The 57,671-nt window shown below is 73.4% G+C and carries 47 protein-coding genes and 1 riboswitch (2 of these 48 cut by a window edge); of the genes, 19 read left to right on the top strand and 28 right to left on the bottom strand.

Annotated features, from left to right (window positions below; all coding sequences use genetic code 11):
• The 3 genes from L1785_RS06670 to L1785_RS06680 form a co-directional block, all read right to left on the bottom strand.
• On the bottom strand, positions 1-1,128 hold the 5' portion of the coding sequence (locus L1785_RS06670) for an AlkA N-terminal domain-containing protein (RefSeq protein WP_236088422.1). 486 nt of this gene lie to the left of the window's left edge; 1,128 of the gene's 1,614 nt are visible here — the first part of the coding sequence; it begins with the start codon at positions 1,126-1,128; the stop codon falls past the left edge of the window.
• 146 nt (positions 1,129-1,274) lie between these two features.
• Complete coding sequence (locus L1785_RS06675; RefSeq protein ID WP_268914915.1) at positions 1,275-2,849, bottom strand: right-handed parallel beta-helix repeat-containing protein; 1,575 nt, start codon at positions 2,847-2,849, stop codon at positions 1,275-1,277.
• 174 nt (positions 2,850-3,023) lie between these two features.
• Complete coding sequence (locus L1785_RS06680) at positions 3,024-3,617, bottom strand: GNAT family N-acetyltransferase (RefSeq protein WP_236088423.1); 594 nt, start codon at positions 3,615-3,617, stop codon at positions 3,024-3,026.
• A gap of 91 nt (positions 3,618-3,708) precedes the next feature.
• Here L1785_RS06680 and L1785_RS06685 point away from each other — a divergent pair, with 91 nt between their 5' ends.
• Positions 3,709-8,196, top strand: coding sequence for an SCO7613 C-terminal domain-containing membrane protein (locus L1785_RS06685; protein WP_236088424.1), 4,488 nt, complete (start codon positions 3,709-3,711; stop codon positions 8,194-8,196).
• An 18-nt stretch (positions 8,197-8,214) separates the two neighbouring features.
• On the opposite strand, the gene L1785_RS06690 is transcribed toward L1785_RS06685, so the two are convergent.
• Positions 8,215-9,138: an alpha/beta hydrolase gene (locus L1785_RS06690; RefSeq protein WP_236088425.1), complete on the bottom strand. Its 924-nt coding sequence runs from the start codon at positions 9,136-9,138 to the stop codon at positions 8,215-8,217.
• A 110-nt stretch (positions 9,139-9,248) separates the two neighbouring features.
• Positions 9,249-10,109 (bottom strand): LppM family (lipo)protein, encoded by an 861-nt coding sequence (locus L1785_RS06695; RefSeq protein WP_236088426.1) that lies wholly within the window; start codon positions 10,107-10,109, stop codon positions 9,249-9,251.
• A 146-nt stretch (positions 10,110-10,255) separates the two neighbouring features.
• Between L1785_RS06695 and clpB the strand changes: the two genes are divergently transcribed.
• Positions 10,256-12,871, top strand: coding sequence for an ATP-dependent chaperone ClpB (gene clpB / locus L1785_RS06700; RefSeq protein WP_236088427.1), 2,616 nt, complete (start codon positions 10,256-10,258; stop codon positions 12,869-12,871).
• 25 nt (positions 12,872-12,896) lie between these two features.
• On the opposite strand, the gene L1785_RS06705 is transcribed toward clpB, so the two are convergent.
• The 3 genes from L1785_RS06705 to pyrE form a co-directional block, all read right to left on the bottom strand.
• Complete coding sequence (locus L1785_RS06705; protein WP_236088428.1) at positions 12,897-14,555, bottom strand: septum formation family protein; 1,659 nt, start codon at positions 14,553-14,555, stop codon at positions 12,897-12,899.
• 317 nt (positions 14,556-14,872) lie between these two features.
• Complete coding sequence (locus L1785_RS06710; protein WP_236088429.1) at positions 14,873-15,601, bottom strand: type III secretion system chaperone family protein; 729 nt, start codon at positions 15,599-15,601, stop codon at positions 14,873-14,875.
• A gap of 99 nt (positions 15,602-15,700) precedes the next feature.
• Positions 15,701-16,276, bottom strand: coding sequence for an orotate phosphoribosyltransferase (gene pyrE, locus L1785_RS06715; protein WP_236088430.1), 576 nt, complete (start codon positions 16,274-16,276; stop codon positions 15,701-15,703).
• A gap of 93 nt (positions 16,277-16,369) precedes the next feature.
• Between pyrE and L1785_RS06720 the strand changes: the two genes are divergently transcribed.
• The gene (locus tag L1785_RS06720) at positions 16,370-17,404 is read left to right on the top strand and encodes a magnesium and cobalt transport protein CorA (RefSeq protein ID WP_236088431.1); all 1,035 of its coding nucleotides are present in this window, start codon (positions 16,370-16,372) and stop codon (positions 17,402-17,404) included.
• Positions 17,405-17,414: 10 nt separating this feature from the next.
• On the opposite strand, the gene L1785_RS06725 is transcribed toward L1785_RS06720, so the two are convergent.
• The 5 genes from L1785_RS06725 to L1785_RS06745 form a co-directional block, all read right to left on the bottom strand.
• The gene (locus L1785_RS06725) at positions 17,415-18,209 is read right to left on the bottom strand and encodes an SDR family NAD(P)-dependent oxidoreductase (RefSeq protein ID WP_236088432.1); all 795 of its coding nucleotides are present in this window, start codon (positions 18,207-18,209) and stop codon (positions 17,415-17,417) included.
• A gap of 31 nt (positions 18,210-18,240) precedes the next feature.
• Positions 18,241-18,873: an alpha/beta fold hydrolase gene (locus L1785_RS06730; RefSeq protein WP_236088433.1), complete on the bottom strand. Its 633-nt coding sequence runs from the start codon at positions 18,871-18,873 to the stop codon at positions 18,241-18,243.
• 153 nt (positions 18,874-19,026) lie between these two features.
• Positions 19,027-20,589: a tripartite tricarboxylate transporter permease gene (locus L1785_RS06735; protein ID WP_236088434.1), complete on the bottom strand. Its 1,563-nt coding sequence runs from the start codon at positions 20,587-20,589 to the stop codon at positions 19,027-19,029.
• A complete protein-coding gene (locus L1785_RS06740) occupies positions 20,582-21,139 on the bottom strand; it encodes a tripartite tricarboxylate transporter TctB family protein (protein WP_236088435.1) in 558 nt (185 codons plus the stop codon). The genes L1785_RS06735 and L1785_RS06740 overlap by 8 nt, the downstream gene beginning before the upstream one ends.
• A gap of 1 nt (position 21,140) precedes the next feature.
• Positions 21,141-22,169 carry a Bug family tripartite tricarboxylate transporter substrate binding protein gene (locus L1785_RS06745; protein WP_236088436.1) on the bottom strand — a complete coding sequence of 343 codons (1,029 nt, stop codon included), beginning with the start codon at positions 22,167-22,169 and terminating at the stop codon, positions 21,141-21,143.
• A gap of 170 nt (positions 22,170-22,339) precedes the next feature.
• On the opposite strand from L1785_RS06745, the gene L1785_RS06750 reads away from it, so the two are divergent.
• From L1785_RS06750 to L1785_RS06760, 3 genes are read left to right on the top strand one after another with little or no spacing between them, the layout of a single operon-like run.
• Complete coding sequence (locus tag L1785_RS06750; RefSeq protein WP_236088437.1) at positions 22,340-24,088, top strand: sensor histidine kinase; 1,749 nt, start codon at positions 22,340-22,342, stop codon at positions 24,086-24,088.
• Positions 24,085-24,801: a response regulator gene (locus L1785_RS06755; protein WP_236088438.1), complete on the top strand. Its 717-nt coding sequence runs from the start codon at positions 24,085-24,087 to the stop codon at positions 24,799-24,801. The genes L1785_RS06750 and L1785_RS06755 overlap by 4 nt, the downstream gene beginning before the upstream one ends.
• Before the next feature lie 10 nt (positions 24,802-24,811).
• Complete coding sequence (locus L1785_RS06760) at positions 24,812-25,657, top strand: exodeoxyribonuclease III (protein ID WP_236088439.1); 846 nt, start codon at positions 24,812-24,814, stop codon at positions 25,655-25,657.
• Between the two features lie 3 nt (positions 25,658-25,660).
• On the opposite strand, the gene L1785_RS06765 is transcribed toward L1785_RS06760, so the two are convergent.
• On the bottom strand, positions 25,661-26,437 hold the full coding sequence (locus L1785_RS06765; protein WP_236088440.1) for an HAD-IIA family hydrolase: 777 nt from the start codon (positions 26,435-26,437) through the stop codon (positions 25,661-25,663).
• Between the two features lie 13 nt (positions 26,438-26,450).
• Positions 26,451-27,287: a VTT domain-containing protein gene (locus tag L1785_RS06770; RefSeq protein ID WP_236088441.1), complete on the bottom strand. Its 837-nt coding sequence runs from the start codon at positions 27,285-27,287 to the stop codon at positions 26,451-26,453.
• A 39-nt stretch (positions 27,288-27,326) separates the two neighbouring features.
• Here L1785_RS06770 and L1785_RS06775 point away from each other — a divergent pair, with 39 nt between their 5' ends.
• On the top strand, positions 27,327-27,971 hold the full coding sequence (locus L1785_RS06775; protein WP_372461814.1) for a TrmH family RNA methyltransferase: 645 nt from the start codon (positions 27,327-27,329) through the stop codon (positions 27,969-27,971).
• A 149-nt stretch (positions 27,972-28,120) separates the two neighbouring features.
• Complete coding sequence (gene fbaA, locus L1785_RS06780; protein ID WP_236088442.1) at positions 28,121-29,140, top strand: class II fructose-bisphosphate aldolase; 1,020 nt, start codon at positions 28,121-28,123, stop codon at positions 29,138-29,140.
• Positions 29,141-29,247: 107 nt separating this feature from the next.
• Here fbaA and L1785_RS06785 read toward each other — a convergent pair whose 3' ends face one another.
• Positions 29,248-29,679, bottom strand: a complete 432-nt coding sequence (locus L1785_RS06785) for an STAS domain-containing protein (protein ID WP_236088443.1) — start codon at positions 29,677-29,679, stop codon at positions 29,248-29,250.
• A gap of 368 nt (positions 29,680-30,047) precedes the next feature.
• On the opposite strand from L1785_RS06785, the gene L1785_RS06790 reads away from it, so the two are divergent.
• Positions 30,048-32,252 carry an ATP-binding SpoIIE family protein phosphatase gene (locus L1785_RS06790; protein WP_236088444.1) on the top strand — a complete coding sequence of 735 codons (2,205 nt, stop codon included), beginning with the start codon at positions 30,048-30,050 and terminating at the stop codon, positions 32,250-32,252.
• 35 nt (positions 32,253-32,287) lie between these two features.
• On the opposite strand, the gene L1785_RS06795 is transcribed toward L1785_RS06790, so the two are convergent.
• A complete protein-coding gene (locus L1785_RS06795; RefSeq protein WP_236088445.1) occupies positions 32,288-32,716 on the bottom strand; it encodes an STAS domain-containing protein in 429 nt (142 codons plus the stop codon).
• Positions 32,717-32,839: 123 nt separating this feature from the next.
• On the opposite strand from L1785_RS06795, the gene L1785_RS06800 reads away from it, so the two are divergent.
• The 3 genes from L1785_RS06800 to purD all read left to right on the top strand — a co-directional run bounded on the left by L1785_RS06800 (position 32,840) and on the right by purD (position 36,054).
• Positions 32,840-33,346: a DUF3151 domain-containing protein gene (locus tag L1785_RS06800; RefSeq protein ID WP_236088446.1), complete on the top strand. Its 507-nt coding sequence runs from the start codon at positions 32,840-32,842 to the stop codon at positions 33,344-33,346.
• 105 nt (positions 33,347-33,451) lie between these two features.
• The gene (locus tag L1785_RS06805) at positions 33,452-34,744 is read left to right on the top strand and encodes an adenylosuccinate synthase (protein ID WP_236088447.1); all 1,293 of its coding nucleotides are present in this window, start codon (positions 33,452-33,454) and stop codon (positions 34,742-34,744) included.
• 5 nt (positions 34,745-34,749) lie between these two features.
• Positions 34,750-36,054 (top strand): phosphoribosylamine--glycine ligase, encoded by a 1,305-nt coding sequence (gene purD / locus L1785_RS06810; RefSeq protein ID WP_236088448.1) that lies wholly within the window; start codon positions 34,750-34,752, stop codon positions 36,052-36,054.
• 142 nt (positions 36,055-36,196) lie between these two features.
• Here purD and L1785_RS06815 read toward each other — a convergent pair whose 3' ends face one another.
• On the bottom strand, positions 36,197-38,200 hold the full coding sequence (locus L1785_RS06815; RefSeq protein WP_236088449.1) for a glycoside hydrolase family 6 protein: 2,004 nt from the start codon (positions 38,198-38,200) through the stop codon (positions 36,197-36,199).
• Positions 38,201-38,374: 174 nt separating this feature from the next.
• On the bottom strand, positions 38,375-39,448 hold the full coding sequence (locus L1785_RS06820; protein WP_236088450.1) for a LacI family DNA-binding transcriptional regulator: 1,074 nt from the start codon (positions 39,446-39,448) through the stop codon (positions 38,375-38,377).
• 121 nt (positions 39,449-39,569) lie between these two features.
• Between L1785_RS06820 and L1785_RS06825 the strand changes: the two genes are divergently transcribed.
• On the top strand, positions 39,570-41,858 hold the full coding sequence (locus L1785_RS06825; protein WP_236088451.1) for a substrate-binding domain-containing protein: 2,289 nt from the start codon (positions 39,570-39,572) through the stop codon (positions 41,856-41,858).
• Between the two features lie 79 nt (positions 41,859-41,937).
• Complete coding sequence (locus L1785_RS06830; protein WP_372461815.1) at positions 41,938-42,924, top strand: phosphoribosylaminoimidazolesuccinocarboxamide synthase; 987 nt, start codon at positions 41,938-41,940, stop codon at positions 42,922-42,924.
• An 86-nt stretch (positions 42,925-43,010) separates the two neighbouring features.
• Here L1785_RS06830 and L1785_RS06835 read toward each other — a convergent pair whose 3' ends face one another.
• The 3 genes from L1785_RS06835 to L1785_RS06845 all read right to left on the bottom strand — a co-directional run bounded on the left by L1785_RS06835 (position 43,011) and on the right by L1785_RS06845 (position 46,496).
• Positions 43,011-43,940: a DUF4190 domain-containing protein gene (locus L1785_RS06835; RefSeq protein ID WP_236088452.1), complete on the bottom strand. Its 930-nt coding sequence runs from the start codon at positions 43,938-43,940 to the stop codon at positions 43,011-43,013.
• 102 nt (positions 43,941-44,042) lie between these two features.
• Positions 44,043-44,747: a Crp/Fnr family transcriptional regulator gene (locus L1785_RS06840; RefSeq protein ID WP_236088453.1), complete on the bottom strand. Its 705-nt coding sequence runs from the start codon at positions 44,745-44,747 to the stop codon at positions 44,043-44,045.
• 153 nt (positions 44,748-44,900) lie between these two features.
• Positions 44,901-46,496, bottom strand: coding sequence for an MSCRAMM family protein (locus L1785_RS06845; protein WP_236088454.1), 1,596 nt, complete (start codon positions 46,494-46,496; stop codon positions 44,901-44,903).
• 223 nt (positions 46,497-46,719) lie between these two features.
• Between L1785_RS06845 and purS the strand changes: the two genes are divergently transcribed.
• From purS to L1785_RS06860, 3 genes are read left to right on the top strand one after another with little or no spacing between them, the layout of a single operon-like run.
• Positions 46,720-46,980, top strand: coding sequence for a phosphoribosylformylglycinamidine synthase subunit PurS (purS, locus tag L1785_RS06850; RefSeq protein ID WP_236088455.1), 261 nt, complete (start codon positions 46,720-46,722; stop codon positions 46,978-46,980).
• Entirely contained in the window at positions 46,977-47,690 is a 714-nt protein-coding gene (purQ, locus tag L1785_RS06855) for a phosphoribosylformylglycinamidine synthase subunit PurQ (protein WP_236088456.1), read from the top strand. Before purS ends, purQ begins: the two co-directional genes overlap by 4 nt.
• Before the next feature lie 20 nt (positions 47,691-47,710).
• Positions 47,711-48,781, top strand: a complete 1,071-nt coding sequence (locus tag L1785_RS06860) for a GNAT family N-acetyltransferase (protein ID WP_236088457.1) — start codon at positions 47,711-47,713, stop codon at positions 48,779-48,781.
• Here the strand turns inward: L1785_RS06860 and L1785_RS06865 are convergent.
• Together L1785_RS06865 and L1785_RS06870 are read right to left on the bottom strand one after the other, a co-directional pair.
• The gene (locus L1785_RS06865) at positions 48,759-49,337 is read right to left on the bottom strand and encodes a hypothetical protein (RefSeq protein WP_236088458.1); all 579 of its coding nucleotides are present in this window, start codon (positions 49,335-49,337) and stop codon (positions 48,759-48,761) included. The genes L1785_RS06860 and L1785_RS06865 overlap by 23 nt on opposite strands.
• A 46-nt stretch (positions 49,338-49,383) precedes the next feature.
• The gene (locus L1785_RS06870; RefSeq protein ID WP_236088459.1) at positions 49,384-50,220 is read right to left on the bottom strand and encodes an MBL fold metallo-hydrolase; all 837 of its coding nucleotides are present in this window, start codon (positions 50,218-50,220) and stop codon (positions 49,384-49,386) included.
• Positions 50,221-50,349: 129 nt separating this feature from the next.
• Here L1785_RS06870 and L1785_RS06875 point away from each other — a divergent pair, with 129 nt between their 5' ends.
• On the top strand, positions 50,350-52,230 hold the full coding sequence (locus L1785_RS06875) for a glycoside hydrolase family 3 C-terminal domain-containing protein (RefSeq protein ID WP_236088460.1): 1,881 nt from the start codon (positions 50,350-50,352) through the stop codon (positions 52,228-52,230).
• A 36-nt stretch (positions 52,231-52,266) separates the two neighbouring features.
• Here the strand turns inward: L1785_RS06875 and L1785_RS06880 are convergent, their stop codons facing one another.
• Both L1785_RS06880 and L1785_RS06885 read right to left on the bottom strand, forming a co-directional pair.
• Entirely contained in the window at positions 52,267-53,529 is a 1,263-nt protein-coding gene (locus L1785_RS06880) for an O-succinylhomoserine sulfhydrylase (RefSeq protein WP_236088461.1), read from the bottom strand.
• Positions 53,526-54,017, bottom strand: a complete 492-nt coding sequence (locus tag L1785_RS06885; protein WP_236088462.1) for a rhodanese-like domain-containing protein — start codon at positions 54,015-54,017, stop codon at positions 53,526-53,528. Before L1785_RS06885 ends, L1785_RS06880 begins: the two co-directional genes overlap by 4 nt.
• Before the next feature lie 279 nt (positions 54,018-54,296).
• A riboswitch (SAM riboswitch) is annotated at positions 54,297-54,411 on the top strand.
• A 32-nt stretch (positions 54,412-54,443) separates the two neighbouring features.
• Between L1785_RS06885 and L1785_RS06890 the strand changes: the two genes are divergently transcribed.
• Entirely contained in the window at positions 54,444-55,868 is a 1,425-nt protein-coding gene (locus L1785_RS06890) for an aminotransferase class V-fold PLP-dependent enzyme (protein ID WP_236088463.1), read from the top strand.
• Positions 55,869-56,176: 308 nt separating this feature from the next.
• Here L1785_RS06890 and L1785_RS06895 read toward each other — a convergent pair whose 3' ends face one another.
• On the bottom strand, positions 56,177-57,064 hold the full coding sequence (locus tag L1785_RS06895; RefSeq protein WP_236088464.1) for an LLM class flavin-dependent oxidoreductase: 888 nt from the start codon (positions 57,062-57,064) through the stop codon (positions 56,177-56,179).
• A gap of 51 nt (positions 57,065-57,115) precedes the next feature.
• A protein-coding gene (locus tag L1785_RS06900; RefSeq protein WP_236088465.1) for a helix-turn-helix domain-containing protein crosses the window boundary here: on the bottom strand, positions 57,116-57,671 show its 3' portion. 431 nt of this gene lie beyond the right edge of the window; the window shows 556 of its 987 coding nt (coding positions 432-987); its start codon lies off the right edge, out of view — the gene reads right to left on this strand; its stop codon occupies positions 57,116-57,118.

Below are 57,671 nucleotides of genomic sequence, written 5' to 3' on the forward strand. Positions count from 1 at the left end.
GATCCCTGCCGCATAGGGCGCGCCCGCGGCCGCCGCGAGCCGAGTGAGGTGTGTGCGGGCGGCGGCGACGCTGATCTGCTGGCCCACGATCGCGCGGACGACGAGCTCGTGCGGGTCCACCGCGCCCGGCATGCGGATCCCGGGCGTCGCGGCGACGAGCGGGGCGAGCACGGGGTCGACGGCCAGGGCCGCGTCCACAGCCTGCGGGTCGGCGTCCAGGTCGAGCAGGCGGCGGACGCGGGCGACGGCGACCGGCACGTCGGCCAGGTGGGTGACCTCGAGGTGGAGGTCGAACCGGGGCTGACCGCGGCCGGCCCGCGGGTGCGGCCGGTACGTCACCTCGAAGGCGCCGGGCCCGCGGGGCAGCGTCACCGTGCGCGCGTAGCGGAGGTCGGGGCCGGACAGGTCGGCGGACTCCACGCCCGCGATGGCGCGGACCGCGAGGAACTCGAGGACGCCGCGCGCGTCGAACGGCTCACGGAACGGCAGGGTGAGGTGGATGCGCACGGGCTGCGGCTCCGCGCCGGCCGGTTGGTGCACGGCCGGTCCGTCGGCCGACCTACCCCGCCGGGCGCGGGCGCGCAGCTCGGTCGGCGTCGTCGCGAACACCTCGGTGACCGTGTCGTTGAACTGCCGGATCGACCCGAAGCCGGCGGCGAACGCGACGTCGGCCACGGAGAGCGCGGTCCCGACGAGCAGCGCGCGGGCGGTCTGCGCCCGCTGGGCGCGGGCGAGGGCCAGCGGTCCGGCGCCCAGCTCGCTCGCGACGAGCCGGTGGATGTGGCGGGTGCTGTAGCCGAGGCGCACCGCGAGGCCTTCCACGCCCTCGCGGTCCACGACGCCGTCGGCCACGAGCCGCATCACGCGGCCGGCCAGGTCACGGCGCAGGTTCCACTCCGGCGTCCCGGGGGCGGCCTCGGGGAGGCAGCGCTTGCACGCCCGGAAGCCGGCCTCGTGCGCTGCGGCGCTGGTCAGGAAGAAGGTGACGTTCTCGGCCTTGGGCGTGCGCGCAGGGCACGACGGCCGGCAGTAGATGCCGGTGGACCGCACGGCCACGAAGAACTGGCCGTCGAAGCGCTGGTCGCGCGCGGCGATGGCGCGGTAGCGCTCGGAGAAGTGCCTGTCCATGCGGCCATCCTCACCCGGCGAGCACGGGGAGTGCTAGCGGGTTTCGGACACGGCGGTGGCTGCCCGACGACGGCCGGGGTCGGCCGGGCGGCAGGCGCGCCCCGGTCCACGGGACCGGGGCGCGCGCCGCGCGGATGGACCGAGCGCTAGAACCGCGCCCCGACGTCGGCGCCGTTGGCGGGGCGCAGGAAGGTCGACGACGGGATGGAGCCGTCGGCCTGGCGGGCCCCGGTGATGGTGCTGGGATCGGTGCTGACGAAGGACCACGTGCCGCCGAGGTCCCAGGAGTTGTTGCTGCCGCTGGAGCTCGACCCGAGCGACACGTTCGTCCCGTTGGCTACGGACAGGTTGCGGGTCAGGGTCCCGTCGGCGTCGGCGTAGTCGAAGCCCGTCCCGCCGTTGTCCCACGCGGTGTTGCGCTCGGCGACCATCGCGCCCGGGTTGGAGTTGTCGATGAAGCCGCCGGCGGAGTTGTCCCACGCCATGCTGTTCCGTGTGACGTGCGCGGCGGGCAGGTCGACGTCGCCTCCGCCGAGCTTGAAGCCGTTGCCGTCGCCGCTGTAGTCCGGGATGCCCCAGCGGTTGTAGCCGTTGCCGTAGGCGAGGCTGTTCTCCACGGTCACGGGGGAGAGGAACTCCCAGAAGTCCAGACCGTCGTCGGAGTTGTTCCACAGCCGGGCGCCGCGGATGACGTTCCCGGTCCCCGAGCCCTCCTTGATAGCGATGCCGTCGGCGCTCTCACCGCTGTTGCGGGGGTCGCGGTTGCCGTAGCTGTCGAGGTTGAGGATCTGGTTGTTGCCGGACGCGCCCTGCAGGTGCAGGCCGCTCTCGTAGTTGTCCCTCGTGATGAGACGGTCGAAGACGCCGTAGTTCGTGTCGAGGCCGAAGATGCCGTAGGGGCCGTGGATGATCTCGAGCCCGACGAGGCGCCAGTACTCGCCCTCGATGTGGATGGCGCCGCGCTCGGCCCGCGGGATGCTGCCGCCGACGGGCGCCGGCGTGTGCAGCATGTTCTCCCCGTCGATGACGGCGCGCTCGCCGGAGTAGCTGCGCAGCGTGTACGGCTGGCTCGCCGTGCCGTTCTTGACCAGCTGGATGTTGGTGCTGGGCGCGTAGGTGCCGCCCCGCAGGTAGATGGTGGTGCCGGGCTGCGCGAGGTCGACCCCGCGCTGGATCGTGCGCAGCGGCGCGGCGAGCGTCCCGGCGTTGGCGTCGTTGCCGCTGGGCGAGACGTAGAGCGCGGCGGACGCCGGCGCGTCCGCGGTGGTGACCTCGAGGTAGTCGATGTTCGGCAGCCCGGCCGAGGTGGTGGGGCTGAACCGGATGGTGTTGGCGCCTGCGGCGACCGTGATGCTCACCGTGGCCGACGTCCAGCCGGTCCAGGTGCTGGTGCCGGCGAAGGACAGCGTGGTGGCTCGCGTGCCGTTGACGAGCACGTCCGCGGGGCGGTTGGTGGTGGTGCCGTTGGCGTAGCGGACCACCAGGGTCGCGGAGCCGGCGGCCGGGGCGTTGGCGGTGAACTGGGAGGCCGCGCCGGTGGCGTTGTTCGCGTTGCAGAAGCCGCTGCCGGAGAAGCCGGTGTGGTTGGAGTCGATGGTGCCGTCACACGTGGCGGGCGCCGTCTCGGCCTCGTAGCGGACCGTGGCGGCCGTGGCGGACACGGGGGCGAGGACCGCACCGACGACGAGGGCGGCGCAGAGGGCTAAGGACTTGAGTCTCATGGGCATCTCCGGACGAGCGCGGGCTGGCTTGGGCGACATTGCACAGAGCACACGATGGGAAAGCGCTCTCCATCGGGGTCGATGGTACTGACCTGGGTTACAGCACGTCAACGGTTCTGGGGAACCGGTTTCTCATCTCGTTGTGGGTGTCGGCGGCCACCGCCTCGGCGCCGGTCACGCCCCGGCTGTCGCCCCGATCGAGGCGAGCCGCGCCAGGAGGCCGTCCCGCACGGCGGGCCACTCGTCAGCGAGGATCGAGAAGTAGACCGAGTCGCCCGTGGACCCGTCGGGCGCGATGCGGTGCGCCCGCAGCACGCCCTCCTGGGTCGCGCCGAGGCGGCGCATGGCGGCGAGGGAGCGCGTGTTCCGGGAGTCGCCACGGAGCGCGACGCGCTGCAGCCCGAGCTCCTCGAAGGCGTGCCGTAGCAGGAGGTACTTGCACGCCGGGTTCGTCGCGCCGCCCCACCAGTCACGCCCGTAGAAGGTGGCGCCGATCTCGACGCGACGTTGCGCAGGAGCGAGGTCGTACAGGCGGGTGGAGCCGCGGACGACGCCGTCGGCCGCGCTCACGACCGCGAACGGCACCTGGTCCGGTGCTGCGCGGGCTGCCTCGACGTAGGTCGCCATCAGCTCGGGCGTGCCCGGCAGCGGCTGGGTCATCCCCGCCCAGATCCCGTCGTCGACGAGCGCCGCGAGCGCCTCCGCGTGCCGCTTGGCCAGGGGTTCGAGCCGGACGCCATGGGTCTCGAGAACGATGTCGTGGATCACGCGGCCCACCGTAGTTCCGACCCGAGATCTTCACGAAACACCCCCTGTGGACAACGTCCAGGTTGTTCCCAGGGCCGACAGGATGACCGCCATGAGAGAGACCTGGGTCGATGTCGCACTCATGCGGCTGCCCGACACCCTCGCCTGCCCCGCCTGCGGCGCGCGCCTCGCGTCGTCGCGGTGCGACCGCTGCCGGCTCGACCTGAGCGCGCCCCGCGCGCACGAGGTCGCGCAGGCCTCTCTCGACGCTGCCGCCGCGCTGCAGCGCCGGCAGGAGGCGATCGACGTGATGCGGTCCGAACAGCCTGAGGCGGCGGAGTGGATCCGCGCGCGGGAGCGCCGCGGGGCAGGCGCAGCCGGGTCGGCGGGCCGGGCCACGGGGCCGACGGCGGCGCCGGCGTCGGGCGGCCGCGTCCCGGACGAGGCGGTGCGGCCGGCGGTCGGTGACGTGCCGCCCCGTGCTGCTGATCAGGCGGACGTGACGCCGGGTGGGACGGAGACGGTGGGTGCGCCCGCGGTGCCGTCGTCGGGCGCCGCGCTGCAGCCGATCCTGGCGGGCGCCGGAGCCGGCCTGCTGGCCGTGGCGACCGTCGTGTTCGTGTTCTTCACGCTGGCGGACCAGCTCGCACTGCGTGCCCTCGTGACGGGCGGCGTGACGGCGGCTGCGGTCGGCGTCGCCGCGCTGATGCGGCGCGCGGGCCTGCGGTCCTCCGCGGAGGCGGTGGCCGGCCTGGCCGTCGTGCTTGCCTGGGTCGATGCCGAGCTCGCACTCCAGGCGGGTTTGCTGGGCCTGCTCGACCCGGTCCTCGCGCGGGCGATCCTGCTCCTCGTGATCGCGCCGGCGTTCGTGGCGCTGGGGCACGGGCTCCGCGTGCGGGCGTGGGCGGGTGCGGGGCTCGTGGTCGCGCCGGCGGTCCCGGTGCTGGCTGCGGGCGGGATCACCGCGTTCTTCGGTTCGGCCGGGGCTGCCGGCTCGGGCGCCGCGGCGGGGTACTGGGTATGGACCGGTGGCCTGATCGCGTTCGCGCTGGTCGCGTACCTGGCACGGCGGGTCGCCGGACCGGTCGGGCAGCGGGTCGGCCGCCCGCTCCGGTTCGAGGATCGCGCGCTGCGGGTGGTCCGCGCGGCGGGCTTCCCGGGCGCGCTCCTCGTCGCGGCCGGCGCGATCTTCGAGTCGTCCGGCGCCCTCACCTCGTCCTGGACGGCCGCGATCCTGTGGACCGTGACGACGGCGCTGGCCGCAGGGCTCGGGCACGTACTGCGCGTGCGGTCGTGGGTGACCGCCGGGGTGCTCGCGCTGCCCGTGGTTCCTGTGCTGGCCGCGCTGGCGTTCACCGACGTGCTGCCCGGCGGCTGGGTGATGGGCGCCGGCCTGCTCGCGGCATCGCTCGTGACGCTCGTGGCGAGGGTCGTCGCCCGCGTGTCGGGGGAGCGCGCGGGCGCGCGCCTCGAGGTCGAGCGGGTCCTGTTGACCCTGATGCAGGTGGGTGCGTTCGTCCTCGCGCTCCCGCAGGCGGCCTTCGTCCGGGACGTCCCGGCCCTGCCAGGCTGGGGCGGGCCCGCGGTGCTGTTCGCGGTCGCGGCCCTCGTCGCGGTCGTGCTGCGCGCGGTGACGCACCACCGGGCGTGGGCGTTCTCGGCCGGCGTCGTCGCCGCTGTGGCGGCCGGCTTCCTGGGGGCGGTGCCGGGGACGGCGGCGGCGGGCTGGTTCCCGCTCGCGGCCGGTCTCGTGTGGGCGCTCGTGGCGGCGGTGACGACGCCGCACGCGCTCACGTGGCTCCGGCGGCCGGACGGCCGGCGCGGCATCGCCCCGCAGACCCGCGCTGACCTGCTCCTCGGGGTCTGGCTCGTCGTCGCGGCGGGTGCGGTCCCTGCGCTCCTCTTCCAGCTGGCGTACGTGCTGGGTGTGGTCGTCGGAGCGCTGACCGGTTACCCGACCTGGACGCTCGACGGCGGTCCCCTGGTCGGAGGCGGGCTCGACCGGCTGCGGGACGTCGAGGCCTGGGCGCACGTCGGTACGGCCGCGCTCGCGACGGTGTCGCTCGTCGCAGGCCGGCTGGCGCTGCCGGGTACCCTGCCGCGGGTCGCCCGTACCACCGCCCCCTGGATCACCGTGGGCCTGGCCATCGGCCTGGTCCTGGACCCGGCGCTGCTCTCGGTGACGTCGCTCGTGCTGCTCGCCGTGCTGGCGACCCTGCTGCTCGCCCTGGTCGCCGAGCCGTCGGCCGCCCCGCGGCCGCTGCGTGCCCCCTTCGGGCTGGCCCGCCGTGGGGTGCTGGCCGCGGCGCGCGGCACGTTCGTCCTCCGTCGGGTGGGTGGCCGGCCGCTCCTGCGGTCGGAGCCGGGCGTGTGGCGGGCGGCAGCCCTGACCGGCGCGTTCGCGGCGATCGCGCTCCTGCTCGTCGGGTCGTGGGGCTGGCGTCCCGGCGCGGTCGCCGGCGGGGCGGTCGTGGCGGGTCTCCTGCTCGCCGCTCGCGCGGCGGTGCCGCGGGCGCTGCACCCGTGGCTCGTCGGCACCGCGTACACGTACGCGCTCGTGGTGCTCGGAGTGTGGCTCGGCTGGCTGGGCCTCGACGGGGTGGCCGCGGTGTGCTCGGTCTCGGCCGCGGCGTCGCTCGCCGCGCTGGGCGTCACCCTCTGGCGGGGTGTCGCACGCGACGAGTGGCTCGCCGTCCTGGGGGTCACGTCCGTGCCGTTCGTGCTGGGCGTCGTCACCGTCGTGACCGAGAGCACGTGGTGGTCCGCGGGCGCCGCGGTCGCCATGCTCGCCCTCGAGCTCGTCCTCCTCCTGACCGCGCGGACGGGCCTCGCGCCCGCGGTGCGGGTCGTCGCGGCCGGCCTCGTGCTCCCGACGGCGTCCGTCGCCGTGGTCACCGCCGGCGCAATGGTGCTGCGCACCAGCGGCTCGCCCGTGGTGCTCCCCGTCGTCGCGATGCTCGTCGCGGTCGTGGCGGGGGCGGCGTCCCGGGTCGCCGAGTCGGTCGCCACCCGGGTGCCCGACGCCGACGCCCACCCCGGGCGCGCCACCCCACCCTCCGGCGGCACCGTCTGGGGCGCGGCGCTGGGCGACCGACTGCGGGGCGTCCTGGAGGCGTCGGCAGTTCTCACCGGTGCGATCGCGATCGGGCTCGCCTACCTGCGTCCGGCCGCCGGCCCGGACATCGCCGTCGCGGTGCTGCTCGTCCTCGCCGCAGGTGCGGCCTTCGTCGCCCGCGAGCCCGACCGGACCCGGGCCTGGTGGCTGACTGCCGGGCTCGTGACAGGCGCCACGTGGACCGCGCTCGCCGATGCCGGAGTGCGCCTCGTCGAGGCGTACACGCTGCCGCCCGCGCTCGGTGCCGTGGTCGTGGGTGCGCTGCTGGCACGCCGGGCGGAGCAAAGGGACGCCGGTGGCCGCGCGTGGCGGCTCGTCCTCGTGGGCGTGGCCCTCGCTCTGACGCCGTCGCTCCTGGTCCTGCTGTCCCGCGGGGAGCCGGGCGACACGCGCACGTACGTGCTCGTGGGGGCAGCGGTGGCCGCGCTCCTCGGGGAGCTCGCGCTGCGCCGGTGGCCGCTCGTGTCCGGCAGCTGGACCCGCTGGGGCCGCGCGGCACTCGCGGGCGCTGCGGCGCTCGCCGGAACGGCCGCGACGCTGGAGTCCCTGCACCTGGTGGAGGCGTCCCCGGACTGGTCCCGGCTGAGCAGCGGAGCCCTCTTCACGGTCGGGCTGCTGTGGTCGGCGGTCGGCGCGGGCATCGTGCTCGCGGCGACGGTCGCGGCCCGGCGGATCCTCGACGTCGCGGCGGCGCCCGGCGGCGCCGCCACCGCCCGGTGGGACGACGTGCTCCGACGCTGGGGCCTGGCCCCCGCGCTCGGCCTCGGTGTGCTCGGCGCGGTGGCGAACGTGCGGCCGGTGTGGGGCGCGATCATCACCCTCTGGGTGCTGGAGGCGGCGCTCCTGGTGCTCCTCGTCCTGACCGTCCGGCGGCTCGTCGTGCGCGAGGGCGGCGCTCTCGGTGCCCCGCCGTGGTTCGTCTGGGCGTCCGCGCTGGCCGTGGCGATCGCTGCCTGGTCGCCGCGCGACCTGCGCGTCGAGGTGTTCTCGGTCCCGCTGGGCGTCGGGCTGCTGCTCGCCGGCTACCTCGCGCTCCGGCCGGGAGCGACGCAGGACGACCACGACGCGACCGGACCGGACGACGGGAGGCGGGCGACCGGCGTCGGGCTGCCGTGGCCCCTCGGGAGGGACGGGTCATGGGTGCTGCTGGGCCCGGGTCTCCTCGCCCTGCTGGGGCCGTCCGTTCTGGCGACCTACACGGACCCGCTGACTTGGCGGGCGGTGCTCGTGGTCGTGGTGGCGCTCGCGGCCGTGCTGCTCGGGAGCCGTCGCCGGCTCGCGGCCCCGTTCCACGTCGGGGTGGCCGTGCTGCCCGCCGAGGTGCTCGTCGTGTTCCTGACCCAGCTCGGCACGCAGATCTCGGCGGTGCCGTGGATGCTCACCCTGGCCGCGGCCGGCGGCGTGCTGCTGATCATCGCCACGCTGGACGAGCGGCGCACCGAGGGGTACGGCGGCGCCGCGGCCTACCTGCGCGACCTGCGGTGAGCCTCCCGTCGGCCGCTGTCAGACGTGCGCGTCGAGCCAGTCCAGCGTGGTCGACAGGTACTTCTCCCGGGCGGGGGACGGCGAGAGCGCGAGGTCGTGCGCCCCGCCGTGGATCACCTCGATGTCGACGGACGGCCCGAGCCGCGGCGCCCCGTCGAGGATGTGCCGCACGGAGAGCACGGAGTCCGTGGTGAGCAGCTCGTCGTGCGTGTACTTGCCGGAGGTGGACCGGTCGGAGGCGCAGACGAGCACCGGGCAGCGGATGTCCAACCCCCGAGCGGCGCGGGCCTGAGCCCTGCGGAGCGAGTGGAACCACGCGGCCCGCACGGGGAACCCGCTCGTCGGCTTCCAGGAGAGGTCGTAGTTCCACTGCTGGTGCAGCGCGAGCCCGTAGGCCCCGCCCATGCGGCCCAGCGGCACTCGCGGCGCGACCGGAGCGATGGCGTACATCAGCCGCGTGGTGACGACCCGGTGGAACCACGGCTCGTTGAGATCGAGGAACGGCGAGTTCAGCACCAGCGCCTCGATCCGGCCCGGCCGGGTGTGCGCCCACAGGGCGGAGACCAGCCCGCCCATCGAGTGAGCGAGCACGACCACCCGCTCGTGCCCCTCCGCGCGGATGGCATCCACGGCGGCGTCGAGGTCACGCGCGTGGACGGCGATGTCGGGCACGAAGTTCGGGTCGTCGCCCTCGCGCAGCGAGCGGCCGTACGTGCGAAGGTCGACCGCGTAGAAGGGGTAGCCGCGCTCGGCGAAGGCCTCGGCGACGTGCGGGTGGAAGAAGTAGTCGGCGTACCCGTGCACGTACAGCACGGCCGGCCGGTCCGCGGGCGCCGTCGTGGAGGCGACGTGGCGGACCAGGGTGGCCACGGCGTCGTCGGGCTGCGGTAGCGGGCGCGCTTCGAACTCCGGGCCCAGCACGTCCACGTGCCAGTCGCTCATGTCTGCGATCCCTTCGAGCCGGTGGCGGCCGGGGCCGGCCACGACGAGCGAGGAAGCCGACGATACCGCTGAGCGCCCCCTGCGACCCCCGGTTGGGCTCGGTGTCGTCGTCAGTACCCCGGCGGGTAGCTCGGCGGGCGGCCGGGGTCGGGCGGCTGCGGCGGATAGGGCTGCGCCGGGTACCCCGCGGCGGGATACGGCGGCGCGCCACGGTCGGCGTCGGGCCGCACGCGCAGCGCCTGCCACACCAGCAGCCCGATCAGCAGCAGGATCGCGAGCCCGCCCAGCCCGAGGACCGGGACGAGCCACTCCGGGACGTCCGACGTCGTCCCGCCGCCCGCAGGCGCTTCGCTCGCCTCTCCGGGGGTCGGGGAGGGCGGCGGCACGGTGGCCGGGTCGATCGCGGAACCGCGCGCGTGGACGGTGGTCACCTCGCCGACGGGCGGGGTCCACGTCACGGTGGAGCCCGAACCCGGGCCGGCCGACACGATCCCGTCCGTCTCGGTGACCTGGCCGGGGAAGGTGACGCGCAGGGTGACCGTCAGGACGTCGGCGGCGCGCACGCCGCGGATGCCGAGGTTGTCCTCGGTCAGGTCCACCGTGGCGTCGAGCACGTACTCGTCGCCCTCGCGGACGACGGTGACGGGCACGTTCTCGGCCTCGGCGAGCGAGGACAGCGGGACGTCGGGGTAGATGTAGCGGTTGCCCGTGTACCCGCCCTCCGAGTACTCCTCGGTGCGCAGGGCGTCCCTCGAGGGGTCGTCCTTGCCGCGCAGGGCGTCGTCGAGGACGTCCTGCGGGTCGCGGCCGGTGGACGCGACGAACTCGTCCTCGACGGCGACGACGAGCGACGTGCTCGCCGTGTCGTCCGGGTGGAGATCCACCGCGAGCTCGGCCTTGATGCACCCCGACAGCGTGAGGGCGAGCGCGGCGAGCGCTCCGGCCAGGGCTGCGCGGCGGGTTCGGGTCACCCGGCAAGCATGCCGCACGCCCGTGCGCGGCGGAATGCCCGCCCAGAGCACTGCGGTCGCGCGTGGCGGCGTCAAGTTGAGTGGAATAGACTCAACTTTGGCCAGGTTCGCACCTGTGCACAGTTGAGCTTTCATCCGGAGATGCCATGGACACCAAGTTCACGACCAGGTCGCAGGAAGCGATCGGCGACGCCATCCAGTCGGCGTCGGCGGCCGGCAACCCGCAGCTCGAGCCCGCCCACCTCCTGGCGAGCCTGCTCGCCCAGCCGGGCGGGGTCGCCGTCGGGCTGCTCGAGGCCGTCGGCGCGAGCACCCAGGCGATCGGACAGAAGGTCCGCGCCGCTCTCGTCGCGCTGCCCCAGGTCTCCGGCGCCACGGCCCCGCCGACAGCGAGCCGCGCCACGGCGACGGTCCTGGACCTCGCGGGCAAGGAGGCCCAGAGCCTCGGCGACGAGTACGTCTCGACCGAGCACCTGCTCATCGGCATCGCCGCCGGGCAGTCCCAGGCCGCCCAGATCCTCGGCGACGCGGGTGCAGGCGCCGACGCCCTGCGCGCCGCGCTCCCCGGGGTCCGTGGGTCCGGCCGGGTCACCAGCCCCAACCCTGAGGGCACGTACAAGGCGCTGGAGCAGTACGGCACCGACCTCACGCAGCGCGCGCGGGACGGCAAGCTCGACCCGGTGATCGGGCGCGACGCCGAGATCCGCCGGGTCATCCAGGTCCTGTCCCGCCGCACCAAGAACAACCCGGTCCTCATCGGCGAGCCCGGCGTCGGCAAGACGGCCGTCGTAGAGGGCCTCGCGCAGCGCATCGTCGCAGGTGACGTGCCGTCCTCGCTGGACGGCAAGCGCCTCGTCGCGCTGGATCTCGCGAGCATGGTCGCGGGCGCCAAGTACCGCGGCGAGTTCGAGGAGCGCCTCAAGGCCGTGCTGCAGGAGATCGCGGACTCCGACGGCGAGATCGTCACCTTCATCGACGAGCTGCACACAGTCGTCGGCGCAGGGGCCTCCGAGGGTGCCATGGATGCCGGCAACATGCTCAAGCCGATGCTCGCCCGCGGCGAGCTGCGCCTCGTCGGCGCCACCACGCTCGACGAGTACCGCGAGCGCATCGAGAAGGACCCCGCCCTGGAGCGGCGGTTCCAGCAGGTGTTCGTGGGCGAGCCGTCCGTCGAGGACACGGTCGCGATCCTGCGCGGCCTCAAGGAGCGGTACGAGGCGCACCACAAGGTGACGATCGCCGACTCGGCGCTGGTCGCCGCAGCCACCCTCTCCGACCGGTACATCACCGGGCGCCGGCTTCCCGACAAGGCCATCGACCTGGTCGACGAGGCGGCGTCCCGCCTGCGCATGGAGCTCGACTCCTCGCCTGTCGAGATCGACGAGCTGCGGCGGGCGGTCACCCGGCTCGAGATGGAGGAGGTCGTGCTCAGCGAGTCGGGGGAGCCTGCCTCCCGCGAGCGGCTGGAGCGCCTGCGCGCCGAGCTCGCCGACAAGCGCGAGGCCCTCGCCTCCCTCACCGGCCGCTGGGAGGCCGAGAAGGCGGGCCTCAACAAGGTCGGCGACCTGCGTGCCCGCCTCGACGGCCTGCGCACCGACGCGGAGCGCCTCCAGCGCGAGGGCGACCTCGCCGGGGCGAGCCGCATCCTCTACGGGGAGATCCCCGAGGTGGAGCGGGCGCTCGTGGAGGCCGAGCGCGAGGAGGCCTCCGGGAGCGACCACCGGGACGTCGCCGGGCAGCAGGCGCCCATGATCGCCGACAAGGTGGGCGCCGACGAGGTCGCGGAGGTCGTGTCCGCGTGGACCGGCATCCCCGCCGGACGCCTCCTGCAGGGCGAGTCCGAGAAGCTCCTCCACATGGAGGAGGTCCTCGGCGGTCGCCTCATCGGCCAGACCACGGCCGTCCGCGCGGTGTCCGACGCCGTCCGGCGCGCCCGCGCCGGCGTCGCCGACCCCAACCGGCCCACCGGGTCGTTCCTCTTCCTCGGCCCGACCGGCGTCGGCAAGACCGAGCTGGCGAAGGCGCTCGCGGACTTCCTGTTCGACGACGAGCGCGCCATGGTGCGCATCGACATGTCGGAGTACGGGGAGAAGCACAGCGTCGCCCGCCTGGTGGGGGCGCCTCCAGGGTACGTCGGGTACGAGGAGGGCGGCCAGCTCACGGAGGCGGTCCGGCGTCGGCCCTACTCCGTCGTGCTGCTGGACGAGGTGGAGAAGGCGCACCCGGAGGTCTTCGACATCCTGCTCCAGGTGCTCGACGACGGCCGCCTCACCGACGGCCAGGGCCGCACCGTCGACTTCCGGTCGGCGATCCTGGTGCTCACGTCGAACCTCGGCTCGCAGTTCCTCGTGGACCCGATGCTGGACGACGCCCAGCGCCGCGAGGCCGTCCTGACGGCCGTGCACGCCGCGTTCAAGCCGGAGTTCCTCAACCGGCTCGACGACGTCGTCATCTTCGACGCGCTGTCCCTGGAAGAGCTCGGCCAGATCGTGGACCTCCAGGTCGCGGCCTTCGCGGCGCGGCTCGCCGACCGGCGACTCCGGCTCGAGGTCACGCCCGCGGCTCGCGAGTGGCTCGCGCTGGAGGGTTTCGACCCGGCGTACGGCGCGCGGCCGCTGCGCCGGCTGGTGCAGCGGGAGATCGGCGACCGGCTCGCCCGGCAGCTCCTCGCGGGCGACGTGACCGACGGCGACACGGTGCTGGTCGACCGGGCCGACGATGCGGCGGGCCTCACGCTGACGCCGGCGGTCCTGACGGGCTGAGCGGCGGGGCCCGCCAGGGGCGTGGTCAGTCGAGGAGCGAGCCCGTCAGCGGGGTCTCGCTCGATGCGAGGCACAGGCCGACGCGGTCGCCGTCCTCCCAGGAGTCCTCGCTCGGCGCCCACACCACGAACGTGAGGGTCGCCGCGGCGCCGCTCTCGCGCGCTGCGGCACCGAGCTGCTCCTCGCCGCACACCTGCGAGACGCGCTGCTGAGCGGCGTCGTCGCCGGGCCAGATCGCCTTCTCGGCGAAGTCGGTCCGGCCCACGACCTGCGCCGCGTGCTCCTCCGTGCACGGCACGACGCGCACCGAGCCGACGTCGCCGTCCTCGGGCAGCTCCGCCACGCACGTCCCCAGCACGAGCTGGACGGCGTTGGCGTTGCGCGCCTCGGTCACGTCGCCCGCCAGCGGCTCCCAGGCCTGCTCGCCCGTCACGCGGGTGATGCCGAGCACGGCCGCCACCACGACGACGAGCACCACGACGGCGGCACCGACCAGTGTGATCAACCGGCGTCGGCCGGTGTGGTCAGGTGCAGCGGGGGGCGCCCAACCGGCGTACGCGGGCTGCGCCGCATAGTCATGCTGCCCGACGCCGGACGGCCCACCTGGGTGCACCGGCCCACCCGGGCGGGTGCCCGCCACGTGCTGCGGCTGCGACACCGGCGTGAACGCGCCACGCCACGCGGGCTGCGGGGGCGGCGCTGTGACCGGGGGCAGGACCTGCGTCACATCCGGGTGGCCGGTCGCGGGCAGGACCTGCGTCGCGTCGGGGTCCGGCGTGTGGACCTGCGGGGGCACCGGGGCCACGGCAGGCCGCGTGGGGGGCGCGAACAGCTCCTGCTCATCGGCCTTGGGGGCGGCCGCGCTGTCGTCCGCGGGGCTCTCCGCTTCGACGTCCGACGGCTCCGCGGCCGGCTCGGGCGCGACTGTCTCGGGGACGACCGTCGCGGGGACGACCGTCTTGGGACCGGGCGGCGCCGCCTGCTGGGCGGCCGCCAGCGCGAACAACGCCAGGTCCTCGAGCGAGCCGGCCGACTCGTCTTCCGCACCGTCAGCAGGCTCGCCTGGCTCCGCCGGCGCCGTGGGCTCAACCGCAGGTGCGGCTGCCTCGGCAGCGGCCGGCTCGGGCTCGACGTCGGCCGCTGGCTCGGCGTCGGGCTCCGCGTCAGCCTCGGCGGTGACCCGCTGTTCCGTGAGCTCGGTGCCGGGCTCGGACGCCTCGGCGTCAGCCGGGCTCTCTTCCTCGTCGGCCTGGACCTTCATGGGCTCGGCAGCGGCATCGGCCGCGGCCGACTCGCTCGCGGGCTCGCTGTCGGGAGCTTCGGCGTCGTCGGCCTCGTCCTGCGCCTCTGCGACGCCGGACTCCGGTACCGACGGGCCTTCGGCGGCGTCGGGGTCCGGCTCCGCGTCGGCGGACTCGTCCCCTTCGGTGACAGTCGCGTCGCCGTCGGCCGCGTCCGCCGTCGGCTCCGCCGCGGGGTCGCTGCCCAGGTCAGCCGCTTCGTCGGCCTCGGCCGCGCCCGGTTCGGCCTCCGCCGCGCCGGCCGTCTCGCTCGTGACGGACCCGTCCGTGTCCGTCGTCGGGCTGCCTGCCTCGGTGGCAGCCTCGGCCTGCCCGGGCGCGTCGGGCGCTGCCTGGGGCTCTGCGGGCTCGACGGCTTGCGGCTGGTCGGGCGTCGTCGTCATGGGGCCAACCTACCGATTTCGCGAGGGACCGCCGAACAGGCGCCGACCACCCGTCGGCGCACGGCGAGCCCGAGAGGAGACCGCACCATGAACCACTCCCGCTCCGGCACCGAGCCGCTGCGACCCGGCCCAGGCGGACCGGCCCCAGGCGGACCGGCCCCAGGCGGACCGGCCCCAGGCGGACCGGCCCGGGCGAACCCGACCCAGCCGGGGAAGAGAGAGGGGCCCGGGTCTGCACCGGGTCGCCCGGAAGTGCCGCGCTCGGGCGCCACGCGGGCCTACTCGGGCGCCTCGCAGGCCCGCCCGGGCTCCGCGGGTCAGATGGTCGGGATCCCGAAGCCGGGCACGCTGCCGCCCTGCTCGTAGCGGGCGCCGCGCTCGAGCGGCAGAACGATCTTCGCCACGTCCACGACCCGCCGGGCGCGCTCGACCAGCAGCGCCGCGTCGCTGGGACCAGGCGTCCACAGCAGCACCGAGGGGCCCTCTACCCGCACGCGGGCGCCGTTGAAGTCAGGCAGCATGACAAGGTTCGCGAGGCGCGCATCGAGGGCGCGGCGCGCGAACGCCTCGTCCGACGACCGGACGCGCCACTGGCCGTCGAACGCCGGGTTGCCGATCTGGACGTCCTGGCCGCCGAAGATCTTGGCGATCCTGTCGCGGAAACCCTCGGGGGTGAGCTCGAGCACCGGCAGGCCGGGGACGGCGTCGAGCGCGACGACGTGCGCCTGCGCGAGGCGTCCGCTGCGCGGCTCCTCCGTGCTGCCGCGGCGTGACGCGACCCGCCACGTGAAGGTGAACGAGACGATCGAGTAGCCGTCGATCGTCCCACGCAGCACCTCGGTCGCGCCGCGGGTCAGGCCCCGCTCGAACGGTTCGCCCTTCCAGCGTTCGGCGAGCTCGTTGTCCTCCGGCTCGTACGCCCAGCCCTCACGCTCCGCGAGCTCGCGAAGCCCGTTCGCGCGCCGGCGCCGCCGGGTCGGGCCGAGCAGGAGCACGCCCAGCACGGCGGCCAGGCCGAGCATCACGAAGAAGACAAGGGGTTCCATATCAGGCAAAGATACCGGCAAGCCTCGCCAAAGTCTCTACCTCAGCCGAGATGCGCCATGCAGCGCGGCGTGCCGCGCCGGGCACGCCGGACCGGAGCATCATCCCAGGTCCAGGTCCTCCAGGCCGTACAAGTAGTGGTACGGCACGCCGAGCGCCTCGATCTTCTCCCGCGCGCCCGTGGCTCGGTCCACGATCGTCGCCACGCCGACCACCTCGGCGCCCGCCGCGCGTGCCGCCTCTACCGCGGCGATGGGCGAGCCGCCCGTCGTCGACGTGTCCTCGACCACCACGACCCGCCTGCCCGCGATGTCCGGGCCCTCGATCTGGCGCTGCATCCCGTGCGCCTTCGCGGCCTTGCGCACCACGAACGCGTCGAGGTCCTGACCGCGTGAAGCGGCCGCGTGCAGCAGCGCGGCGGCGATCGGGTCGGCGCCGAGCGTCAGGCCGCCGACGGCGTCGATCTCCGCGGTGCCGAGCCCGACCTCCTCCAGGTGGTCGAGCAGCACGTGGCCCACGAGCGGCGCCGCCCGGTGGTGCAGGGTGATGCGGCGCAGGTCGATGTAGTAGTCGGCCTCCATGCCGGAGGACAGGGTCACCTTGCCGTGCACCACCGCGAGCTCCTTGATGAGCTCGAGCAGCTGCTCGCGGGGGGTCGGGGAGAAGTCAGCGGTCACGGCCCCAGGGTACGCGGGCGGCACCGCCGGGTGCCGGGGTGCCCGACGGGCGTCCGTCCCGGGTTGCCGCGTGGCTCTGCCAGAGTTCTCCTTATGACCATCATGGACAACGCCGTGTACGTGGAGGGCCGGCGAACGGCCAACCCCGTGAGCCTCGAGGAGACCCGCGAGACGGCGCACGAGCGCGGCGGCATCGCCTGGGTGGACCTCTACTGGCCAGAGCCGGCCGAGATCCAGGAGGTCGCCGCGGAGTTCTCCCTGCACCGGCTGGCGGTCGAGGACGCGATCCACGCGCACCAGCGGTCCAAGGTCGAGCGGTACGACGACGTGCTGTACGTGGTGCTGCGCCCGGTGCGCGCGATGCCGGGCGAGCTGGCCGAGTTCGGGGAGGTGCACGCCTGGGTCGGGCCGGACTTCGTCGTGACGGTCCGCCGCTCGCAGACGCCCGACCTGACGGCGATGCGCACCCAGCTCGAGCTCACCCCCGAGCTGCTGAAGCACGGCCCGGCGGCGATCCTCGTCACGCTGCTCGACCAGGTCGTCAACACGTACAAGCCCGTCCTGGATCGGCTGCGTGCCGACATCGACGAGATCGAGGACAAGCTGTTCTCGCGCGACCCCGAGGTGTCGCTGCGGATCTACCAGGTGACGCGCGAGGTGCTGGACCTCCAGCGGGCCGTTCACCCCACCGTCGAGATCCTGCGCATGCTGCACGACAACGGCGACACCGAGGACGCCGACATCGCGCAGGGGCACCGCTACGTCGAGCTGCAGCGCAACCTGCGCAACGTGCTGGACCATGCGCTGCGGCACGCGGAGGCGTCGGACACCTTCCGTTCCCTGCTCACGAACGCGCTGAACGTGCACTCCACGCTCGTCACGCAGGAGCAGAACGAGGAGATGCGCCGCATGTCCGAGCTGAGCCTCAAGCAGGACGAGCAGGTGAAGAAGATCTCCGCGTGGGCGGCGATCTTCTTCGCGCCCACGGTCGTCGGCACGATCTACGGCATGAACTTCGACTACATGCCCGAGACCCACTGGCTGTGGGGGTACCCGCTGGCGCTCGGGCTGATGGTCGGGCTCGGTGGGCTCTTCTACTGGGTGTTCAAGAAGGTCACCTGGCTCTGAGCACCTCAGCTCAGGCCGGCGGCCCGGATCGGCGGTACTTGCCGACCGCCCGGACCGCCCAGCGTGGCATGAGCCGCAGCGCGGCCGATGCCGCCTTGTACCGGACCGACGGCGTCGAGATGACGACGCCGCGGCGCACGTCGGCGAGTGCGACCGCCACGACCTCCGGGGCGTCCAGCCAGGCCCACGCCGGGAACACGCCCTCGGGGATCCCGGCGCGCTCGTGGAACTCGGTGTGCACCAACCCCGCGCACAGCACGGTCGCGGTGACACCGGTGCCGCGCAGCTCCACGGCGAGGCCCTCGGTGAAGGACCGCACGTACGCCTTCGCCGCGGCGTAGGTCCCGCCCGCAGTGAGTGCCGCGACGGACGCGACGTTGAGGATCGCGCCGCGGTCGCGCTGCGTCATCTGCCCGAGTGCTGCGTGCGACAGCTCCACGACCGCCCGGACCATGACGTCCACCGAGCGCATCTCCGTGCTGAGCCGGCCCTCGACGAAGCTCGCGCTCGTGGCGAAGCCCGCGTTGTTGACGAGCAGCCCGACCGGACGCAGCCCGTCGTCCTCCGGCCGGCCGCCGACGACGGCCAGCCGACGCGCGACGCGCGCGACGTCGTCGGGCACCGACAGGTCTGCCGGGAGGACCTCGACGTCCACGCCTGCCGCGACCCGGATCTGCCGGGCGACCGTCTCCAGCCGCTCGACGTCCCGGGCGACCAGCACCAGGTCATGGCGCGCTGTCGCGAGCTGCCACGCGAACTCGAGCCCGAGCCCTGCGGTGCCGCCGGTGATGAGTGCAGTCCCCATGGGGGCAGCCTAGAGGGTGCCTGTGCGCGGGTCAGGCCGTCGCCGCCGTCTCCTTCACGAAGCGGACTATGCGGCGCGAGCGGAAGACGAGGGCGTATCCGATCGCGGCGACGTGGCCCACGACCCGCATCCGCTCGTTGACGGCGCCCTCGAGCTGGGTGTCCTCGTCGTCCACGATCCCGTCGCGCGCCGACCGCAGCGCGAGGATCCGTGCCCGCTGCTCGGGGCCGAGCTCGTCCAGCAGGCCGGGGACGGCGCGCAGGGACTGCTGGAACACGCCGAAGTGGTCGAGCACCGGGTCGAGGATGTCCTCCGGCTCGTGGAACTTGCCCGCGATGATGACGACGGCGGCCAGACCGGGCCTGCGGGCGAACTCCGCGAGCACGGCCCCCGCACCTGCGGACGCGCCGACCAGGGCGACGCGCTCGCCGCGTGCCTCGTAGAGGTCGACGAACCGGTCGAGGGCGTCGAGGCGTTCTTCGAACGTGGTGTCGGCCGACCATCGGATGCGGAACATCGTGGTCCGCACGCCGAGCGGTCGCCAGGCACGCAGTGCCTCCCGCTGGAGGTGGACGAGCCAGCCCAGGCGGTCCCCGAGCCCGGGGACGAAGACGACGCGGATCGGGCCGGGTGAGGCCTGGGCGGCGGGAGGGTTCCGGTTCATGGCGGGGGAAATGTACCGCGACGCCCGACCCGCGGAATGCCGCGACGCCCGACCCGTGGAGGCACGGGCCGGGCGCGCCCCGGGCGCGTGAGGCGCCCTGGGCGCGTGGGACCGGGCGCCCAGCCGTCCGGTCCCACGCGGGTCAGTGATCCGTCAGCGGCTGACCTCCTGGGTCGCCACGGCGTCGCGCACGCCCTCGGCGATCTTCTCGAGCTCGGCGCTGACCCGCCGCTCCCGGTGCTGCAGCCAGATGCCCAGGCCGACGAGGACGATGATCGAGCCGTACGCGATGGCCGCGAACGGGCTCGTCACGAGGTAGCTCAGGTCGCCCTGGCTGATCGCCAGGGAGCGCCGGAGCCGGTCCTCGGCCATCGGGCCGAGGATCATCCCGACCACCATGGGGGCGACGGGATATCCGTAGCGCCGCATGAAGAACCCGATGAGCCCGATCACGAGCAGCAGCAGGACGTCGATCGGCGAGAAGTTCAGGGCGTAGGACCCGAGCGCGCCGAACAGGATGATCCCCGCGTACAGGTAGTGCCGCGGGATCTGCAGCACGCGAACCCACATGCCGACGAGCGGCAGGTTGAGCACGACGAGCATGAGGTTGCCGATGTAGAGGCTGGCCACGAGCGCCCAGACGAGCGCCGACTCGGACTGCAGCAGCAGCGGTCCGGGCTGGATGCCGTAGGACTGGAACGCGACGATGATGATCGCCGCCGTGGCCGTGGTCGGCAGGCCGAGGGTGAGCAGCGGGACGAGCACGCCGGACGCGGCCGCGTTGTTCGCGGCCTCCGGCCCGGCGACCCCCTCGATGGCGCCGCGCCCGAACTCGTCACGCCGGCTCCCGGCGAGGCGCCGCTCGGTGGCGTAGGACAGGAACGTCGCGACGTCGGCGCCGCCGGCCGGGATGGTGCCGACCGGGAACCCGATGAGCGTGCCGCGCAGCCACGGCTTCCACGACCGCTTCCAGTCCGACCGCTTCATCCAGGTGCGCCACCCCTTCTCGACGGGGATGACGCGCACCGGGCCGTGCCGTAGCCGCGACCCGACGTAGAGCGCCTCACCCACCGCGAACAGCCCCACGGCGACGATGACGACGTTGATCCCGTCGGCGAGGTTCGGCACGCCGAAGGTGAAGCGCTGCTGGCCGGTGAGGGTGTCGGTGCCGACGAGCCCGAGGAACAGGCCGAGCGACAAGGACGCGAGCCCGCGGGACACGGACGTCCCGAGGAGAGCGCCCACCGTGATGAACGCGACCACCATGAGGGCGAAGTAGTCGGGCTCGCCGAGCTGCACCGCCCACCGTGCGACGACGGGTGCCACGAACGTGAGGGCCACCGTGGCGATCGAACCCGCGACGAAGGATCCGATCGCGGCGGTCGCGAGCGCCGCGGCGCCCCGCCCGGCCCGCGCCATCTTGTTGCCCTCGATGGCGGTGACGATGGACGACGACTCGCCGGGCGTGTTGAGCAGGATCGACGTCGTGGAGCCGCCGTACATGCCGCCGTAGTAGATCCCGGCGAACACGATGATCGCCGCTGTGGGCTCCAGCGAGTACGTGAGGGGGAGCAGCAGCGCGATGGTCATGGCGGGCCCGATGCCCGGCAGCACGCCGACCGCGGTACCGATGAACACGCCGAACAGCGCGTACAGGAGGTAGACGGGCTGCACGACGGTGGCGAAGCCCTCGAGGAGTGCGGACAGGTTATCCACGGAAGATCGCCACCCCTTCAAGCAGCGGACCGGGCGGGAGCGACAGCCCGAGGAGCCCGCCGAACACGAACTGGATCACGAGGCCGAGCGCTAGTCCGGTGAGGAGGGCGCGCCACCAGGGCCGCGCGCCGAGGATGAAGGACGCGCCGCCGAACAGGATCATCGCGGCGAACGGCCAGCCGATCAGGTTGATGGTGAACACGTGGACGACGAACACCACGCAGAGCAGCACGACGGTGAGCCAGTCGGTCTTGGCGCCGGCGTCGACGTCCTCGCCGCCCTCCTCCTGGCCGTACTTGCCGCGCAGGACGGCGATGACCAGGATCGCGCCGACGATGGCCGCCATCGCGCCCACCAGGTAGGGAAAGGCACGCGGCCCGAGGGTGTTGGTGGAGCCTGGGACGTTGATCGTCCCGGCCTGCACCAGCACGAACACGCCGAGGGCCAGGGTCGCCACGGCGAGGACGAGCTCGCCGGGCCGCCGGGCTGGTCGGTCACCGCGGGCGGCAGCGGTCTCGCCGCCGCCCGCGGGAGCTTCTTCGGGAGACATGTCAGCTGACCAGCCCGATGTCCTGCAGGACGCCCTGGATCTCGGTGATGTTCTGCGTGAGGAACGTGTCGAACTCGTCGCCCGCGAGGAACGCGTCGTCCCAGCCCTTCTCCTCGAGGGTGGCCTGCCAGGCGTCGGACTCGACGAGCTCGGTCACCAGCGTGGTGAGGGCCGCGGCGTCCTCCTCGGACACGGATCCGGGGGCCACGACACCACGCCAGTTGGTGAGCTCGACGTCGTAGCCGGACTCGGTCAGGGTGGGCGTGTCGGGCAGCGCGTCGACGCGCTCGGCGCCGGAGACCGCGAGGGCGCGCAGCGTCCCGGCGTTCACCTGCTCCGCGTACTCGCCGACGCCCGAGATGCCGGCGTCGACGTTGTTGCCGAGCAGGGCCGCGAGCGACTCGCCGCCGCCGGAGTACGCGATGTAGTTGAGCTTGTCGCCGACCTCCGCCGACGTGACGCCCGCGGCCTTGAGGAGCATCCCGGCGAGGATGTGGTCCGTGCCGCCGGCGGAGCCGCCCGTGATCGCGACCTCCTTGCCGTTGGCGAGGACGTCCTCGACGAGGTCGTCGATCGTCTGGTACGGCGAGGCGGCCGGGACCACGATCACCTCCTGCTCCTCGGTGAGGCGGGCGATCGGCGTCGTGTCCTCGATGCGGGCCTGCGACTGGTTGGTCTCGACGGCGCCCACCATGACCAGGCCCATGACCATGAGCGTGTTCGGGTCGGTCGAGTTGGCGAGGCTGGCGAGGCCGACGGTGCCGCCCGCTCCGCCCACGTTGGTGACCGGCGCGGAGCTGACCAGGCCCTCGGACTGGAGGTCGGCCTGCATCGCGCGGCCGGTCTGGTCCCAGCCGCCGCCCGGGTCGGCGGGGACGACGATGCTCAGCTCGTCGATGGTGGCAGCCGCCTCGTCGGTGCCCTCGCCCGACGGCGCGCCGGACTCGAGGCTCGAGCAAGCTCCGAGCGTGAGTGCGAGCATCCCGGCCAGCGCGAGTGCGCGGGCGGGTGCGGTGCGGTGTGATCGCATGACTCCTCCTTGAGCGTGGCCCGCAGCGGTGCGGGGCGGTGCACGATCCGATGGCGGGAGCGTAAGAACGCCCGGGGGCTCGCGGGACCTTGTGGTCGTACTGGACGTTATGGTCGTAAAGGTCGCGGCTCGTGTTAGGCACGGGAGCGTGGGTGGCCCACACTGGTCCCGTGGGACGGGCAATGTCGCTCCGGATGCAGCTCCTGTCGCTGCAGGTCGTCATCGTGCTCGTTCTCGTGTGCGCGACGGCCGCCGTGGCGTCGGCGGTCCAGGAGCACCAGCTCCGGCAGGCGTACCTCGAGCGGATGACGGGCGTGGCCCAGTCGGTCGCCCGCCTCCCGGCGATCCGCGAAGCGTTCGACGACGCGGACCCGGCCGCGGCCATCCAGCCGATCGCGGAGCTGATCCGCGAGGCGTCGGACGTCACCTACGTGGTGGTGACCGACGAAGAGGGCATCCGCTACTCGCACCCCAACCCGGACCGGGTCGGCGAGATGGTGTCGACCGACCCGTCGGTCCCGCTCTCCGGCCAGATCTGGACGGGCACGCAGACGGGGACCCTCGGCACGTCGTGGCGGGTCAAGGTGCCGATCTACGGCGAGGCCGACGACGACGCGGCACCCGCGCCGGTGATCGGGACGGCGAGCGTCGGGATCCTCGAGGCGGAGCTGCGCGCTGACTGGCGGGACGGCCTCGTGTGGCTGTTCGTCGCGGTGGGCGGGGCCGCCGTCGTGGGCGTCGTCGCCGCGGCCTGGGTGACGCGGCTCGTGCGGCGGCGGATCTTCCGCCTGGAGCCCGAGGAGATCGCGGCTCTCCTGGAGACCCGCGACGCGATGCTCCACGGCATCACGGAGGGCGTCGTCGGGCTCGACCGGGGTGGACGCGTCGTGGTCGCCAACGACGAGGCGCTGCGCCTGCTCGGCCGCGACCGGGCCGCCGTGGTGGGGGCCGAGGCGCGTGACGTCCTCGACCCGCAGCTCGTGGCGCTCGCGGAAGCCGTCACGCTGGACCCGGCCGAAGCCGAGGACGACTCGGCGCCCGGTGGTGAGCTCGTCCTCGCCGGCGAGCGGGTGCTGCTGGCCCACGCCGGCCCCGCCACGGTCGACGGGCGCGACGTCGGCACGGTGCTGGTGCTCCGTGACCGCACCGAGCTGCACGCCCTGCTGCGCGACCTCGACGGCGCCCGCGGGCTCACCGACGCCCTGCGCGCCCAGTCCCACGAGTTCGCGAACACGCTGCACGTCGTGTCAGGCCTGCTGGAGCTGGGCCAGGTGGACGAGGCGGTGTCGTTCGTGGCGCGCGTGGGACACGGCGGCCTGCTCACCGCTTCCGGCGTCGCGCCCGGTGTGCACTCGCCAGAGGTCGCGGCCCTCCTGCTCGTGAAGGCGACGACGAGCCGCGAGCGGGGCGTCGCCCTCGAGGTCGACGCCGCGTCCGTGCTGCCCGGGCCCGCCGGGCCGGCGGAGGAGGCCTGGCACGGCGACGTCCTGACGGTCCTCGGCAACCTGGTCGACAACGCTGTCGACGCCTGCGGCCCCGGCGGCCGCGTCCGGGTGCTGGTCACCGCGACGGCGCGGGTCGTCGACATCGTGGTGGACGACGACGGGCCCGGCGTCCCCGCCGAGATCCGTTCGGCAGTCTTTGAGCCCGGGTTCTCCACGAAGCACGACGGGGACCGGCGCGCGAGCGGCCGTGGCATCGGGCTGGCGCTCGTGCAGCGGGTGGCCGCTCGCCGCGGCGGGTCCGTCCGCATCGGCACCTCGTCGTTCGGCGGCGCGAGCCTCGAGGTCCGGCTGCCGCGCACGCCGGTCGCCCCGGCCCGGGCCGGGCGGCTCGCGCGTCCTGACGGGGCGACGGTGCGGGCCGGCGGGGCGGCGCACCCGGGGCCGACCCCGCTCGAGCGGACGGAGACGCGATGACCGATCGCCCGGACGCCAGGCTGCGCACCCTCGTCGTGGAGGACGACCCGGCGGTGGCCGCCCTGCATCGCGGCTTCGTGGAGCGGCACCCCCGGTTCACGGTGGTCGGCAGCGCGCAGACCGGCGCAGAGGCCGTCCGGCTGGCGATGGCGCTCGACCCGCAGGTCGTGCTGCTCGACGTCTACCTGCCCGACGCCAGCGGCCTCGACGTGCTGCAGCGCCTGCGCCGCATGCCCGGGCCGCCCGTGGACGTGATCGCGACGACGGCGGCCCGCGAGCTCGACACCGTTCGCCGGGCGATGGCCGGCGGCGTGCAGCACTACCTGGTCAAGCCGTTCACGGCCGCGATGCTGCACGAGCGCCTCGACGAGATCTGGCGCCTGCGCGAGGATGTGCGCCGCGCGGCCACGGAGCTCGACCAGGACGAGGTGGACCGCCTTCTCGCGGGCACGCGCGGTGGCCCGGCACGCCTGCCGAAGGGCCTCTCCGAGCGCAGCCTCGCCCTCGTCATCGACGCCCTGGTGGCGGCGTGCCGCGAGGGCGTCGACGCCTCCGCGGCCGAGGTCGGCGACGTCGCCGGGATGTCGCGCGTCAGCGCACGCCGCTACCTGGAGCACCTGGTCACGCTCGGCCGGGCCGAGATGAACCCGCGCTACGGCACGGCGGGCCGCCCGGAGAACCGGTACCGCCCGAGCGGGCTGAGCCACGCGTAGCCTGTCACGCGTGCGCCTCGCCACCTGGAACGTCAACAGCCTCCGCACCCGCCTGGACCGAGTCCTCGCCTTCCTGGACCGCTCCGGGACCGACGTCCTGGCCCTCCAGGAGACCAAGTGTCGCGACGACCAGTTCCCGTACGCCGTCTTCGAGGCGGCCGGCTACACGGCGGCGCACGTCGGCACGAGCCAGTGGAACGGCGTCGCGATCCTCTCGCGCGTGGGTCTGGAGGACGTCGCCAAGGCGTTCCCGGGTCAGCCCGGGTTCGCCAAGCAGGCCGCCACGGTGCCCGACGCCGAGGGCGAGCCGTCGCTGGACACGCTGCTGGCGCTGCCGCCGCAGGTGGAGGCGCGGGCGATCGGGGCGACCTGCGGCGGCGTCCGGGTGTGGAGCCTGTACGTGCCGCACGGGCGAACGCTGGCGGACCCGCACTACACGTACAAGCTGGCGTGGCTGGAGGCGCTGCGCGACGCCGCGCAGGGGTGGGCGGTGCCGGACGCGCAGGTCGCTCTCGTGGGGGACTGGAACGTGATCCCGCTCGACACCGACGTGTACGACCCGGTCGCCTTCGCCGGTCACACGCACGTGTCGCCGGCCGAGCGGGACGCCTTCTCGGCGTTCGGCGCGGCGGGGTACACGGAGGTGTCGCGCGAGTTCCTGCCCGGCGAGCACATCTACACCTACTGGGACTACCAGCAGCTCGCGTTCCCGAAGAACAAGGGGCTGCGGATCGACTTCGCGTACGTCACGCCCACGCTGCAGGCGCGTACGACGGGCGTGATCATCGACCGCGACGAGCGCAAGGGCAAGGGCGCGAGCGACCACGTCCCGGTGATCGTGGACGTCGCCGACTGAAGGTCAGACCAGGTCGACGAGGTTCGCGATCGAGTCCACGACGTGGCTGGGACGGAACGGGTACTTGTCGACGTCGGCCGCCTTCGTGGAGCCGGTCAGCACGAGGAACGTCTGCAGACCGGCCTCGATGCCGGCCACCACGTCGGTGTCCATGCGGTCGCCCACCATGGCCGTCACCTCGGAGTGCGCGTCGATCCGGTTCAGGGCCGAGCGGAACATCATCGGGTTCGGCTTCCCGACGAAGTAGGGCTTGCGTCCGGTCGCAGCGGTGATCATGGCCGCGACGGATCCGGTCGCGGGCAGCGGCCCCTCCTGCGACGGGCCGGTCGTGTCCGGGTTGGTGCAGATGAAGCGGGCGCCGCCGAGGATCAGGCGGATCGCCTTGGTGATCGCCTCGAACGAGTAGGTGCGGGTCTCGCCGAGCACGACGTAGTCCGGGTCGGACTCCGTGAGCGTGTATCCCGCCTCGTACAGCGCCGTCGTCAGGCCCGCCTCGCCGATCGCGTACGCGCTGCCGCCGGGGATCTGGTCCTTGAGGAACTGCGCGGTCGCGAGGGCCGACGTCCAGATCGACCCCTCCGGGACGTCGATCCCGCTCGTCGCAAGACGGGCGCGCAGGTCGCGCGCCGTGAAGATCGAGTTGTTCGTGAGGATGAGGAACGGGCGGTCCTTCGCCCGCAGCGCCTTGACGAACTCGGGTGCGCCCGGGAGGGCGGTGCCCTCGTGGACCAGGACGCCGTCCATGTCGGTGAGCCAGGACTCGATCACGCGTTCGGTCATGGTGGTCTCTCTCTCAGCGCGAGTGGCGCGGGCGGTTCTGGACCGCCTGCTGCGTGACGATGGGGATCGCACCGGTGAGAACCTGGACGATCTCGGCGTCGGCCTCCTCGACGGTCCCGGTGCTCGCCGGGGAGACGACGGCGAAGGTCGAGGTGTCGGTCGGTTCCGACTTCTTCTCCCTCTTCTCCTCGCGGCGGGCGCGGAGGATCTCGACGATCATGGGGACCAACGAGAACCCGACGATCACGAGGATGAGCGCCTCGACGTTCTCCTTCACGAAGGGGATGTTCCCCAGCCCGTAACCAAGGCAGGTCACGCCGACGGCCCACAGCAGGGCGCCGAGCGCGTTGTACGTGATGAAGTGCCGGAAGTCCATCTTGCCCACACCGGCGGCCACCGGCGCGTAGGTGCGCACGATCGGCACGAACTGCGCGATGGTGATGGTGCGGCCGCCGTACTTCTCGAAGTACTCGTTGGTCTGCTCGATGTACTTGCGCTTGAAGATGCGCGAGTCGGGGCGGTCGAACAGCCGGGGGCCGACGGTGCGCCCGATCGTGTACCCGGTCGAGTTGCCGAGCACCGCTGCCGAGAACAGCAGGATGCACATGACCGGGAGGCTGATGCTCAGCTTCTCCTGGGCCACGAACGCGCCCGCCATGAACAGCAGCGAGTCGCCGGGCAGGATCGGGAACAGCAGACCGGTCTCGATGAAGATCACGCAGGCGATCCCGATGACGGCGGCGTCACCGAAGCGCTCGAGGAAGGTGTCGATCAGGAACTGCGGATCCATCCAGTCGGGCCCGAGCATCGGGACCGCGGCGGCGGGCAGGGCAGCGAGGTCGAGAAGCACGTGGCCAGCCTAGTGGCCCGACAGGGTGAGGATTGTCCTGTGGACGGTACGGATCGTGAGCAGGACGTGCAGGTCGGCGTCGGACCGTGGGCGGGGCCCTGGCCCGACGATCCCCGCTACGACCCGGAGCTGCTGGCACTGGGGGACCGGCGCAACGTGGTGGACCGCTACCGGTACTGGACGGTCGAGGCGGTGGTCGCCGACATGGATCGGCGCAGGCGCGCGGACCGCTTCATCCACGTGGCGATCGAGAACTGGGCCCACGACCTCAACATCGGCTCGGTGGTGCGCACGGCCAACGCGTTCAACGCGGCCGGCGTGCACGTCGTGGGCCGGCGCCGGTGGAACCGCCGCGGGGCGATGGTGACGGACCGCTACCTGCACGTACACCACCACGCATCGGCCGAGGACCTGGCCACCTGGGCGGCGACCGCAGGCCCGGACGGCACCCGGCTGCCCGTCGTCGGGATCGACAACGTCCCGGGCTCGGTCCCGATCGAGGGCTACCCGCTGCCGCAGCGCTGCGTCCTGCTGTTCGGCCAGGAGTCGACCGGCCTGACGCCGCAGGCCCAGGCGGCCTGCGACGTGATCCTCCACATCACGCAGCACGGCTCCACCCGATCCATCAACGCGGGTGCGGCGGCGGCGATAGCGATGCACGCCTGGGCCGTGCAGCACGCCTGATCTGTCGTCCGACGGAACCACCCGTCCGCACATCGGCCGAACGTCACGGGCCGCACAAGGACGTGGCAAGATCGATGGTGCATCCCGGGCGGACCCGGAACCTCCGAGAACGGCCGCCCCACAGTTACCCGTCATTTGGAGATCCGCAGATGCCCATCGCAACCCCCGAGGTCTACGCCGAGATGATCGACCGGGCGAAGGCCGGCAAGTTCGCGTACCCCGCGGTGAACATCACCTCGTCGTCGACCATCACCGCCGCCCTCCAGGGCTTCGCCGAGGCCGAGGCCGACGGCATCATCCAGGTCTCCGTCGGCGGCGCCGAGTACGGCTCGGGTGCGACGATCAAGGACCGCATCGCAGGATCCCTCGCGCTTGCCGCGTACGCGACCGAGGTCGCGAAGAACTACTCGGTGAACATCGCGATCCACACCGACCACTGCACCAAGTCGAACCTCGACTCGTGGGTACGTCCGCTCCTCGCGCTCGAGGCCGAGCAGGTCAAGGCCGGCAAGAACCCGACGTTCCAGTCCCACATGTTCGACGGCTCGGACATCCCGCTCGACGAGAACCTCGTCATCGCCGCCGAGCTGCTCGAGCTCTCGCAGGCGGCGCGGACGATCCTCGAGATCGAGGTCGGCGTCGTCGGCGGCGAGGAGGACGGCCACGTCGCCGAGATCAACGAGAAGCTCTACACGACGGCCGAGGACGGCCTGGCCACGGTCAAGGCCCTCGGCGCCGGCGAGCGGGGCCGCTACCTGACGGCCCTCACGTTCGGCAACGTGCACGGCGTGTACAAGCCGGGCGCCGTCAAGCTGCGTCCGTCGATCCTCGCCGACATCCAGAAGGTCGTGGGCGACGAGATCGGCAAGGAGAACCCGTTCGACCTGGTCTTCCACGGCGGATCCGGCTCCACGGCCGCGGAGATCGCCGAGGCGGTCGACAACGGCGTCATCAAGATGAACATCGACACCGACACGCAGTACGCGTACACGCGACCGGTCGTCGGCCACATGTTCACGAACTACGACGGCGTCCTGAAGATCGACGGCGAGGTCGGCAACAAGAAGGCGTACGACCCGCGCGCCTGGGGCAAGGCAGCCGAGGCAGGCATGGCTGCGCGCATCGTCGAGGCGTGCCAGCAGCTCCGCTCCGCCGGTCACAAGATGTGACCTACCGGTCCACCGGTACGACGACGGCCTGGTCACCTTCCGCACGGAAGGCGACCAGGCCGTCGTCGTACTCAGGCTCGAGCCTCAGCGGCCCGGGTCCTGCGGTCTCAGGCGGAGTGCGGGTCGTCGTCCCCCGGGACGCGCGCGGCGCCCGCCGGAGCGGGGTCGGTGGCGCCCACGGGATCGTCGTCGAGCTCGAAGCCCGGGTCGTCGTCCACGATGTCGAGGAGGTCGCCGATGCGGGTGACCTCGAGGAGGAAGCGGACGGTGGGCGGAGCGCGGAGCACCCGGACGCGGTGCGGGCTGCGGCTGGCGAGCCGCGCGAGGAACGCGACGCCGGACGAGTCCATGAAGGTCACGTGGTGCGCGTCGATCTCGACGGGAAGGCGCGACTCCTCGGCGGCGGCGGTGGCCTCGTGCAGGTCACCGCCGATGTCGGCGTCGATCTCCCCCGAGAGCACGATGCGGGCGGCGGAGCGCCCCACGATGACGTGCACGCTCGCGGGGTCACCGATCTCCGGGTAGGGCTGCTGTGCCACGACGTCATTCTGCAGGTGTGCGCCCTGCGGTGCGCGTGCTGCGTCGTTCGGTCCGTCCTGCACGGTTCTCCTTCCGAGGGCGCCTGGCGGTCGAGTGGTCCGATGATATTGGGAGCAGGTTCGTATCTCGGTGTGAACCAATCTACGGTTGAATGACCTGCTGGGATACCAAGGCACGCGGAAACGACGGGCAGGAGGCAAGTATGACCGACTTCACGGGTCTCACGTCCTCGGCGCGTACTGCCGACCAGGGACGGGCGCGGCCCGGTTCCGGTTCGCGCCAGCCTCCCACGTATGATCGTGGTTCGCCCGCCTCGCCGGAAGATTCCCACGTGCCCCCGATTCCCGGTTCGAGCGTTCCGCGACCTATGCCGCCGACCATCGGCGACGTCGTGATCCGTGCCGCCGCGACGATCGGCGTGCCCACGTTCCTCACGGGTCCGTACGAGGACGGCATGCCGCTGCTCTGGGCCAACGCCGCGTTCGAGCACTACGCCGGGGTGCGGTTCATCGACCTGGCGGGGCTGAGCCCGCGGCGGCTCGTCGAGCTGCTCGTGGAGCCGACCGACTTCGAGCGTCTCCGGGTGGCCTGCGCGGCGGGCGAGGAGGTCTCCGCGACGGTCCGCTCGCGCCAGCCGGGCGGCAGGATCGGCTGGGCCCAGCTCACCCTCACGCCCGCCCGCGCCGGGCACGACGACCGCGTGACCCACTGGGTGGGCTTCAGCGTCGACGTGTCCGAGCACATGGAGCGGCACGCCGCGCAGCTCGCGTCGCTCGAGGTGGAGCGGCAGCAGCGCGAGGACCTGGACCTCATCGCGCAGACGACGGAGATCCTCACCGACCTCGAGTACCCGTACGCGCTGCGGGACATCGCCGAGCTGCTCGGCACGATGGTCACGTGGGCCGGCTTCTACGTGAACGACGACGGCCTGACGCACGCCGAGGGGATCGACGTCAACGCCCCCCCGAGCGGGCGGGGACGCCGGCACGCCCGCTACATCCCGGGCGACGACCTGATGCCACGCGCCGAGAAGCCGCGCCGGCTGCCCATCGACGCGCTCGGCGACCCGACGTCCTCGGGTGTCCCGGTGCCGATCCTCGAGGTCGTCGACTCGGTGCAGGACCTCCTCGACGCGCTCCTCGACGGTCCCGTCACGCTGCACCTCGACATCCCGCACGCCCCGTACTCGGCGTCCGGCTGGCTGTCCCGGGACCTGACCCGGCGTATCGGCGAGGAGACGGGAGAGGTGCCGCGGTCCGTCGTCGTGCACCCCGTGGCCGGACGGCGGCAGGTGCTCGGCCTGCTGGTCGTGCTGCCGCACGACCCGGCCGACGACGAGCTGATGTTCGCCGAGGGCACCGACGAGCCCGAGGCCGTGCGAGCCGTCGTGGAGGTCGTCGCGCGCCGCGCCGGGACGGCTGTGGACAACGCGCGCATGTACGCGCGCGAGCACCGCCTGGCCGAGACCCTGCAGCGCGCGATGCTCCCGGAGCAGGCGGACGTGGCCGGGCTCGACGTGTGGACGTACTACGCGCCCAACGCGGAGCACGCGCAGGTCGGCGGAGACTGGTACGACGTGCTGCAGATCGCGCCCGAGCTCGTCGGCCTCGTGATCGGCGACGTCGTGGGGCACGACGTCGAAGCCGCCGCGACGATGGGGCAGCTGCGCTCCGTGGTGCGCTCGTACGCGTTCGAGCTGTCGACGCCGGGCCAGGTGCTGCAGCGCGTCGACCAGCTCGTGGCCGGCATGGGCATCCCCCGCTCCGCCTCCATGGTCTACGCGTCGCTGCGCCGCGAGCCCGAGGACGAGCACTGGACCATCGACTACTCGCGCGCGGGCCACCTGCCCCCGCTGCTGCTGCGCTCCGGCGAGATCCTCAAGCTGGACGAGGGCGGGGGTGCGCTCGTCGGCTTCGGTTCGCGCGAGCGGTCCACGGGAACGATGGAGCTTCAGGCCGGCGACACGCTGCTGTTCTACACGGACGGGCTCATCGAGCGGCGTGACCGCTCCCTGCGCCTGGGCCTGGAGACGCTGCTCGACACGGCGGCGGCGATCACGGCGCGCGACGCCGCCGGCGTCGGCGAGGAGCTGCTGTCGCGCCTCGCGGACGCCCCCGAGGACGACGTGGCGATCGTCGTCGTACGCATCCCCGACCCCGAGCGGGACGCGAGCGAACCTGCCCTGTCGCCGCGCTGGCGCCGGTGGATGCTGCCGAGCGAGCCGTCGTCGATCGGGCGGGCGCGGCACGCGGTGCTCCGCACCTGCCAGGCGTGGGGGATCGCCGAGTCCGCCGCGGCGGAGCTGGTCGTGTCCGAGCTCGTCGCCAACGGCGTGCTGCACGGCTGGGGGCACATCGCCCTGCGGCTGTTCGACACGGGTGACGGCCTGCGCATCGAGGTCGAGGACTCGAACCCGGCGCCGCCGGTGTCCACGGACGGGCACCCGAACCGGCTCGGCGGGTTCGGCATGCAGATCGTGGAGCGGCTCGCGGAGTGGGGCTGGCGGCCGTCCGGGTCGGGCAAGCTCGTGTGGGCGAAGCTGCGGCGCCAGCCGCTGCGCTCGGAGGACTGAGCTACCCGCGCGGTCGGGTGAGGTCCGCGACCGTCTCAGGCCGTGCTGACGCCACGTCTGTCGCCCTCCTCGTCCGGCGTGCCGGAGGACGGCGGCCCTGACGAGGAGCGTGGGGCGACCATGTGGAAGCCCGACGCAGGCGTGGACGGCTCGCAGCGGTGGTCGCGGTCGATCCGGAAGAGCTCCAGCGCGCCGCACACCTCGAGGACGAACAGGTCGCGCTCGTCGGCGCCGCGCAGGACGGTGGCACCGCCACGCTTGCGCCCCGAGTCGGCGAGGGAGATCAGGAACGCCGCCCCGGTCGAGTCCATGAAGGTCACCCGGCACATGTCGATGACGAGAAGCTGCCTGCGCAGGCCCACGACGCGCGCCGCGATCTCGGGGAACTGATCCCGCTCGGCCAGGTCGAGGTCGCCGGCAATCACGAGCGTCGTCGTCGTGGGAGACGTCGCGATCTCGATCATGCTTCCGAGCGTATCCACTGTTGCCTGTTTGCACCGGGCGAGCGGCAATTTTCGCCCGATCGAACCGTTTTCATGTCACTCTCCGCCCCGACCACCGTCGCAACCGCCTGGCAGGATGCCGCCATGAGCACTCACGACAACCTCCTCGCAGGCCCGCCCGCGACACTGTTGCCCGACGAGTTTGCCCAGGTGAGGACGCGTCTTGCCGACGGCGACGACCCGGCTGCGATCGCCGCGGACGCCCCCGCGTCGTCGCTGGCCTGGGCGGTCCTCGCCGAGCGGGCCCTCGCCGCGGGCAACAGTGCGGGCAACACTGCGGGCAACAGTCCCGAGGGCGCCGACGTGCCCGCCGGCCGGGTCACCACCGACGTCGAGGCGTACGCCTACGCCCGGACCGGCTACCACCGCGGGCTCGACGCCCTGCGCCGGGCCGGCTGGCGCGGCCGCGGCCCGGTCCCCGCCGCGCACCAGCCGAACCAGGGGTTCCTCCGTGCCGTGCTGGCCCTCGCGCTCGCGGCCGAGCGGATCGGCGAGCAGGACGAGCACGACCGCTGCCTCCAGCTCCTCCTCGACTCCGGCACGACCGCCGGCGAGGTCGCCGCCCTGGCGCGCGGCGGCGCAGACGGCTGAGCCGGTAACGCCCGGGTAAACTCGTCCGCGGCCCGGTCGGGCCACGCAGCGCCAGGGGTCCGGGGGACCTGGGCGCGACCAAGCGAACCGTAAAGGTGGGAATCCATGCCAGGCGTGGTGCTCGTCGGTGCCCAGTGGGGCGATGAGGGCAAGGGGAAGGCGACCGACCTGCTCGGGTCCCGCGTCGACTACGTGGTGAAGTTCAACGGCGGCAACAACGCCGGCCACACGGTCGTCATCGGGGACGAGAAGTACGCGCTGCACCTGCTCCCGTCGGGCATCCTCTCGCCGGGCGTGGTCCCGGTCATCGGCAACGGCGTCGTCGTCGACCTGGAGGTGCTGTTCCAGGAGCTGGACGCGATCTCGTCGCGCGGCGTCGACACGTCGCGCCTGCTCGTCAGCGGCAGCGCGCACATCATCGCGCCGTACCACCGCACGGTCGACAAGGTCACCGAACGCTTCCTCGGCAAGCGCCGCATCGGCACCACGGGACGCGGCATCGGGCCCGCGTACGCCGACAAGATCAACCGCGTCGGCATCCGCGTCTGGGACCTCTTCGACGAGAAGATCCTGCGCGCCAAGGTCGAGGGCGCGCTCGACCAGAAGAACCACCTCCTCGTGAAGGTCTACAACCGCCGGGCGATCACGGTCGACGAGACCGTCGACGAGCTGCTGCTCTACGCCGACCGCCTGCGGCCGATGGTCACCGACACGTCGGTCGAGCTGAACAAGGCGCTCGACGCGGGCAGGACGGTCCTCTTCGAGGCCGGCCAGGCCACGATGCTCGACGTCGACCACGGCACGTACCCGTTCGTCACCTCGTCGTCGGCGACGGCGGGCGGGGCCGTCACGGGCTCGGGCATCGGACCCACGCGCGTCGACTCCGTGATCGGCGTCATCAAGGCGTACACGACGCGCGTCGGCGAGGGCCCGTTCCCCACCGAGCTGTTCGACGCGAGCGGCGAGTTCCTGCGCAAGACCGGCGGTGAGTACGGCGTCACCACGGGCCGCCCCCGCCGCTGCGGCTGGTACGACGCCGTCATCGCCCGGTACGCCACGCGCATCAACGGCCTGACCGACATCGTCCTGACCAAGCTCGACATCCTGACCGGCCTGGAGAAGGTGCCCGTCTGCGTGGCCTACGACGTGGACGGCGTCCGCTATGACGAGATGCCGACCGACCAGACGGCGTTCCACCACGCGGTGCCGATCTACGAGGAGTTCGACGGCTGGTGGGAGGACATCTCCCGGGCGCGCACCTTCGAGGACCTGCCCGTGAACGCGCAGCGTTACGTGCAGGCGCTCGAGGAGATGTCGGGCACGCGGATCTCCGCGATCGGCGTCGGCCCGTCGCGCGACGCGATCATCCCGGTCCACGACCTGATCCACGGCCGGTGAACCCCATGAAGATCCTCGTCGTCGGTCCCGGTGCTCGCGAGCACGCCATCGTCCACGCCCTCGCGGCGGAGACCGCCAACGGCGGCGAGGAGCACGAGCTCCACGCCGCCCCCGGTAACCCCGGGATCGCAGCCGAGGCCACGCTGCACCCCGTCGACGCGAACGACGGTGCCGCGGTCGCCGCGCTCGCGCAGCAGCTGGCCGCGGACCTCGTCGTCGTCGGCCCGGAGGCGCCGCTCGTCGCGGGCGTGGCGGACGCCGTGCGCGCCGTCGGCATCCCGGTCTTCGGCCCGAGCGCCGAGGCCGCCGCGCTGGAGGGCTCGAAGGCGTTCGCGAAGGAGGTCATGGCGGCGGCCGGCGTGCCGACCGCCATGGCGCACGTCTGCACCGACGTGGACGAGGTCGCCGCGGCGCTCGACGCATTCGGCGCCCCCTACGTCGTGAAGGACGACGGTCTGGCGGCCGGCAAGGGCGTCGTCGTGACGAGCGACCGCCAGGCCGCGCTCGAGCACGCTCAGGCGTGCTTCGCGACGCCGCGGGTCGGCACGGAGCCTGTCGTCGTGGTCGAGGAGTACCTCGACGGCCCGGAGGTCTCGCTGTTCTGCGTGTCCGACGGCGCGACCGTCGTCCCGCTGGTCCCCGCGCAGGACTTCAAGCGTGCGTTCGACGCCGACGAGGGCCCCAACACGGGCGGCATGGGCGCGTACAGCCCCCTGCCGTGGGCGCCCGCCGGCCTGGTCGACGAGGTCGTGACCCGCGTCGCCCGGCCGACGATCGAGGAGATGGCCCGCCGCGGCACCCCCTTCGCGGGCGTCCTGTACGTGGGCCTCGCGCTGACCTCGCGCGGGACCCGCGTGGTCGAGTTCAACGCCCGCTTCGGCGACCCGGAGACGCAGTCGGTGCTGGCCCGCCTGGCGACGCCGCTGTCGACCGTCCTCCTCGCCGCAGCGACCGGCGAGCTCGACCGCCTCGAGCCGCTGCACTGGCGCGACGAGGCAGCGGTGACCGTCGTGGTCGCCTCGCACGGCTACCCGGGGACGGTGCGGTCGGGCGACGAGATCACCGGCATCGAGGACGCTGCCGCCCTGCCGGGCGTGCACGTCCTGCACGCGGGGACCACGCTGTCCGACGACGGAGCCCTCGTCAGCGCGGGCGGTCGCGTCCTGTCCGTGGTCGCCCTGGGCGCGGACCTCGCCGAGGCGCGCCGCCTCGCCTACGCGGGGGTCGGGCGCATCAGGCTGGCCGGCTCGCACCACCGCACGGACATCGCGGAGAAGGCGGCCGCGGGCCAGGTGACGGTCACCGCCTGACCCGCGCCGCGGGGCAAACAGTCGAGGTAGTCGCTCCGTCCGGACGGAGGGACTACCTCGACCGGCTTTTGGGGCCGAGGTAGTCGGTCCGGCGGACGGACGGACCACCTCGGCGGGTTCTTGGCGGGTTGTGCGGTGAGGGTCAGCTGCAGGTGACGCTCGGCGGCGTCGGGGGCGCGGTGCCGTTGGCGGTGAAGCCGTAGGTCGCCGAGCTGCCCGGGCCGATGTTGCCGTTCCAGCCGAGGTTGGTGACGGTCACGGTGCTGCCGGAGACGGTGTGGGTGCCGTTCCAGAGGCTGCCGATCGTCACGCCGGCAGGCAGGGTGAACTGCGTCGTCCAGCCGGTCTTCGCCGCGGCCGCCGTGACGACGACCTCGGCCTGGAAGCCGCCCGACCACGAGTTGACGATCCGGAACGTGGCCGTGCATGCGCCGGTGCCGGTACCCGCCGTGGTGGTGGCGGTGACCGCTGCCGAGGCGGCGGACACGTTGCCGGCGGCGTCGCGGGCGCGGACCGAGAACTGGTACGCGGTGCTCGCGGTGAGGCCGGTGGCGGTGAACGAGGTGCCGGTTGTGGTGCCGACGACGGTGCCGTTGCGCAGCACGTCGTACCCGGTGACTCCGACGTTGTCGGTCGAGGCGCTCCAGGAGAGCGCGACGGAGGACGAGGTGATCGTCCCGACGGTCAGCCCGGCCGGGACCGACGGCGCCTGGGTGTCGGTCGGGGTGCCGCCGTCGCCGATCGCCGGGTAGGCGTTGGCGACGAGCATCTCGAACTGGGCCTGGAACCAGTGGCCGGAGAGCGGGGCGCCCGGCAGCGCGCCGGTGAGGTTGCCGCCCAGTGCGTCGGACGCGTAGGTGGGGTCGCACATGCGGTCGAGGCGCTTGCCCTCGTCGTTCGGGATCTCGGTGGACGCCCCGTCCGACTCGCCCGGGGGCTTCACCCACACGAACGCGTCGAGGTGCGAGCTGGCGTAGCCGGCGGGAGCCACCGTGGGCCGCTCGCCGATGCCGGCGCCCGAGGGGTTGCACCACGCGCCACGGTGCACGCGGCGGTCGATGCGCGACTGGTGCACGTAGGTGTTCAGGTCGGTCGACGTGCTGACCGCCGTCGGACGCGCCGCGCCGCCCCAGCCGTTGCGACCCGTGTCGACGAGCATGCCGATGGACGTCGGCGCGCCCTGGGCCACCATGAGCTGGTAGAGGTGGGCGGACCAGTCGACCTCGTCGAAGTCGCGGTTCCACTCGTAGTAGGTCGACTGGCGCACCTGCTGGCCGCTGACCTGCAGCTCCGGGTTGGGGAGGAACGGCTCGACGAGCGGGGTCGTGTTCGCGGTGTTCGTCACGAAGCCGCCGACGGCGTTCCACCCGTAGGTCGAGCCCTCGATGACGTTCGCGAACTCCGTTGCCGCGCCGGCCGAGTTGTTGTCCCAGCCCAGCCAGCCCGAGTGACCCGCGTCGATGTAGCTGTAGACGGTGCCGACCTCGTAGAGCTGGTCGAGCGCGTACCGCACGCCCTCGCGGTAGTACGGCGCGGACTGGGCGCAGTCGGCGTCGGACATGTTCGTCACGAGGTTGGGCAGCGAGTCGGGCTCGATCGTGGCGACGAACCGGATGCCCTCGTAGGCGGGCTGGTCGAGGAGCGCCGCGATCGGGTCGATGTACTCGGTCTTGTAGCGCTGCAGGCCCTCGGCCGACGCCGGGAGCTCGCCGTTCGAGGCCAGGGCGTGGCAGTCACGGCCGGGCAGGTCGTAGATGACGATATTGAAGACGATCGGGGTGGAACCCTGCTTCTGCGCGAGGGCCTGGTCCAGGTGCCACTGGAGGCCGTGCTGCCGGTCCGTGCCGGCGATGGCGGCGATGCGGTCCATCCACACAGATGTGGGCTCTGACGTGAGGGCGAGCATGTCTGCCGCGAGGCCGGGGTTGCTGCCCTGGACCTGCGCGGCGGCGCCCTCCACCGAGTCGACCCAGTCCGGGTTGACGTACTGGGTGGCCCCGACGAACGGGTTGTCGACGAGGGCGGCGGCCGGCGTCGCTGTCGCAACGGTGACGAGCGCCGGGGCCGCGACGAGCGCCCCGAGGGCGGCGGTGGTTGCGGCGCGGCGCAACCTACCGGAGCCGGGCGGGCGGGTGACAGGTGACACGGTGACCTCCAGGGGACGTGCTGGGCGCCGCCCCTCGCCGACCTCTGCCGGCGCGGGCGGGCGCACCGCCTCAGGCCTTTCTGCGGCGGCATGACGCACCGTTGCATGTCCATTGACCTGCACAACACCTGGCTAATCGTTTAAGTGCGAGTCAGTAACGGCGCGCCGCGTTTGTCAGGCCGAGGGTGGTGCGGTCGACCCGCGCACCACGAGGTTGCCCACGGACACGGTGCCCGACGCCGGCGGCACGGCTCCCGGCGCCAGGTCGCCGGCCAGGGCGCCGAGCAGGGCGTGCCCCACCGCCCGGCCGAGCTCGCGCACGGGGTACGGGACGGCCGTGAGCGATGGTGTCGCCAGCTGGCACGCCGCCGAGTCGGTCCCGGCGAGCACCGAGAGGTCCCACGGGACGGCGAGCCCGAGTCGGCGTGCGACGTCGAGCACGACGCCGGCCGCGACGTCGTCGTCGGTCACGACGGCCGTGGGCCGGTCCGGACCGACGAGCAGGGGCCGCACGGCGGCCGCGGCCCGCTCGGCGGTGTCGCCCGAGACCGCCTGGAACCGCACGTCGCGCTCGGCGAGCGCGGCACCGAGGGCCCGCGCGCGCCGACGTGGTGCGAGGAGCGCGTCGCCGCCGGTCAGCATCGCGACGCGAGCGTGCCCCAGGTCCGCCAGAAACGTTCCGACCCGCGCAAACGCTGCCGCGTCGTCGAGCACCACGTGCCGCCAGGTCGTGGGCGACGGCCCGATCACGTCGCCCACGACGACCGTGGGAGCAGGGACGCGTCGCAGGGTGGTGAGCCGGGCGTCGTCTGCTCGGGTGTGGGGCACGACGTATCCGGCGTAGCGCCGCTCGGTCCACCAGGAGTCCATGAGCCGGGCTGCCTCGTCCACGGACCCGGCGACATGGACGGCGAGCGTCGGCCCGTCGGCGCCGAGCGCCTCCTGGGCCCCGGCCACCAGGTCGAGCGTGGAGGCGACGCGCGAGCCCGTGCCGCCGTCGTGCACGATGACGATGCCGACGGCGCCCGGGCCGCTGCGCAGCGAACGCGCCGCGGTCGCGGGCCGCCAGCCCAGCTCGTCGGCCATCCGCAGCACGCGCGCCCGCGTGGCCGGGGACACGCCGGGCCGCCCGTTGAGCGCGTAGGACACCACGGCGGTCGAGACGCCGGCCGCTCGGGCGACGTCGACGATCGTCGGGCGCTTGGCTGCGCGCGTACCATCGGGATGTTCTGGATCATTCGGTCGCAACGGTGGGACCATGATCCCGTAGCATGCACCCTCGGAAGATTCTTTGCACGACGTCGACGGAGACGGGTGTCTTAGTATGGTTCCAGGAAAGCGTGGGTATGTCGTAGGAGTTCTCTCCCCGGTGATCGGCGGGTACTACTTCGGGCGGGTCCTTGCGGGCATCGCCCGCGCCGTGCGCGCCGACGGCCACCGCGTGGTCGCGGTGCAGACCTATCCGGCCGATCTCGAGCGCGAGCAGTTCCCCCAGCGCCCGCCCGAGGGCGTGTCCGTGGGCCTCGACATGGTCGACGGCCTCATCGTCATCACGTCGGCCGTGGACCGCACCACTCTTGCGCGCCTCCAGGCCCGCTGCGTGCCGACCGTCCTCGTCAGCGAGCGCGTCCCCGGGATCGAGGCCCCGGTCGTCACCCCGGACAACGCGGGCGGCACCCGGGCCGCCGTCGAGCACCTCATCGGCCACGGGCACCGTGAGATCGGCTTCCTCGGCAGCCTGCGTCAGACCGACATCCTCGAGCGGTACGAGGCCTACCGCGAGACCCTCCTCGCACACGGCATCCAGCCGCGGCCGGAGTGGTTCTACGTCGCCGCCGACAACCAGGAGGCCAGCGGCGCCGCCGCGGGACGGGCCGCGCTCGCGGCCGGGCTGCCGACCACGGCGACGGTCGCCGCCACCGACCGCAACGCCGTCGGGTTCATGCGCGTGCTGCAGGCCGAGGGGCTGGTCCTGCCCGTCGACCAGGCTCTCGTCGGCTTCGACCACTCCGACGGTGGCGCGCGTCTGCGCCCGCGCCTCGCCTCGGTCGACCCGCACCACGACCGCGTGGGCGAGCTCTCCGCCACCCTCCTGCTGGCGCTCGTCCGCGGGGAGCAGGTGCACGGGCAGCACCTGTCGCAGACCACGCTCGTCACCCGGGACTCGTGCGGCTGCGTCGACGCCCGCGCCGGCGCCCGCCCAGTCGGCGTCCTGCGGGGCGGCAAGGGGCCCCGGAAGCCCGCGTCCGCGTCCGAGCCCGCCTCCGGGCCGGCCGCGACGGACGCCTGGCAGCGCCTCGCCGACGTCGCGGCCGCCGTGTTCGACGGGGGCGACGCCCGGTCCCCCGCAGGCACGCCGGCCCTCGAGCAGTGGCTGCGTGGCATCCGGCGCGTCCTGCGCACCGCCGCGGCCGTCGCCCTGCGGCCCAGCCCCGAGATCCTCGCAGGGCTCGCCGACACCACCCGCGCCCTGCGCCCGCACCCCGAGGCGCTCGAACAGCTCGTTCCCGCGCTGCGGGGCGTCGAGGACGAGGCGGCGGACCAGGTCCGGCGGCGCCGCAGCGAGCCCCCGCCCACGACCGGGCCGATCCCCGTCGTCACCAGCGCAACACGGCCCCCGGGGCGGGCCGAGCGGGCCCGCGCCGTCCTCGGGGCCGGCACCGACGTCCTCGTCGCCGTCAGCGCCGGGTGCACCCAGACGATGCTGGTCAGGTCGGGGCAGCTCGAGCGCACCATCGCCGACCAGTACGAGCTCGACCTCGAGCTGCTGCACGCCGACGCCCAGGCCATCCGGTCGCTGCGCTGGCTCCCGCGCGGGCACCGCGGCGCGGCCGCCCTCGCCCTGTGGGCCGACGCCGGTCCCGAGTACGTCGCGGGAGGCGACCCGTCCGGCGTCGGCAGCCGCGAGCCCGAGGGGCGCGAGCTCGAGATCGTCGGGACGAGCGCCGCGTCGCCGCAGGCCAGGGCGCTCGTCGGCGCGCGCGTGCCCGTCGCGTCCTTCCCGCCGCCGGCGCTGGCCGCCGAAGGGCCGGGGGTCACGTTCGTCATCCCCGTGACGTTCGGCAACAGCGACCACGGGCTGCTCATGATCGGCGGCAGCGTCGACACCCACGCCACCAGCGCGCGCGACAAGTTCGACCACTGGGCGGCCATGCTCGCCGTCGCCCTCGACCGGGAGGCGCGGCTCGCGTCGCTGCGCCTGCAGCGCGAGGCCCTCGCCGAGGCGGCCGAGCGGCAGCGTGCGCTCGCGCTCGACCTGCGGGCAGGCGCCGAGCGCCACGCCCTCGTCGAGGACGTCGCGCTCGAGGGCACGTGGGACTGGAACATCGCCACCGGCGAGGTCTACTACTCGCGCACGTGGAAGGCCCTGCTCGGGCTGTCCGACGACGACGTCGGCACCGGAATCGAGGAGTGGACCGGGCGCGTCCACCCGGCCGACGTGCGGGGTGTGCAGGTCGCGATCGCGTCGCAGCTCGCGGGGGCCGCCACGACGCTCGACCTCGAGCACCGCATGGTCAACGGCGACGGGCGCGACATCTGGGTTCGCTGCCGCGCGACCACCGTCACCGACGACGCGGGGGTGCGGGCGCGCATGGTGGGGGTGCTGATGGACATGTCCTACGCCCGGGACCGCAGGGGAATGCTGACGGCCTCGTGATCGCTGTCGGGCCGGCCGGGCCGGCGGGAGGCGCGGGCACCGACCACGGGCTCCTGGGGGTCGGTGCGAGACTGGGCGCGTGACACTCTCCTCGGGGCCGGCTGCCGGCCACTCCTCCGGGCCGGCCGCCGGCCTCGACGTCGCCACGCTCGACCTGCCCGGCTGGAGGCACGTCTACTCGGGCAAGGTGCGCGACCTGTACGAGCCTTCCCTTCCGGCGCTCGGCGGGGCGCACCCGCTGGGCGACGTCGTGCTCGTCGTCGCGTCCGACAGGGTCAGCGCCTACGACCACGTGCTCTCGCCCGAGATCCCCGACAAGGGCACCGCGCTGACGCAGCTCTCCCTGTGGTGGTTCGAGCAGCTGGCCGACGTGGTGCCGAACCACGTGGTCTCCGTCGAGGTCTCGGCGGAGCCGGGCGACGGCCTCGTGCCCGACGTCGTGGCGGGCCGGGCGATGATCGTCCGACGCCTCGACATGTATCCCGTCGAGTGCGTGGCCCGGGGGTACCTGACCGGTTCCGGGCTCGCCGAGTACCGCGCGTCCGGCGAGGTCACGGGCATCCCGCTGCCCCCCGGGCTCGTGGACGGCTCGCGGCTGCCGGAGCCGATCTTCACGCCGGCCACCAAGGCGGAGGTCGGGGAGCACGACGAGAACGTGCCGTTCTCCGCGGTCGCCGAGCGGCTGGGCGAGGACGTCGCGGCCCGCCTGCGCGACCTGACGCTCGCCGTGTACTCGCGGGCCGAGGAGATCGCCCGAGGGCGGGGGATCATCCTCGCGGACACGAAGCTGGAGTTCGGCGTCGACCCGGCGACCGGCGAGGTCGTGCTCGGCGACGAGGTGCTCACGCCGGACTCGTCGCGGTTCTGGCCGGCCGACCAGTGGCAGCCCGGGCGCTCGCAGCCCAGTTTTGACAAGCAGTTCGTCCGGGACTGGCTCACGTCCCCGGAGTCGGGGTGGGACCGGGCCGGGGACGCGGCGCCGCCGTCGCTCCCGGCCGACGTGGTGGAGCGGACGCGGGACCGGTACCTCGAGGCGTACGAGCGGTTGACCGGCACGTCACTGTGAGCTGAGCCCCCGCCGGCTCGTCCCGCGTCGAGTCGGAGGGTGCCGGCGGCGCGGACACCCTCCGACCTGGCCCGCGGGCGGGCGTGCTACCGGGCGATGCCCTGCACGCTGCCCGTGAGCTGCGAACCGTCCACGGTCGCGGCGTAGCAGTTGATCTCCCGGTCGCCGAAGGCCCAGCTCTTCGCAGTCGGGTAGAAGTAGCCGAAATCGAACTCGGAGTCGTCGTAGTCGATGCCGACGTAGGTGTTGAACTCAGTCAGGCAGTAGTCGTCGCCCGAGGTGAAGATCGACTCCTCACCGGGGTACTCGCCGCTGGGCAGCTCCTGGACGGCGTAGAACTCGGCGTCGTGCGGCCCCGCGCAGTCCTGGACCTCGAGGGCCGTCAGGTCGATGTCGTCCGCGGGGGGCATCGCGAAGCACTCCCCGATCGTCACGGAGTAGTCGGTGGCCGGGTCCGTGGCGAGGTCCGTGGCGAGGTCCTCGGTGTCCTCGGTGGCCTCCGCGGAGGCGTCCGCCGTGGCTTCGTCGAAGCTCTCCGAGTAGCTCTGTTCGAAGCTCTCCTGGAACTCGTCCGTGCTCGCGACCGCGACGAAGAAGATGATCAGCGCGACCCACGCGAAGATGCCGAGCGCGCCGAGCACGATGCCCGCGATCGCCATGCCGCGGCCCGACTGGCCCGACTTCTTGATCCGTGAGAGGGCAAGGGCGCCGAGGATGATCGGGATGATGCCCAGGCTCAGGATGCCCGTGACGAGGGCCGCGATCGCCAGACCGTCCGTGCTCGGCTGCTGCGTGGGGTACGGGCTGCCCGGCACGCCGGGAGGGGGCGGGTAGCCCGGGTTGGTCGCATAGCCCGGCGGGGTCGGCGAGGCCACATAGCCCGGCGGGGTCGGTGGGGCCACATAGCCCGGCGGGGTCGGCGGGGCCACATAGCCCGGCGCGGCCGGCGGGGCCGGGGAGCCGTGCGGCTGGGTGCTGTAGGGGTCTGGGGCAGGGCCCTCGGGGTGCGTGCTCACATCGCCTCGTTCGTCGCTGGTCCGGTGCTGGCGACCGTAGCGGAGCCGGGCCGCCCGGCTCTGGCGGCACGACGCTCGTGATGCGATCGTGACCGGTTTGTCCTACCGTGCGCCATCCGCCTCCGCGCGGAGGCGCTCGACGTCGGGGACGGTCAGGTGCATCCGGCCCGTCATGACCAGGCCCTCGGCCCGCAGCACGTGCAGGTGCTTGACCACCGTCTCGCGGGACAGGCCCGCCCAGGACGCGAGCTCGCTCTGGCTGCACCGGATGGTGACCACAGAGCCGCGTGGCGACGGAACCCCCGTCGCGTCGGCGAACCGCAGGATCCAGCGGCACAGGAGCGTCCGGGTGTCCGTGACCGCCGTGTCGACCCACTGGTTCTCGACCTCGTGGACGCGGGTGGCCAGGCTCCGGACCACGGCCTCGGTGACCGAGGGCATCGTGACGATCAAGGAGCGGAGCACCGACGGGGACAGGTCCAGCACCTGGCCCGCGCTGGCCACGCGTACCGTGCTGAGCGCCCGGCGGCCCGTGCACGCCTCCGGCAGCCCCACGACGTCGCCGGCCCCGTAGGAGCTCAGACGGACCAGGTGCCCGTCCGGGCTGACGTACGAGGCCTCGGCAGTGGCCGTGAGGAGGACCGCGAGCTGCGCGGGGCGCTCACCTTGGCGCAGGAGCACGGTCCCGACCACGCCCGACGCCGTGCAGCCGAGGGCCAGGAGGCGACCGCGGTCGCGCTCCGGCATGCGCCCGAGGAACGACGTCGGTGTCACCCTCGGCGTGCTCGTCGACGGATAGCTCGACATGACACCGCCCGTCTCAGCGAAGGGTGCCCCCCTCCTTCCGACGGTACGCCGCGCCGGCCAGGGTCACCGGATGAGATTGGCGGTGTCATGGGTGGAGTGAGGGGTCCGTCCGGACGGCGTGCCGTCCGGACGGAAACAAAAACAAAGTAAAACTCAGTGTGGGTAGGTGGACGACAGCCCGAACGCGCCGTGCGGTAGCCCGCCGAACCCGGCGATGCCGCAGAGCGCCGCCTCGGTGGTGCCCGCCGGGGCATCGACGATCGTGGTCAGCGTCGTCGCGCCCGCTGTGACCTGGCTGGCCACCAGCTCGCCGGTGGCTTCGTGGCAGACGAGCACGATCACCTTGTGCAGCTGCGCGTTGGTGAACGTCAGGTCCGGGACGCCGCCCGTCCGGTCGGCGCACGTAGAGGCTGTGTTCACGGTGACGTTCTGCGGAGCACCGCCGGTGTAGCCCGGCGGCACGGTCGTCTCGGTGACGGTGTACGTGCCGAAGGGCACGTTCGCGCAGAACACGCCGGTCGATACCTCGGTGAGGACGATCGCGCCCGGGCTGGCGGTGAACCCGGCACCCGCGAGCGGCTGGCCGTTGTCGTCCACCTTGTGCACCAGGATCGAGCCGGACAGCCGGTTCGTGAACGTGCAGACGACGTTGTCGTCGGCCGCGAGGTTGATCGTGGCGGTCCTGCCGGACACCGATGTGGTCCCGCCGGTGCACACGATCGACACGAGCTCCCCAGGCGCGTCAGCGTTCTCGGTCACCGTGTACGTGCCCGCGAGGACACCCGTGTACGCCTGGCTCCCGCCCGAGAGCAGGGAGAAGGTGGCCGGGTCGAGGCCGCCCGTGGTCGTGTACCCGAAGCTGCCGGCCGCGCCGGGGGGATCGGTCACCTTGTTGATCGTGATCGAGCCGCAGTTCGAGATGTCGACGGTGATCGGCTTGATGAAGTCCTTGAGCTGCGACGTGAACGACGTCGACGACCGGCTCTTGAGGAAGGCGCTGCCGAACGACACGCACTCGCCGGTCTCGCCGAACAGGAAGTCGAGGTCGACGCTCGCCTCGCCGAACGTGCGCGGGTCGAGCGGGCCGAGCCCCGCGGACTCGGCGTCCGGGATGGCCGAGCTGTTGATCGTCCCGGTCGCCTGGCCGATCTGGGTCAGGTCGGTCGCGCCGCCCCAGGCCGTGCCGGTCCACTCGCGGGCCAGGATCTGCGCCGTCGCGCCGCCCTGGTCGAGGCGGTACTCGAGCAGCAGGTCGCCTACGGTGCGGACCTTGTTGACCCCGTTGCCGCAGTCCGTGCCGGACTGGTTGAGCTCGAAGTCCATGAGCGTGGTGCCCGACGGGTCCTGCACTCGGGACCAGAACAGGTGGAGGAATCCGGGGTCACCCTCCTCCTCGTACACGCCGAAGTCGAGCAGGTCGCTCTTGTTGTTCGGGATCGACCCGGTCGTCGTGGTCGGGCACGTGTCGTCTTCCTTGGCTCCGCCCGAGAACGAGTCGTCGTTCCGGCCGGTCGGCTCGTCGTCCGCGACGGCGAAGTTGACGCTCGCCCAGTCGTCGGCGCCGGCGTCATCCACCTTCAGGTTGGCGTCGATGTCGATCTCGAAGTTGCTCCCGGCCAGGGTTGCCACAGGGTGGCTGGCCGAGGCGGAAAGGGCCTGCGTGACCATCAGGGGCAGCATGAGGCCTAGACAGGCGAGGAGCGCGAGGTGCCGCCGGGATCGCCGGCGGCTGGTGGTTGCTGGGGGCATGGCTGGTCCCTCCCGAGGAGTCCTGGGGGCCGGTCCGCGCGTCATTGCGCGGGTGTCGGCCCACAACTCACCTTCTGCCCCGCGCCGCGCGCCCTCTGCGTACGGATACCCACAGCAAGGGGTGAAACCCGGCGGCGGTGCATGTCACTGCCGGGGGCCGGTGTGACGCTCCGCGCCACCGGTAGACTTCTCCCCGAATCCCCTCGTCTTTCAAGGAGCCCCCGTGGGACGCGTCGTCGTCGAGGTCATGCCCAAGCCCGAGATCCTGGACCCCCAGGGCAAGGCCGTGGTCGGTGCGCTGCCGCGCCTCGGCTTCACGCAGTTCACGAGCGTCCGGCAGGGCAAGCGGTTCGAGCTCGAGGTGGACGGCGACGTCACGCCGGAGATCCTCGCCGCCGCTCAGGAGGCCGCGACCACGCTGCTCTCCAACCCGGTGATCGAGGACGTCGTGAGCGTGGTGGACGCCACCGAGGTGCCGGCATGACCCCCCTGAGCGGCGCCCGCATCGGCGTCATCACCTTCCCGGGCACGCTGGACGACCGCGACGCGGCCCGCGCCGTGCGCCTCGCCGGTGCCGAGGCCGTCGCGCTGTGGCACGCGGACGCGGACCTCCAGGGGGTCGACGCCGTCGTCCTGCCCGGTGGCTTCTCGTACGGCGACTACCTGCGTGCCGGCGCGATCAGCCGGTTCGCCCCCGCGATGACCGCCGTGGTGGACGCGGCCCGCGGCGGGATGCCGGTGCTCGGCATCTGCAACGGGTTCCAGATCCTCACCGAGGCGCACCTCCTGCCCGGCTCGATGATCAAGAACGACCACCTGCACTTCGTCTGCCGCGAGCAGTCGATGATCGTGGAGAACGCGAAGACCGCGTGGACCAACCAGTTCCAGGCCGGGCAGCGCATCACGATCCCGCTGAAGAACCAGGACGGCCAGTTCGTGGCCGACGAGCACACGCTCGACGAGCTCGAGGGCGAGGGCCGCGTCGTCTTCCGCTACGACGGCTGGAACCCGAACGGCTCGCGCCGCAACATCGCGGGCATCACGAACGAGCGCGGCAACGTCGTCGGACTCATGCCGCACCCGGAGCACGCGGTCGAGGCGGGCTTCGGCCCGGCGTCGGCCGAGGGCCCGCGGGCCGGCACGGACGGCCTGGCGTTCTTCACGTCCGTCCTGTCGTCCCTCGTCGGCGCCTGACGCAGGGGCTTTCCCTCGTCGTGCCCGACGCGGTCGCGGCCCTGGTCCCCTGGGACGATCCCGACGCCGTGCGCCTGCGCGACCTGCAGCAGGCGGAGCTCGCCGTCATCTACGGCGACGACGAGCCGGACGGCGAGGCCGGCGATGCCGCGGAGAGCGAGAGCGTGGACCACGTCGACCCGGCGAGCGTCGTCGCGACCGTGCTGCTGCGGGTCGACGGCGAACCGGTGGCGTGCGGGTCGGTGCGGGACATGTCGGGCCTGCCCGACGGGCGCGGCGGGGTCCACCCGCCCGCGACCGGCGAGATCAAGCGGATGTTCGTCGATGTGGGGCACCGCGGGCGCGGGCTGTCGCGCCGGGTCCTGACCGCGGTGGAGGCCGAGGCCGCGAGCGCCGGGCTCCGGCACCTCGTGCTGGAGTGCGGCACGCGGCAGCCCGAGGCGATGGGGCTGTACCTCTCGATGGGGTACCTGCCGATCGACCGCTTCGGGGTGTACGCGAACGAGGCGGGCTCGCGCTGCTTCGGCAAGGACCTGTTCCCCGCCGCCGAGGCGGCGCGCGCCGGCGTCGGACCGCGCGAGGGCGGGAGCGAGCGGCTGGACCTCCGCGTTGTCGCGTGGGACGACGCCGATGCCGCCGCTCTGCGGCGCGGCATGTTCGCCTTCAACTGCGAGCGGTACCCCGACCTCGAAGCGAGCGTCGAGGCGCGCGGCGGGTACCCCGCGGTGGACGCGCGGATGGGCGAGGGCATCCTGGCGACGCTCGTGGCGTACCGCGACGGAGAAGCCGTGGGCTGCGCGTCGCTGCGCCCGGCGTCGGACGGGGCGCTGGAGGTGCGGACCGTGTTCGTGCGCGACACCGCGCGCCGCTCAGGCGTCGCCCGCCGGCTGCTCGCCGCGCTCGAGGACGTCGCGAGGGAGAACGGCGCCCAGTCCCTCGTGCTCGAGACCGGCGTCCGTCAGCCCGAGGCGATCGGGCTGTACCGGGCGCTCGGCTACCGGCCGGTGCTGCCGTTCCCGCCGCACGACCAGGACGACGACCCGTTCGGCCTCTACCTGGGCAAGCGCCTCACGCCCTCGCCGTTGCCATGAGGAGCATCGTTCCGGGCAGCAGGGCCACCAGGTAGTAGACCGCCGGCACCATGTCGCCGGCGACGAGGGTGGCCACGATGATGACCGCCATGGTGCCGATCACGGTCCAGCCGACCCAGGCCGCCAGCAGCCCGCTCGCAAGGAGCGCGACGCCGAAGAGCGCGATCGCCGACGGCGTGAGGATGAAGTAGGTCCAGAGCCACCACGACGGAAGGTCACCCCGGGCGAAGGCCGCCGGGTCCGTCACCCGCGCGGACAGGTGCATGATCCACGGCACCAGGCCCGCGAGCGCGAGCACTCCGCTGGCGAGGGCGACGACTCGTGCCGCACGATCGTCGACGCCGAGCGCGAAGAGGATGATCCCGCCGACGACAACCGCAGCCCCGACGCCGAACAGGACGTTCGCGAGGGTCCACTGCGTCTCCGACGCCAGGATGTGCTGCAGCCGCCTGTCCGAGGACGACTCGGGGAAGACCCGGAAGGAGACCGGCAGCACTGCCGCGACGATGAACACGGCACCCGCGAGCACCGCGATCGCGCTCAGCCGAAGGGCCATCACCGAACCTCCTTGCCGTCACTCTGACACCAGCGTGGCGCAGTCGCTAGCCGTCCCCTGCGAGGTAGGCGAGCTGCGCCGCCACCGTCTGGCGGGCCGCGGGCAGCACGGACTCGTCCACGGCGGCGTAGACCAGCCTCGCCACCGCCTCGACGAGGTCCGGGGAGACCCGCGGTCCGGCGTCGGACAGCCTGAGACTGCCCAGCGCCGAGCGCACCTGGTCGAGCCGCTCCAGCCGGTGCACGCGGTAGGCCCGCACGGCGGCGGCGAGGTCGGGCAGGGGCTCGCCGTGCCCGGGCAGCGCCAGGGTGCCCGACGCCGGTGGCGCGCCTCCCGGCACCATCTCGCCCGGGAGGCGCTCCAGCAGGTCGAGGCTCGCGAGGTACTGCCGGAGCGACCCGTCCGGCTCCGCGATGACCGTGGTGCCGCGGCCGAGCACGGTGTCGCCCGTCAGCACGACGGGCGCTGCGCCGGGCGCGGTCACGGCGAAGCACACCGAGTCGGCGGTGTGCCCGGGCGTCGCCACGACCTCGATCTGCAGGCCTACCGCGTCGATCACCTCCCCGGCCCGCAGCGGCTCGCCGCCGTGGCAGTGCGCGGGGTCGGCCGCCCGGACGGGCGCGCCCGTGAGCGAGCGCAGGCCGGGCGACCCGGCGGTGTGATCGGCATGGCGGTGCGTGACCAGGATCAGCTCGACGGGCCCGGCGTCGGCGAGCGCGGCGAGGTGGCCGACGTCGTCCGGGCCGGGATCCACGATCACGCACCCGCGCGCACCCGGGGCGCGCAGGGCGTACGAGCGGGTGCCGTCGAGCGTCATCGGGCCGGGATTGTCCGCCCGGAGCACGGCGGCGGTGGACGTGATCGGGACGGGTACGGCGGGCATCACGCCCACCGTAGCCCGCAGCGCGCACCGCCCCCACCTCGGGCGTCGCTGATCTGCCCGGTTGTGGGCCCGGCGGTCTCGGTGTGTGATCGATGCGACACGTGAGCCACGCGACGAGGGGACCGCAGGATGCCGCAGGAGGTCGAGAGCAGGCACGGCACGCGCTCGTGCGCGCTCGCGCTGGCGACCGCCCTCGTCGCGGGGTCGGGCGCCGGCGCCCTGCCCGGCCACGGGTCGGGACACGAGGTGCTGGTCCGCGCGGCCGCGCCGCTCACCTTCGTCGCGGACGGTGGCGAGGCGCAGGTCGGGCTCCGCGTCGTGGTGGCCGACGGCGGTCAGCTCGCCCGGCAGGTCACCGTCGCCTGGTCCACGGGCCGGGGCACCGCGACGCCCGGCGACGACTACACGCCGGCGTCGGGCGAGGTCGTGTTCCCGGCGGGCACGCCCTCCGGTACGGAGCTGACCGTCGCTGTCCGGATCGCCGACACCGCCGCGGGGGAGACGGCCGAGACGATCCCGCTGACGCTGACCCTGAAGCCGGCGGGACAGGACGTGGGGATCGGCGCGGGTCCCACCGTGGTGGTGGACGCCCACGACCTGCCGTATCTCGACCCGGTGCTGCCGGCCGAGACCCGCGTGGCGGACCTCCTCGCACGGATGACGCTCGACGAGAAGGCCGGCCAGCTCACGCAGGTGGAGCGGGGGGACGTCGCGGGCGACCCCGCGGGCGTGGCGAGGCTGGGCCTCGGCTCCGTGTACGCCGCGCCCGGCTCGGCGCCGGTCCCGAACACGGCTGCGGGCTGGGCGGAGACCGTCGACGGGTTGCAGTCCCACGCCCGCGCGACGCGCCTGCAGGTGCCCCTCCTGGTCGCCGCCGACGCCGTGCACGGGCACGGCAACCTGCCCGGGGCGACGCTGCCGCCGCACAACATCGGTCTGGGAGCCACGCGTGATGCCGAGCTGGTCGGTGCCCTCGACGCGATGGTTCGCGAGGAGCTGGCCGCGACGGGCGTGACGTGGCCGCTCTCGCCGGGGCCCGCGGTGGCGGACGTCCGATCGGGGCGGTTCTACGAGAGCCTCGGCACCGACCCGGGCGCGGTGGCCGCTCTCGAAGGAGCCCGGGGGTCCGGGCCGGCGGACGGCCTGACCCGACAGGCCCTCGAGGGATCGGCAACGCCGGACGACCTCGCGGCCGCGGTGGCCGCCGGCACCGACACGTTCTACGCGCCCGGACAGGCCGCGCGCGTACGGGACGCGCTGGTCGGCGCCGTGCAGACGGGTGCCCTGCCCCAGGCGGTGCTCGACGCGGCCGTGGGCCAGGTCCTGGCCGCCAAGCTCGCGCTCGGACTCTTCGAGCGGCCCTTCACGGACCGCTCGGCCCTCGCGGCGGTCGGGTCGCCGGAGCACCGGGCCCTGGCCCGGCAGGGCGTGGCCGAGTCCCAGGTCGTGCTGAAGGACGACGACGTCCTGCCGCTGGAGGCCGGTCAGCCCCTGTACGTGGCGGGCCGCTCCGCCGACGACCTGGGCAACCAGGCGGGCGGCTGGACGGTCACGTGGCAGGGTTCCTCAGGCTCGCCCACCGCGGGCACGACGATTCTCGGCGGCCTGCTCGAGCACGGCGCGCAGGTGACCTTCAGCGCGGACGCGTCGGCTCCGCTCGACGGGTACGACACCGGGGTGGTCGTGGTGGGCGAGACGCCGTACGCGGGCGCGTTCGGCGACGTCGGCGGGCCGCAGTGGGCCTGGGACCGGGCCGACGCCGGCCGGCCGCGCGAGCCCAAGTCCCTCGACCTGCAGCCGGGCGACGCCGCGGTGGTGCAGAAGGTGTGCTCGGCCGTCCCGTCGTGCGTCGTCGTCGTGGTCTCGGGCCGGCCGCAGGCGTTCGACGCCTCCGCCGCCGACGCCGTCGTCGCCGCCTGGCTGCCGGGCACGGAGGGCGGGGGCGTGGCCGACGCCCTCTTCGGGACGGTCCCGTTCACGGGAACCCTCCCGGTGCCCTGGCCCCTCTGACCGGGGGCAGGTCCGGGAGCCGGCCGCGGCCGGGCCTCAGCTCGCGGCCAGCGCCTGCTCCAGGTCCTCGACCAGGTCGGCCGGGTCCTCCAGGCCGACCGAGAGCCGCACCGTGGTCTCCGCGATGCCCACGGCCGCCCGTCCGGCAGCGCCGAGCTTGCGGTGCGTCGTGGTCGCAGGGTGGGTGATGAGGGACTTGGCGTCTCCGAGGTTGTTCGAGATGTCGATGACCTGGAGCGCGTCGAGGAAGGTGAACGCGCGCTTCTTCGCCGCGTCGTCGTCGGTGCCGGCGGGCACGGCCAGGTTGAACGTGACGACGGTGCCGCCGCCGGTCATCTGCGCCAGCGCCAGCTCGTGCTGGGGGTGCGACGCCAGGAACGGGTACCGCAGCGACACCACGCCCGGCAGCGCCTGGAGCGCCTCGGCCACGTGGAGCGCGCTCGCGGTCTGCGCCGCGACGCGGACCGGGAGCGTCTCGAGCCCCTTGAGCAGCGTCCACGCGTTGAACGGGGACAGCGACGGGCCGGTGTTGCGGATGAAGGTCTGGACCGGCCCGTTCACGTACTCGTCGGACCCGAGGATCGCCCCGCCGAGCACGCGTCCCTGGCCGTCGATGTGCTTGGTCGCGGAGTAGACCACCACGTCCGCGCCGAGCTCGAGCGGCCGCTGGAGCAGGGGCGTCGCGAAGACGTTGTCGAGCACCACGGTCGCGCCGGCCGCGCGCGAGAGCGCCACGACGGCCCGCACGTCGACGAGGTCCTGCATCGGGTTGGACGGCGTCTCGAAGAACACGACGTCCGCAGGGGTGGAGAGTGCGTCCTCCCACTGCGACAGGACGTGCCCGTCCACGTAGTCGGTGCGAACGCCCCACTTCGCGAAGATCTCGTCGAAGATGACGACGCTCGAGCCGAAGAGCGCCCGGGCGGCCACGATCCGCGAGCCGCTCTGCACCAGCGCGGCGAGGGCGGTGAACACCGCCGACATCCCGGTCGCCGTGGCGTAGCACGCCTCGGCGCCCTCGAGCAGGCGCAGGCGCTCCTCGAACGTGTGCACCGTGGGGTTGCCGTAGCGGGAGTAGACGAACCGGTCGAGGTCGCCGCTGAAGGCCGCCTCGGCGTCGGACGCGGAGTCGTACGTGTAGCCCTGGGTCAGGAACAGCGCCTCGCCTGTCTCCTGGAACTCGGTGCGGGCGTGGCCGCCGCGCACGGCCAGGGTGGCGGGACGGACGGTTCGCGGCAGCGGCTTGCGGCCGGAGCCGCCGGGGACCTCGCCGGGCCGGGATGCGCCGGTGACGCTCACTTCGCCTCCCCGGTGCCCGACGTCGCACGGCTCGCCTCGGGCGCCCCGCCCGCCTCCAGCGTGGGGAGCCACGGCAGGCCGGCGACCTTCCAGCCCTCGCGGTCGCGGACGCCGTCGTGCCCGGGAGCGCCTTCGAAGCCCTCCAGGACGTTGTACGAGGGGCCGATCCCGGCGCTGGTGGCGAGGCGGGCCGCGCCGATGCTGCGCTGGCCCGAGCGGCACAGGAAGACGACGGGCCCGGCGGTGACACCCGCGGCCTGGATCTGCGTGAGGAACGCCTGGTTGGGGCGGCCGTCGGCGTGGACCCACTCGGCGAAGACGGGCTGCTTGCCCAGCGTCGCGGTGTCGGGGACGCCGATGACCCGCCACTCGCCCGTGGTCCGGACGTCCACCAGGACGGCGGCCGGGTCGGTGGTGAGCAGATCCCAGGCCTGCTGGGGGGTGATGTCGCCGGCGTAGCCGTCGGCGGGGCGCGCTTCGAGACTCATGGCACTCCTCCATCGATCGTGGCGGTAGCACCCTCGCCCGGGCGGCCGGCCCGGACGATGTCCGTTCCGACGAGCCCGCGGGTTGCTGCGGCGTCGACGTGCCACGTCACTCGGCCGCTCGGGATGGTCCCTGCGATCGTACGACAACGCGTCCGGTGGGTGGGACGCCGTCTTACGCGTGCCGAAGTGGGCGGAGACCGTCCACCTCCTCTGACCATCATGTGAGACCAGCGTCCCATTCCTTGACGCGATCGGCGGCGCCCCGTCAAGATTGCGCAAGGTCATGAGCGCCAGCGCGAAGCCCCGGCTCGCTGGCCGGCAACCCTCCTCCGCGGTGGGGTGCCCCGGGTGACGACCTGGCCGCGCGCCACGAGGCGGGCGGCAAGCGCGGGGGCACCGTCCCCCAGGACCCCCTGGAGAGATGCCATGACTGCGACTGTCGAGTCCGCCCAGGACACCCGGAACCCCGCCGGACCGCTGCTGCCGGTGGTCGGGCACGACACGCTCGTCCCGCTCGTGGACGGGCGGCAGGTTCCCTACGCCAACCTCGACGTGGCAGCGAGCGCCCCGGCGCTCAAGGCCGTCGCGGACCGGGTCGTGGAGGTGCTGCCGCTGTACGCGAGCGTCCACCGCGGCGCCGGCTACCTGTCGCAGGTCTCGACCGCGCTGTACGAGGCGGCGCGCCGCACGATCGGCGACTTCGTCGGGGCCCGCGAGGACGACCTCACGATCGTGACGCGCAACACCACCGACTCGCTCAACCTCCTGGCGGGGTGTGTGCCCACCGGCGCGGACGGCGAGCCGGGCCGGGTTCTCGTCCTCGACGTGGAGCACCACGCCAACCTCCTGCCCTGGCAGCGCGACACCAACGCGACCGTCCTCACCGGCGCCGCGACCGTGGCGGCGACGATCGCCGAGCTCCAGGAGGAGCTCGCCGACGCGGTTGCGGCCGGTGCACCGTACGCGCTGCTCGCGGTGACCGGCGCGTCGAACGTGACGGGGGAGTCCCTGCCCCTCGACGAGATCGTGGCGGTCGCCCACGCCGCGGGGGCACGGATCGCTCTCGACGGCGCCCAGCTCGTGCCGCACCGCCGCTTCTCCCTCGCGGAGAGCGGCGTCGACTACGTCGCGTTCTCCGGCCACAAGACGTACGCGCCGTTCGGCGCGGGTGCCCTCGTCGGCCGGGCCGACTGGCTCGACACCGGCACCCCGTACCTGGCGGGCGGGGGCGCGGTGCGCCGCGTGCGCACGACGGAGACGGTCTGGCAGACCGGTCCCGCGCGGCACGAGGCCGGCTCCCCCAACGTGATCGGCGCTGTCGCGCTCGCGGCGGCGTGCGAGGCGCTCGCGGCGCTCGACCCGGAGGAGGTCCGTGCGCACGAGGGCAGCCTGCGGCGCCGGCTGGTCGAGGGCCTGGAGTCGATCGACCGCGTGCAGGTCGCGCGCGTCTGGGAGGACGCGGCGGACCCGGTGGGTGTCGTGACGTTCACGGTCGCGGGCTACGACCCGGGCCTCGTCGCGGCCTACCTGTCCGCGGAGCACGGCATCGGCGTGCGCGACGGCCGGTTCTGCGCTCACCCGCTGCTCGGCCGGCTGGGCTTCGACGCCGGCGCGGTGCGGGCGTCCGTGGGCGTCGGGACGTCGGGCGAGGAGGTCGTGCGTCTCGTCGAGGCCGTGCAGGCCCTCGTGGCGGACGGCCCCGGGGCGGCGTACGACGTCGTCGACGGGCTCTGGGTCGTGACGGACGACCCGCGCCCGGTGCCGGCCGGCAGCGGCCTCGCGGGCCTGCTCGCCACGGCGGCCGCGGGCTTCCTGGCCGACGCGGCCGGCTGCGTCCCCGACATCGACTGAGCCGTAGGTGCAGCGCAGGGTGAGGGCCGAGGAACGAGGCACGCGCCCGGAGCGGAACCGCAGGCTCAGGCGAGAGACAACCTCGACTGAGCCGTAGGTGCAGCGCAGGGTGAGGGCCGAGGAACGAGGCACGCGCCCGGAGCGGAACCGCAGGCTCAGGCGAGCGAAGACATCGACCGAGCCGCGTCGCCCGGGCCCCACTCACCGGCCTTTGATCGGCAGTACGTCGGATGATCGGTAGCCCGGGCTGCCGATCATCCGACGTACTGCCGATCGTGTGTCCGCTGGTCGGAGCGGGAACGCGGAACTCAGCTGACGAGCGGGCGCACCTTCTCGCCCAGGAAGCGGAGCAGGCCCTCCTGGTCAGGGTCGTCGTCGGTCGGCTGGACGACCACGGTGTCCACCCCGGCCTCCGCGAAGCGGCGGACGCCCGCGGCGAACTCCTCGGCGTCGCCCCAGATCGCGTACCCGGCCAGCTTCTCGTCGTCGGAGACGTCGATGCCCCACTCGGCGACCCGGCGGCGCAGCCGCTCCACGGCGTCGTCGCCCGTGGCAGCCGAGACGTTGGCGACGACGTGGAACGGGTCGGTGCGGCCGACGGCGGCACGGCCCTCCTCGATGAGGACGAGCGCGTCGCGCGCGCCGGCCAGGCCGGTGTCGGCGGTGATCACGACGCCGTCGGCGACCTCTCCGACCAGGCGCAGCGTCTTGGGACCCTGTGCGGCCGCGAGCACTCGCGGCGCAGTGGCGGGGGGCCAGTCGAGAACCACGTCGTCCAGGGAGATGTACCGGCCCGAGACCGTCAGGCGCTCGCCCGCGAGCAGGGCGCGCAGGGCCGTCGCGTACTCGCGCAACAGCGTGAGCGGCGAGGCGGCGCGCGCACCGACCTGACCCATCCAGTCGAGGACCCCGTGCCCGATACCCGGCAGGAACCGTCCCGGGAACATGCCCTCCAGCGTGGCGATCTCCATCGCCGTCAGGGCCACGTTGCGCAGCGGCACCGGCAGCACGCCGACGCCCACGCGGAGGTTCGACGTGGCGCCGAGGATCCCGGCGGCGCCGGCGACTCCCGTCTCCCGGAAGCAGTCCTCCCAGAGCCAGACCTCCTCGAGGCCGGCCGCGTCGGCGGCGCGGGCGAGCGGCACGAAGCGGGACGGCGGGTTGGACGGGAGGACGACGCACCCCAGTGTGACCATGCGACGCACGCTACCCAACTTCCCGGCGCCGGGGCCCCGGGTTTTTTCTCGCTAGAGCCAGCCCTTGCGCCCGGCGACCCAGCCGAGCTGGATCCGCGTGGACACCTCCGCGAGGTCCATGAGCACCTTGACGCGACGCTGCACCGTGCGCAGCGAGAGATCGAGCTGGTTGGCGACCGCCTGGTCGGTCATCCCCGCCAGGAGCAGCCCGAGGATGCGCAGGTCCTGGTCCTCCAGGTCCAGGCCCGCCGGCCCGCTGCCGGGCACCACGAACGGCGTGGCGTCCCGCCAGGCCGCGTCGAATAGGGCGAGCAGCGCGTCGAGCAGTGACCCCTGGTGGATGAGCAGGGCGCCCACCATCTCGGGGTCGTTCTCCGGGTCGACCACCGACGTGAGGGGCAGGTACGCCAGCCGGCGGTCGATGATCACGAGCTTGAGGGGGACGGACTCCGCGATCCGGAGCTCCTCGCCGGCGCGGACCGCCGCCGTGGCGGCCGCGACGGTGAGCTTCCCGGAGTCGAGCAGGGCGCGGTCGGCGACCACCCGGTACCGGACGCCGCGTGCGACCGCCTGGTCCTCGGCGGCGTTCTCCTCCGCCTCCATGACG

Origin of the sequence: Antribacter soli (assembly GCF_021568775.1) — a bacterium.
Classification (GTDB): domain Bacteria; phylum Actinomycetota; class Actinomycetes; order Actinomycetales; family Cellulomonadaceae; genus Antribacter; species Antribacter soli.

What these genes read in the sequence shown, in the direction of transcription:
- L1785_RS06885 (WP_236088462.1), bottom strand. Translation starts at nt 54,017, where the DNA reads ATGAGTCTCGAAGCGCGCCCCGCCGACGGCTACGCCGGCGACATCACC.
- purQ (WP_236088456.1), top strand. Translation starts at nt 46,977, where the DNA reads ATGACCCCCCTGAGCGGCGCCCGCATCGGCGTCATCACCTTCCCGGGC.
- L1785_RS06805 (WP_236088447.1), top strand. Translation starts at nt 33,452, where the DNA reads ATGCCAGGCGTGGTGCTCGTCGGTGCCCAGTGGGGCGATGAGGGCAAG.
- purD (WP_236088448.1), top strand. Translation starts at nt 34,750, where the DNA reads ATGAAGATCCTCGTCGTCGGTCCCGGTGCTCGCGAGCACGCCATCGTC.
- L1785_RS06890 (WP_236088463.1), top strand. Translation starts at nt 54,444, where the DNA reads ATGACTGCGACTGTCGAGTCCGCCCAGGACACCCGGAACCCCGCCGGA.
- L1785_RS06845 (WP_236088454.1), bottom strand. Translation starts at nt 46,496, where the DNA reads ATGCCCCCAGCAACCACCAGCCGCCGGCGATCCCGGCGGCACCTCGCG.
- L1785_RS06765 (WP_236088440.1), bottom strand. Translation starts at nt 26,437, where the DNA reads ATGACCGAACGCGTGATCGAGTCCTGGCTCACCGACATGGACGGCGTC.
- L1785_RS06755 (WP_236088438.1), top strand. Translation starts at nt 24,085, where the DNA reads ATGACCGATCGCCCGGACGCCAGGCTGCGCACCCTCGTCGTGGAGGAC.
- L1785_RS06740 (WP_236088435.1), bottom strand. Translation starts at nt 21,139, where the DNA reads ATGTCTCCCGAAGAAGCTCCCGCGGGCGGCGGCGAGACCGCTGCCGCC.
- L1785_RS06685 (WP_236088424.1), top strand. Translation starts at nt 3,709, where the DNA reads ATGAGAGAGACCTGGGTCGATGTCGCACTCATGCGGCTGCCCGACACC.
- L1785_RS06710 (WP_236088429.1), bottom strand. Translation starts at nt 15,601, where the DNA reads ATGGAACCCCTTGTCTTCTTCGTGATGCTCGGCCTGGCCGCCGTGCTG.
- L1785_RS06800 (WP_236088446.1), top strand. Translation starts at nt 32,840, where the DNA reads ATGAGCACTCACGACAACCTCCTCGCAGGCCCGCCCGCGACACTGTTG.
- L1785_RS06895 (WP_236088464.1), bottom strand. Translation starts at nt 57,064, where the DNA reads ATGGTCACACTGGGGTGCGTCGTCCTCCCGTCCAACCCGCCGTCCCGC.
- L1785_RS06720 (WP_236088431.1), top strand. Translation starts at nt 16,370, where the DNA reads ATGACCATCATGGACAACGCCGTGTACGTGGAGGGCCGGCGAACGGCC.
- L1785_RS06870 (WP_236088459.1), bottom strand. Translation starts at nt 50,220, where the DNA reads ATGCCCGCCGTACCCGTCCCGATCACGTCCACCGCCGCCGTGCTCCGG.
- L1785_RS06730 (WP_236088433.1), bottom strand. Translation starts at nt 18,873, where the DNA reads ATGAACCGGAACCCTCCCGCCGCCCAGGCCTCACCCGGCCCGATCCGC.
- L1785_RS06690 (WP_236088425.1), bottom strand. Translation starts at nt 9,138, where the DNA reads ATGAGCGACTGGCACGTGGACGTGCTGGGCCCGGAGTTCGAAGCGCGC.
- L1785_RS06840 (WP_236088453.1), bottom strand. Translation starts at nt 44,747, where the DNA reads ATGTCGAGCTATCCGTCGACGAGCACGCCGAGGGTGACACCGACGTCG.
- L1785_RS06875 (WP_236088460.1), top strand. Translation starts at nt 50,350, where the DNA reads ATGCCGCAGGAGGTCGAGAGCAGGCACGGCACGCGCTCGTGCGCGCTC.
- fbaA (WP_236088442.1), top strand. Translation starts at nt 28,121, where the DNA reads ATGCCCATCGCAACCCCCGAGGTCTACGCCGAGATGATCGACCGGGCG.
- L1785_RS06795 (WP_236088445.1), bottom strand. Translation starts at nt 32,716, where the DNA reads ATGATCGAGATCGCGACGTCTCCCACGACGACGACGCTCGTGATTGCC.
- L1785_RS06865 (WP_236088458.1), bottom strand. Translation starts at nt 49,337, where the DNA reads ATGGCCCTTCGGCTGAGCGCGATCGCGGTGCTCGCGGGTGCCGTGTTC.
- L1785_RS06790 (WP_236088444.1), top strand. Translation starts at nt 30,048, where the DNA reads ATGCCGCCGACCATCGGCGACGTCGTGATCCGTGCCGCCGCGACGATC.
- L1785_RS06725 (WP_236088432.1), bottom strand. Translation starts at nt 18,209, where the DNA reads ATGGGGACTGCACTCATCACCGGCGGCACCGCAGGGCTCGGGCTCGAG.
- L1785_RS06745 (WP_236088436.1), bottom strand. Translation starts at nt 22,169, where the DNA reads ATGCGATCACACCGCACCGCACCCGCCCGCGCACTCGCGCTGGCCGGG.
- L1785_RS06675 (WP_268914915.1), bottom strand. Translation starts at nt 2,849, where the DNA reads ATGAGACTCAAGTCCTTAGCCCTCTGCGCCGCCCTCGTCGTCGGTGCG.
- L1785_RS06705 (WP_236088428.1), bottom strand. Translation starts at nt 14,555, where the DNA reads ATGACGACGACGCCCGACCAGCCGCAAGCCGTCGAGCCCGCAGAGCCC.
- clpB (WP_236088427.1), top strand. Translation starts at nt 10,256, where the DNA reads ATGGACACCAAGTTCACGACCAGGTCGCAGGAAGCGATCGGCGACGCC.